This is a genomic window from Bacteroides sp. Ga6A2, assembly GCF_000702225.1.
Classification (GTDB): Bacteria; Bacteroidota; Bacteroidia; order Bacteroidales; family Bacteroidaceae; genus Ga6A1.
Genome location: NZ_JNKX01000012.1, coordinates 1 through 57671 on the forward strand (window position 1 = coordinate 1; position 57671 = coordinate 57671).

A 57671-nucleotide genomic window follows, 5' to 3' on the forward strand; every position below is an offset into this window, starting at 1 on the left:
TTTTCCAGTCATCGTCAAAGTCTCCTTCGTATCTGTCTCCATCAGCAAAGTAATAGGTTCCATGTACTGGATTGCCTCCTTTCCACAGTGCTTCAATTCTTTCCCCATCTGTAAAATAGAATGTACCTTTGCCCGAAGCTTCTCCGTTAAAGTCAAGATAACCTACATACTTATTACCATTGTCATACTGAATCGTTTCAATAGAACCTGACTGTGTATCTACAGAAGAAGTGTAATCTTCACGAACTTCTTCATTCAGCCTATTTTGCTTTTGTTCTTGCGCTTCTTTCCAGCGTCGGCGCATTTCGTTCATGTCCATAGAGCTCCTAATTATTTGAATATTAAAAAATCATATTTACTGACATCCAGTATTTTATTTGTTGTCTGCGTGCAGATGCAATAGTCTTCGTGTATTCTTTCTCAAAATCTGTAATGACAGATCTGAATGCATCGGTATTGCCTGCAGAAACTGCTTGTTTTAACTTTTCATCCAGAGTTGTCATCTGGAAGTTTAATACGGTTGTATTTATAACCTCTTTCAAGAGTCTGTCTTTCTCTTCGGCATCTACGTCCAACTGCATAATTGCATCTTTTAGTTCGCCGTTAGCGGAAGAAACAAAAGTATTCCAAGAATCGGACAAATAGGAATTAAGCCTTGACAGACTGCGGTTTACATGCTCCGACAGAATATTGTAATCTCTTGGTGCATCGTCCTTTTCTGTCCCAGCCTCGACCAACTGCTTGTCTGCCGAATCTGTAGGCGTTTCATCCTTTTTGTCTGTGTGGCATAGCTTGCTTACGAATTCAAAAATTGTGTGAATGAGCCAGAATAATATAAGCCCACAAACTACTACGCCAATAGCAATCGACCCCCATTTTAACACAAATTTAATGAAATTGTATGTTATTTTTATTAACGATTTCAGCGTATAGTCGTAAAATACAATTAATATAAACCACTTGATTATTGTCTCTATAATAACCAAAGCAATAAAACCTCCACTAAAGATGCCAAAAATAGAAAAACAACCGAGGCAGCCTGCAGAATCAAAACAGCCGTTGACGCTGCTATTGCTACTTTTGCCGCTCTGAATGTTTGAACCGTAATCTGACTTATATTCACGTGCAGGCGGCTCCGACAAATTGATGAATGACGTTCTTTTGTGGAGCACCGATAACATTTCCTCTTGCTTAGCTTCGAGGCGTGTAATATATTTACTGATGTCTATTTCTTTCATAACTGGTTATGTAACTCGCTCAGTACGTTTCCAGCAAAGTGCTGTTATACTAGTGAGTTATATTTTGCAATCTGTTTTGTTGCAGCCATATCTATAGCAGAAAGTAACTTCGATTTATACAAGTTCAACTGTGTCTTGATGTCCGATACATTTACAGCAGAACTCATCATTGATGAAAATTCAGAAATGCTTATATCTATCACCTCATACAGGAATATTTTTGAAGATATAGCGTCTTTCTGATTGTCGTCTAACAAAGATGAGGCTATAATTTCTTGAACTTCTTTCTGCTTCGAACCCATAAAATCTTCCCATTCATTGGTTGTCTTTTTTACGGCATCCAGAACCTTCGAAGTTATTTCATTCTTCAATTCTGCTACGCTAATGTTTGAATTGGCAGAAGTTTTTGTCGCAACATCTTTTTTTGCATTTGAAAACTTATATCCGCCAAAGGCACTTGCTGCAGAAATGCACAAACTTAGTATCTTTGAGTCTGTTGCCAAGGCACATATAGCCGACAAACCAGAAATGCCATAAAGCAGATATGATATTGGCGGAATGCTGCTTGACTTAGTAGTATTCTGCCCATGGTGTAGGGCAGAATCTGAGTTTATCACGATAGCATCAATGTATCTTGATGCCTTTTCTTTTAGTCTGTCTTTTTTCTCTTCGATAGACTGGTTGATTATGTTTATCTTTTCCTTCATATTGTTATCTGTAAAGTGTTGATAATTCGGTTACACAAGAAATTATATCCTCGATTTTCTTAAGAACAACAGTCTTCTCCTGCATGTCTTTTTCCAATCCGGCAAGATAGGCTTCACCTTCTTTCTTAAGGTTTTCGACAAAGGATGTTTTCATGCCTTCAATAATTTGAAGCGCGTTTTGCAGATTCTTGTTTATCTCTCTCTTGACATCTTCCTTAATCGAATCTGAAAGCAGTCTGAAACTGCTAATCAAGGTTGAGTTGTGCTCTCTCAGGCATCTTGCAAGATATGTCTTTACTTCTTCTTGCTGCAGTTCGTCTGTTCCCGATGGGTAGAACTGGTTGTTTGCAATGTCATCGCCTTGGCGTTTGTAATCCGAAATTATATCGCCTATAGCCAACTCTTTATTGTCTCGCAGCTCGTCCAATGCTTTGTCTATCAAGTTCCGGTAATAGGTGTCTTTAAACGAAGTGCTCATTATCTGTTTCTCAAAGTCGCTTATGGAAGCATTCAGTTTTTCAGACATCTCATTTCTTGCATTGGAAAACAACTTCATCCATTCTTCATTCCATGATTTTCCATACAACTCGACAGCATTGTCAATTTGTGTACACAGTTCGTATGTGTTTACATGTTCAAAATCCATATCATACGTATTGTGTCCCCAGAGCATTCCCTTGTGTCTTATTGACTCGGTTGTTTGCTCTGTCGGAATCATTCTGATTTCGTTGAACTGTACATTGTTTGCAATGTGCTTAATCTCGTTCTGAAGATTTCGTTCAAAGCTGTTGAAAATGCCTGTAAAAGTTGATTTCAGACTGTCAAACAGTTTGCCCTGCATTTCCTTTTGCTTTTGAATTTCGGCAATGGTTGATTCGTTCAACTGTTCTTGTCTGTTCTTGAACTCGTTAAGGATATTGTCGATGGTTGAAGATATTTCTTGGCGGTTCTTTACGAAGAACTCTTTTATCTTTTCGGCAATAATGGCATCTTTGTTGTCCATGAAAACACCGTCAAGATACTTCTCCTTGATATCCGAGATATTGGCAAGCCCTTCAAACGACTCTTTAATATCATTGTCGGTAGAGAAATAGTCGGGATAGTATCGTTTCATCTGCTGTACAACCTGTTTCTCTACGTTGTCCCATTTGTCTGCTGGCTTGTGGGCAATAGAGAAACCGATGCCTGCAGTTGTGTCGAGTTTTATTTTTCCGCGCAGTTTCTCGTCGATGGTGTCTGACAACTCACGAAGTCTTTTCTTGAACTTCTTTGTCTGCATCTCTGCTGTGTCAACCAAGTCTCCGCGTTCTTCGTTCTTCATTTCTCGCTCAGCTCCAAGATCCTGAAGCACAGAGTCAAATTTACTTGCAAGAAGAACCACTGTGCCGATACCAGAGCCGCCAATACGAGAATTTAGGAAGCTAACATCGCCACTTCCAAGAAAGTCGGTAGAGGCACTAAGCAAGAATACTCCGTGGCATGAGTGCAGGAATGTACGAGTACGGTTCTCGCGTGATACAACGGGGTCGTTAACTCCCGGAGTATCAACAATTCGCAATCCCTGTAGCCGTTCGTCGTTCATCTTGATATATAGACTCTTGACTACCGATGTGTATTCGCCATTGGCACCTACATATTGTTCGAGTACGTTTTGCAAGTCTTCAAGGTCGTAAAATTCTTTCGAATCGTTTTGCTGACCAATTTTCAGTCTTGCTTTATCGGTGCATGTCGATACCATTTCGTGAGCCGAACGTACTTTCTCAGATGTTCTGCTTTCCAGTTCCTTCTTTATTATCATTTCCGGAGCACCTTGATTCTGCTCCCTGACTTCACGTTCGCACTTCTTGTAATCTTCGTCTTGTCTAACAAAGATATCCCAGTCTTTCTCGTTGAAGTATTCTACTTCGAAAGTGTTCTTTTCGGCATATTCAATAATTGTAAGTCCAGCCGTCATTGGCGTCGAAGCCTTTGGAAGAACGCTTTCTCCGTTGAAAAACAAGGAGTTAAGAAATGAAGACTTTCCGGCTTTTACTTGTCCTACGATGCCTATTTGCAGTGTGTTGTCTTTGGTTAGCAGACCTTCGCCACCTTCCTTAAACTCGTTAAATACACTTTCAAGCTCGGTAACTTTCTCATTAAGACCATCATAGTCGATGGTCTTAAGAGTTTCAAGCTTTGATTCCGATTTCTGTATGAGGTTTATTAACTGTTCTCTGTCCATGATTATAAAGCGTTGTCTATCTCGTTTTCAATCCATTTTGTGAAGGTTTGTTTCTTAGCCAAATCTTCATTTGTTTCTCCATTGGCAGTCTTCGTTTCAATCAGTTCGGGGTCGACATCCAAAAGAATCTTGCAGATGTCGCGGTACTGATTCTCTACGGCTGTGTGGAAGGCATTGTAGCCTCTTCTGTCTTTTATCGAAGGGTCTGCATCGTGATCGAGGAAAAATTGAACCATCATGTTGTTGCCTGTCTGTACGGCAAACGTAAGAGGGTTGTAACCGTCGGCATTGCAGACTGATAAATCTACGCCGTCTTCGAAACTGTGCAGGAACTGCTTGTAGTCGTCTTTCTTTATGCAGTCAAAAACATTCGGCACGGTATATTCATTATGCACACTTGCTGCCTTGTTGTGCTGCTGGTACTGTTTTATGCCTAGTTCAATGGCTGACATTATTATATTGCAATATTCCGTCATGTATTGAACATGGTTTTCTTCACGCTCTTTACTCTGAAGTGCATTCTCGCAATCATTGCAAGCTTCATCATACCGCTCCTTATATCGTTCGACGACATGATTCATCTCGATGTTAACGTCCTCAACCAGTGTTTTGCGATATTCCTCATTATAGTATTTATATTTAATGGCATTATTATGTTTGTTTACAGCTCTATCGTATGCTCTATCAGCCTTTCCGATTGCTTTGTTCAACACCTCCGAACTACCCCAATGGTCGTTATTCTCAAAATCCATAACTCCATTATAAAATTCCAAAAAGGAGTCAACTGCAAATTTTGATGATTCTGTTAGCTTGTCTGCCGCGTTCATAACTTCATTGTAGCTGTCAACTAGGACTTCATTTAAATCATGTACAATGGTTTCTTGATATTCTTTTGCACTTTTGTAGACTCCTTGCCATCCGTTTTTCAGGTCAAGTTTCTCGCTGTAATTTTCCTCTATGCTATTTATGGCATATTGGCTTGCTTCTATTTCATCTTGAAAAAGGCTTCGAATATTGTCCTTTACAGACTCCAACTCGCTATTACCGTTTCCTGCCTTCTTTGCCTCGTTTACAATAGTACTCAAAGTCATATTGTTTTTTGAACAATAAATTTTGTTGTCGAGGGTAGAATAGGCTATAATGTCTATGATTTCATTGGCAGGGAATTCTTTGTAGAGAGTTCTTGCAGCATCGTCTACAATTTTTGCACATTCCTGATAACCTTTCTTGTCGGCTTTGTTGAAAATAAAGACCTTCTTGCCGTTGAATTGCTTTATTATTTCAATATCGTTAGACACCGTTGTTCCACGCTCGCAATCAACGAGCCAGAACAGTACATTTCCTTCGCTTAACGCTTCGAGGGCTGTTTCTTTGTCAGTCTTTCCGTTAGACTGGTTTGCTTTGTCCGAATTGTTATATCCCGGAGTATCAATGAACACAAGACCGTCCAAGTCTTTTGACGGAATCTCAACAAAAAGTTTGTCAAGTACAGATGCCAAGAAAACGTTTGACTTCTTAGCGTGCTGAATAGCCTGCAAAACTCCCGGATTAAGGTTTACAAGCACATTCTTTTGGTTTACACCTTTAACAGATACTGCACGGCTGTTTCCTGAGCAATAAAGGTATGTCTTTACAACTGAGACTGGTTCAACACCTGTTGGGAGTAGATTGGTACAATTGGTAAGTCTATTGAGGAAAGAAGACTTACCTGATGAAAATCCGCCTGCAACGACAATCTGCGTATGCTTTGTGTTCTCATGGGATTCCATACAATAAGACAGTATATTGCAGTATTTTCTCAACTTATGGATGAAATCCGGCTCAACAAGATTACTTCTGTTTTCGTCCAGATATTCATTAAGCGATACGCCTTTGATTTTTTTGTTGTAAGCATCATTGACACAATCCCAAAGGCAATCGGTGTCGATAGATGGCACGGCAGAGCAAATGCTTGCCATAAGTTCCATTACGTTTTCTGGATTTTCGTATGGATTAACCTTTATTATCTGCTTCTTTGGAGCAGACGATGATGATGGTGTATTTGATTTTCGAACTAAAGCCATAAAAAAATAGTAAGTAGGGGCGTGCAATCAGGTAGGTTACACACCCCATTGGTTATTTTTTTTAGATTTCTGCAACAATAGTATTCAACTTAGAGATAGCAGCATTAAGTTTTGCAATCTCTGACTCAACTTCTTCCTTAGACTTGTTGGCGTCAGCCTTCTTTTCATTAAGACCTTCCTTTACCTTCTCCATCTTGGAAACGAGTTCTGCCTGAATCTTTTCCTGAATACGCTTTTGGTTATCAACCGTAATCTTGTAGATTGTAGGTCTGATGCCTTCAATCACCTGATCTACGCACTGGGTTGTAACCTGTTCTTTTACTTCTTCAAGTACTTCTTCGTCGCTCTTTCCAAATAGCCAATTCAAAACATCTGGCAAGAAAGGCAAAAGAAAGGCTGCTATTTTGCCCCATAATCCTCCTGCGGCAAGCAATAACTCGATATATTCATTCACAACTTCAAAAATATCAGAGAAGTCGCTCATAAAGTCAGTATCTACTTCAATTGTAGCCAAGTCTGCTACTGAGTCCTTAACTGCTGAACCAAGAGCAGAAGAATACTGTCCGCTCTCTTCTTTCAATGAAGAGATTATTTCTGCACGAACTGTGCTGACAATAACAGACTTTATGTTCTCTTCGCTGTCCTTGTTTATAATCATCTGTGCAATGTCAGTTGACTTGGCTATAAGAGCCATACGCACATTGTCAAGAACATCTTGTGTTGATTTCTCTGGTGTATCGGCTTCGCTGTTGTTTGCCGGAAGTTCTTCCTTTACGTTCGCAATCTCCTCGTCAATCTTCTTCAGGGTTTCATCAACGTTAGCTATGTCCTTTGTCCTGAGGTCTATTCTAATCTTTAGCTGGTCGATAACACCATTGACAATAGTCTTGAACTTTTTGCCAAGTTTCTCTGCAACAATAGTTTCTGAATCAAGACTGTTGATGTAAGAATTGAAGTCTGCAAGATTCTCGTTGACCGCACAAATCTTTCCTACATAAGGATTTGTGTTGCCAAGTTTGGTCATCTGGTACTTGATGTACTCTACAATGTCGTTAACATCGCTTTCTGGCTTCTTGTCTATTTTTGAAACCATAACAGCTGGATACATGTTGTACTGGCTTAATTCGTGCATAAAAGACAATGTGCTGCCTCTCAATGAACCTTGTTCGGCATCAACAATCAACACAAAAGCTGTTCCGCTTTTTATGTAGTTGAAGATGGCTGCATCATGACGCTCTATACCTGAGCCGATACCTGGCATATCTACAAGAATAACGCCTCTTTCTTGAAGCTGCTTGATTGGCTCGCTTGTACAATATACCTTGGCGATATCTCCCGGCTTTGTGTCTAATAATTTTATATCAGCAAGAGATTTTGTGTCAATCTTATTTCCGTTTCTGTATAGTTCTACACATTCTGACTGTCCATAATACAGCTCGTATGCTACAGCTGTTTCTGGCATTGTGTCAACAGGAAGCATGCCCGCTTTCTGTGTGAAGACATTGAGCAAAGAACTCTTACCTGCGCTGAATACACCTACAAGAGGAACTTTAATGTATTGTGAATCATGAACCTCGTTCATGAATTCTTCTGATTTTACCTTGAATTCTTCTGTAGCCTCGCCAACAAGCAAAGGTGTTACCTCTGAAACCTTGTCAAAGGCAATCTGATATTTCATTAAATTATTCATATTGTATTTGTTATTGTTTTATCCAATTCTGTCTACTTGAAGTTCTACCATATTCAAACATCCAGCCTTCTTGATGTCTATGCCATAGAGGCGATAGAAGGCGTCAACTACTGGCTGCCCGCCGTTTGTTACAACAGGGTTGGTCATACTCTGGGTTACTACCTGAACCGACATTCCCGGTTCGATGCAAATACCGTTTACCATCTTATGGTTCTTGGTTGTTATTCTATAAATAGGCATAATATAAAATTTTATGTTCTTAAAGCAAAGTTAGTATGGGATTGTATCTTGAATACAAAATTACTGTCTGTTTTTCATTAGTGAAATGGATGTTTGCTTGCGTAATGTATTAGAATACAAAACGTCGACAATATTTTGGGTGTAGTATTGTTTGTGTCTTATGCAAACCAACAAAGATTCATGTAATGTGTTTGACAAATATTCCCATTAGTTATAGAATTTTAATACTTCTACGACTATTGGCTCCAAGGATAGTCTCTTGTTTGATTAGTTTTTTGTTTGTTTTTCTGCATATACACAAAAAAAGAACGTGGAGCCAGCCTGATGCTCGTTCCACGATGTGTAGGCCTTCGCATTGCCCTGTCTGTCGAAACGAGCAACGCCGAAAGCCCCACGCTGATGCAAATATATAGTATGCCATATTGCCGACAAACGACAGAATCGCCTGAAGGCAATGACGGCTGTATATAATACATCCCAAGGGGCGTTCCCGTTGCTTTGTTCTTGACAGACAGCTGAAGTTGCGAAGTTCACACATCGTCAAAACCAAAGCGTTGAGGTACGCCTTTATTTGTATATGTATCTTATCCCGCTTTCCACCCTCGGGGCTTTCAGCGTATGTAAGACAAGGCAAATATAGTAAAAAATAATTTATCTATATGAAAAATGTTAAAAAATCTTAATAAAGGTAATAAAAAACTATTGCACTATCTTTTTGTGCCATATATTCTATATAATGTGCGGCTATGGTATAGAATTAAAATCCAAGCATCTCGAGGTGTGCTTTATTTTCGATATGCCCTTGGCTTGTCGTAGAGTAGGCAAGGGTATAGGAGATGCCACCTGCCATTTTGAAATGTAAGCAGCGTTTGGTAGGGTAGCGTAATAAATGTCATCGAATAAAAACGCCAATTTTTGCAATTTTTTTTAGATATTGCGCCTGTCTAATTCGGCAATACAAAAAAAAGAGTATGCTGTAATTGGTAGCTATTATTTTTTTGTAAAAAAAGTGGTAACCCTACCACCTTTTTACAATGTTATTATGAAATGAACTATGTTTTTATTATTTTTGTAGCGCAAAAGGTGGTAAGGTTACCACCAAATATAATAACTAAATAATGAAATACCCAAATTTAGATAAAGTTCTCAAGGCTTGGAACGATTTGCAACCTCTAAGCGAAAGGGATAAGATGCGACTCAGTCGTCGCTTTACTGTTGATTTCAATTTTAATAGTAATCATATTGAAGGTAATACTCTAACTTACGGACAGACTGAATTGTTACTCTTGTTTGGTAAAGTTATTGGAACGGCAGAAATGCGCGACCTTGAAGAAATGAAGGCTAGTAACGTTGGCTTAAAAATGATGATTGAGGAGGCAAATATGCAAGATACTCCGCTAACACAGAATTTTATCCGAACGTTACATCAAACTCTGCTTAGGGAGGATTATACAGTTTACCATACACTTCCAGGTGGTGTGCAGACAAGCTATGTGATACACGCAGGGCAGTATAAAACACGTCCTAACAGTGTTATCACTCGTTATGGCGACAGATTTGAATATGCTTCGCCAGAAGAGACTCCTGCTTTGATGACAGACTTGGTGAACTGGTATAACGAAGAAGAGAAAAAAGGAAAACTGTCACCTTTAGAATTGGCAGCACTCTTTCATTATCGCTACATTCGTATTCATCCTTTTGAGGATGGCAACGGCAGAATAGCACGCTTGATGGTAAATTTTATATTGTCACGTCATGGATGGCCTATGATTGTTGTTCGATCTCGCAAAAAAGCAGAGTATCTTGAAGCTTTACATGAGACAGATATGCTGATAGGCACTTCGCCAAGTGAAGGTGCCCATGCAAAGATTAATGAGATAAAACCTTTTCTTCGTTTCTTTACAAAAATGGTATTAGAGGAGATTACAGCAGATATACGTTTTGTATCTGAACATGACAAAAATGTCTGGTGGTATGACGGAGAGAGAATATCATTCCGTTCTACAAACTATGCAACAATACTATATGCTATGCAATCTATGCCATCACTCAGTATATCGCAGATTAAGGAGATTACAGGTATAAATACTTCCGCAATACAAAAACTGCTTGATTTGTTAATTTCAAAACGATATGTTGAACGCAACGAAAGCGATGGCAGTTGGAGGGTCTTTATAACCCCATCTGAGATGTGAGCTGCATGACTTTGTCTTCCTTTAGGGTTGTCTTTAGCATACAGACCTATTCAATGTGCTTTTATGTTTTCTTGTACAGAACTAGATGTGATTAATTGTAACGATGGTTTTATAGTACTTATGTCTGTATCTGTCAAAAATAAATAACCAACTTTTATTTCTTAAACCAACGAAAATCGCCTGCGCTATCCTTTCGGATATGCAGGCGATTTAAAATTTATTTGTATGAAGTTATCTAATTACTTCTTGTTCAGAGCCAAGTCAACATTTACGGCACATGCTACAGAGCAACCAACCATTGGGTTGTTACCGATGCCAAGGAAGCCCATCATCTCAACGTGTGCTGGAACTGAAGAAGAACCTGCAAACTGAGCGTCAGAGTGCATACGACCAAGAGTATCAGTCATACCATAAGAAGCAGGACCTGCAGCCATGTTATCTGGGTGCAAAGTACGACCTGTACCACCACCTGAAGCAACTGAGAAGTATGCCTTACCAGCGCGGATACGCTCCTTCTTGTAAGTACCAGCAACTGGGTGCTGGAAACGAGTTGGGTTAGTAGAGTTACCTGTGATAGATACATCTACGTCCTCGTGCCAAAGAATAGCAACACCCTCGCGAACGTCGTCAGCACCGTAGCAGTTAACAGCGGCACGTGGACCGTTTGAGTAAGCCTTCTTCTCAACAATCTTAAGCTCGCCAGTGAAGTAGTCGAACTGAGTCTTAACGTATGTGAAACCGTTGATACGAGAGATGATCATAGCAGCGTCCTTGCCAAGACCGTTAAGGATACAACGAAGTGGCTTGTCAGCTGGTCTTGACTTGTTAGCCATCTGTGCAATCTTGATAGCACCCTCAGCAGCAGCGAATGACTCGTGACCTGCAAGGAATGCGAAGCACTTAGTCTCTGGCTCAAGAAGACGAGCAGCAAGTTCGCCGTGGCCGATACCTACCTTACGGTCGTCAGCTACAGAGCCAGGAATACAGAATGACTGAAGACCCTCACCGATGTAGTTTGCAGCCTCAACAGCATTCTTAGCCTTCTCCTTAAGAGCGATAGCTGTACCTACAACGTAAGCCCACTTAGCGTTCTCGAAACAGATCATCTGAGTCTCCTCACATGTCAAGTATGGGTCAAGGCCTGCAGCGTCGCAGATCTGGTTAGCCTCCTCGATAGAAGCGATGCCATGCTTATTCAAACAAGCAAGAATCTGCTTGATACGACGATCCTGTGATTCAAATTTTACTTCTCTAATCATATTATGGGTCCTCCTTATTATTCTTTACGTGGGTCAATAGATTTAACAACACCGTCCTCAGCCTTTGTACGGCCGTAAGTACCGGTAACACTCTTCAAAGCCTCGTCAGCTGGAACGCCCTTCTTGATAGCATCCATGAACTTGCCCATGTGAACGAACTCATAACCGCAAACCTGATCGTCGGCATCAAGGAACATCTTAGTGATGTAACCCTCAGTAAGCTGAAGGTAACGAGTACCCTTAACCTTTGTACCGTAAAGTGTACCAGTCTGTGAGATAAGACCCTTACCAAGGTCCTCAAGACCAGCACCGATCATCAAACCGCCCTCAGAGAAAGCAGACTGTGTGCGTCCGTAAACGATCTGAAGGAACAACTCGCGCATTGCTGTGTTGATAGCATCGCAAACGAGGTCAGTGTTAAGAGCCTCAAGGATAGTCTTGCCCGGAAGAATCTCTGATGCCATAGCAGCAGAGTGAGTCATACCTGAACAACCGATAGTCTCAACGAGACACTCCTCGATAACACCCTCTTTTACGTTAAGTGTAAGCTTACAAGCACCCTGCTGAGGAGCACACCAACCCACACCGTGAGTAAGACCGCTGATGTCCTTTATTTCTTTTGCCTGAATCCACTTTCCTTCTTCTGGAATTGGAGCTGGTCCGTGATTAGGACCTTTGGCTACGCAGCACATTTCCTGCACTTCTTTTGAATAAACCATGTCTTATTTTATTTTATTAGTATAAAATTGTTATTCCGGCTATAAGTGATAGTTCTGTTTAAACTCTTGTTTATAGCGTTTATAGTCTTTATTACATTAAGTTGTTGCAAATGTAACTAAACATTTTTAATTTACAAGTAAAAAAACTATAGTTTTTCGGGAAGTTTTCGGTCTGCCGACTTCATTTTTGTCATCGCAACGGTGTATTGTACGGCAAAATGTAAAGTATAGGTTACAAAGCATCCGCACAAGATTGTGGTCTTGTACGGATGTTGGCTTGCAGTCGCGTCGTCACGTCGTGGCTACATGCTTGTCGTGAAAATTTTGTGTTGTAATGCTAAGAAAGTTTAATACTTTGTAAAACTGTATTGTTGTCGTATTTTCTGTTTATCTTTCTTGCATAGGCTTGCGAAATAATCTTTCCACCCCGGGCAGAAATTGATGTGTCAACGCTTGATTTTGCCAGTCGTTGTGCTTCGCTTTCTGACCGTAATGTGTTCTGAATTTGTAATTTCCGCAATTGGGTGCCATTGTTATGAATCTTTAATATGTCGTTTGCGATGCAAATATACGCAAATAAATTTATATCGCAAGCGATTTAACAACTTTTTTACGCTTAATTCGCATTTTTTATGATTTAGGACATGTTTTTCGGTAGGGTAGAATGAAAAACGGGGTCTTGAAAAGCGTGATGCTTCGATTTACTCTGGTTTGCTTTGTGGCAATCGTTCAAGTTACTACATCCAACTTTCAACAGACATTGGCAATTATTATCGGCTTGCTTTACCGAACCTTCCCCGAACTATGAACGTAGCTTGAACGTACCTTGTGGCTTACTTGAACGAACCTTGAACGTAACTTGAACGTACCTTGCCCGTAGCTACCCCGTATCTTCCCCGTAGCTACTCCCTTGCTTGAAAGTTGGTTTTTCGATTTTTTCTGCATATCGATTCGTCGCTTTGCATATTGTTCCAGAATTGCTTATGCCGCCCTCGTGTAAATAATTCGGGATTCCTTCGGGATGCGTTCGAGATTCCTTTGGATTTTGTCCTGTTTTTTTCAGATATTATAAAAATGCGGAAAAATATGTTTTAGGACACCGTTTTTGTACCGTTATATAAAATAATGAAAATATGACGAAAAATATTTAAGAAAGAATTTGCTGATTTTGACATATAGTCTTATTTTTGTGACCGATGATTTACATTTGCTGATTCTGTGTTCGTAAACAAACAACCGTTTTATATTAATTACACTAATTTATACGATAGCAAACTCAATTTTAATAACTTTAATATCACTAAAAAGAATGAAACAAAAATTACATTTCTTTTTGGCGTTTCTCCTTGCTTTTATGGGAGTAACGCTTAGCTCGGCCGATGAGGTTGAGTATGTAACAAAGGAGAAGTTGCTTTACAAGACAACTTTCCAAGACTGGGCCGATGTAAAGGCTGACAAGACAAAGGCCGTTACCGTTACCAAGCAGATGACTAATGGCGAAGAGCTTGTTTTCTCGCTGTTCAATACTGCCCTCGACAACGACGGAACTCATTCTAAGTTTTCTAACGAGGATGTAACTCCCGGTTATTTGCAGACTCAGAAAGACAAGGATAATGTACCTTACATTGAGACTTCTGCAATTTCCGACCTTACAAAGTTCGAGCTTTATCAGGCTGCAACAGGCGGCACACGAGGTGTTACCGTTAGCGTGAAGGGTGATGGTGATGCAGACTGGGTTATGCTTCACAACAAATCTATCGAAAAGGCTGCGGGCGAGCTTCTTTCTTTCGAGGTAAACCGCAAGAACTGCAAGATTCGTATCGGAACTTTCGATCCTGAACAGAATGCTTACATTCTTTCTATGAAGATTTATGGAAATGTTCAGGTTCCTGCTCGCAAGTTTGTCGATTTCAAGGTTGACTTGACTCCAAACCCTTATAGTGTAACCGTTCCTTCTGACGGCATTCTGCCTGCTGGCGTTGTTGTAAACGGTGGTGAATGGCACGACAAAGACCACGGATATAGTGATTTCAGCGTATCTGTTCCTGTAGACGGTCCGGTTGAGGTTTTTGTTGGAGGTTGCAAACATTCAAATAAATCGGCAACTGTTTCTATTGACGGTAATGTAGTTGCTACATTAGACACCAAGTCTATTGGCTGTACCGGCTTTGCAAAATACACATATAATAAGGAAGAGCCTGCCACGCTCACAATCTATTGCGGTCAGTATTGTCCTTCGCTCGAAGTTAAGGCTTGCGACTATATCGAGGAGTGTACCGTAACATACTACGATACCGATAACACGACTGTTCTTGGTACTGAGACTGTTGAGGGAAGCTCTAAGCTTGCGTTCAAGTATAGCGAGAAAGACGTGACCGTTCCTGAGGGACAGAAGTTCCGTGGCTGGTTTAACGGCAAACTCTCAACATCAACCAAGGTTGCCGAGGGGCTTGAGATTACCGAGGACATCAAGTTGTATGCAAGGGCTACAGATATCGAGAACGTAACAGATGTTTCTCATTTCATTTATGACCTTACAAAGCCTTACTTCTATATCGAAGACCACGAGGCTATCGAGGCTGTTAATGCTTCATATTACAACGAACACGGATGGGTGGTTGCCCAAGGTGGCTCGTTCAAGGTGAAAGTGGGCGGCAAGGCATATATTACAATAAAGAATTGCCAGCACTCTAAGGCGGGCGAGGGCATTGTAACAGATGAGGCTGGCAAGGAGATTGCCCGCTTTAATGCCGTTGCTGCAAGCGATGGCGCAGCAACATCTATCAAGTATGATGGCGAGGCTACAACTCTTACAATAACATATCCTAACGGAGCTTATGTTCATGGCATCGAAGTGGCTTGCGTTCGCGAATTCGTAGAGTTTGATGAAACTCTTGGCTACTACAAGATTCCGGCAAACGATGTTAACAGTTTCTTGCTTGCTCTTGCTGATGCAAACTCAAAGGGCGATGTTAAGATATTCCTTCCAAACGGAACATACGATTTGGGCGAGATTACTCTTACTTCAGTCTCTGGAAAGAATATCTCTATCATTGGCGAGAGCATGGAGGGTACAATAATCAAGAATGCTCCGCTTGTAGAGAACGAGGGTATCGGTACTACTGCAACTCTGCTGAATAATTCAAGCAACCTCTATCTTCAGGATCTGACACTTCAGAATGCACTCGACTATTATAAGAGTGGTGCTGCCGGTCGTGCTGTCTGCTTGCAGGATGAGGGTTCTAACACAATCTGCAAGAATGTGAGACTGCTTTCTTATCAGGATACATATTACAGTCACAAGACTTCTAAGTTCTATTGGGAAGATTCAGAAATCCACGGAACTGTAGACTATATGTGTGGCAACGGCGACGTTATCTACAACCGTTGTAAGTTGGTTAACGAGTCTCGTGCTGCAAATAAGGAAGATGGTCAATGTACAGTTTGTGCTCCAAATCATTCAGCAGAGTGCAAGTGGGGCTATGTTTATCTTGACTGTACAATCGATACAAAGAGTAAGACGTTCGATTTTGGTCGTTCATGGGGTGGTGAGTCAAAGGCTGTATTCATTCGCACAACATTGCTTCAGCCAGAGAAGCTTATCTCTTCACGCTTTACAGTTGCTGGTATGAATGTTGCTGCTTACGGCTTTTATGAGTACGGCACAATGAATGCAAGCGGCGAGAACATCACTCCGGCTTCTAACGTGGTTAACTTTACTCATTCTACAGGCAACAAGCAGTATGAGACAATCCTTACAGACAGCAAGGCTGCCGAGTTTACAATCGCTAACATCTTTGGCGAGTGGGCTCCTGAGAGCGTTGCTGCACAGAAGGAAATTTCTGACGAGGTTGTTGCTGAAGGCAACTACGAGACTGTATCTGACTGCTATCTCGCTACTGTCGACGGCGCAACAAGCATCGTAGCCGCTTCTGCTGTAAAGGCTCTTATCGAGGGCAAGGGCAACGTTACTTTGCGTGCTGCAAACGGTCGCGGAGGTTTCGGTCCTGCTAAGGTTGTGGCAAGCACAACTGGTGTTAAGGCTGTGTCTGCCGAGAATGGCGACAATGTTGTTTACGACCTTCTTGGCCGTAAGGTGAAGAATGCTACAAAGGGCATCTTCATTATCAACGGCGTAAAGGTTATCAAGTAACAAAGATAGGTGTTACCGACGGCTCTTTCCGTTGGTGAACAAGTTTAATCCCTGCAAGACATCAGGTTCGAAAAACTGATGTTCTTGCGGGGATTTTTCGTTTTACAAAATCTTTTCTGTATATTCTTGCGTTTGTTACATTTCGTGTTACCATAAAGCCGTTTGGCTATTTTTCATATAGTATTTTTTGCTGAAGTGAGTTTGGATTATTATGAAAAACAAGTCGGTACGGCGTGAATTGATTTCAATATTCGCTGTGCGGTAAAGATACTTTTTTAACATTTACATGAACTTTCTTTGGATAAATATGAATATGAGGCAGGTTAGAGTTCTCGATGTAACAGATGCTGTAACAAAAGCGGCATGTGTGCTTATTGTGTATTTTAAGAAAAATATCTGTGTTCTGTACATGAAGTTTATTTATTTGTGTATTTTTGAGTATTTCATGTTGTTTATCTTACAATAAGGGTACGCCGGATATAATTTTTTCGTAAAATGACGCATTTTTCATAAAAAAGTTTGTGAATTTGGAAAAATACTGCGTAATTTACGCTGTCATTTGTCACATTTATTATGAATACCCTGAAAAAACTGAGCATCTTAATATTACTATTTTGTATTGTTTTACCAACGCGTGCGCAATTTAATATGCTGTTCACCTCCGACTATGATTTGCCAAACTCATTAGTCAACTGTATAGCCGAGGACAAGGACGGTATGGTGTGGATTGCCACCGAGGACGGATTATCCCGTTACAACGGCTCGAGTTTCGTAACATACAAGCAGATACCCGGAAATCCAAATTCGATACAAGATAACTTTGTGCGCTGTGTGTGTGTAGACAAACGCGGACACGTGTTTGTGGGAACAACGGTGGGCGTACAGATGTTCAGACCGCTTACGAACGACTTTACACCTCTTTTGATAAATGAAAAACAAGGCATAAACTCGTGCAATGTAAATCAACTTGAATTGCTGCAAGACGGCAGTCTTGTGGTGGCAGGCGAGAAGTGCTTTACAATTACTGTTGATGAAAACGATGTTCCGCACGTTAAGCCAAACCAAATAACGGGAAAGGTTGGCGTGCTGCACCGCTTCTTCGAAGACAGCAACGGCAGAAAGTGGGTTATTCAGCATTACAAAGTATGCCGTATAAATCTTGAGGGCAAACTTGTGCCCGTTGGCAGCAGCAACAACCACGACAGCGCATTCAGTTCGCTTTGCTGCGGTCCAGACCGTAAACTCTATGCCGGCAGTATGTTGGCAGGACTCTATATCTACAACGAACTTACCGACAAATTCGACTTGGTTGAGGGTACAGAGAGCCTTCTGAAGGTGCGCGACGTTAAGGCTATTCCCGGCACATTCACGCTGTGCGTGGCAACCGACGGAGTGGGAGTGCGTTTCTTCGACTGTCTCTCGCACCATTTTATCGTCTCTCATCAGTTCGACGATCCTTTTATAGATATCGCTTCGCAGAAGGCACATTCGTTATATATAAGCAAGCAGGGCGAAATATGGATGGCTCTTTATCAGAAGGGCGTGTTCATGGCATCGTCGTATTCCGTACCGTTTCAGTACATCGGTCACCGCTCGCAGAAATACGATTTCATTGGCGACAGATGCGTAACTTCTATAATCCAGACTCATTCGGGCGAGATTTGGACGGCAACTGACAATGGCGGACTCTACGGATTCACGCCCGATTTTAAGGTTATCCGCAAGTTCAACGTAAACACATCCGTGCCTAACGGATTGCCATCTACAATGGGCTCTCTGTTCGAGGATTCGAAGCACAACGTGTGGTTCGGCTCATACAATCAGGGCTTCGGAACGGTAAACTTGCAGACAGGAGAGTGCGACTATTGTTCGTTCGAGGGCAGGAAATTGAAGCAGATAAGCATCTTTGGGTATACCGAGGATTCGCACGGACAACTGTGGGCCGCCTCTATGGGAAACGGAATCTTGAAATACAACGAGCAGAAAAGGCAGATGGAGACATGCTTGAATGAATATTCGGCTGCATGGAGCACTTCGATATACTACGACAAGAAGACCGACATGATATTTGCAGGAACGTACAACGGAGTGGTGATGTTTAAGACTGCCGACCCTAAAAAGACGGCGAAGACAATTCTGCAAAAATATATTGTAAACAGCATCTCGCGTGTGTCGCAGGATGTAGTGGCGTTCTCCACAAACAAAGGCTTGGTCCTTTATGACATTGCAAAGAATAAAATTCAGGATTTTGCAGGACGACAGGGACTTGTTGGCAACACAATCTATGCTGCCCAGCCCGATCGCGAAGGCGGCTTGTGGATGAGTAGCGCGAACGGATTGATGCGCCTCGACCTGAAGAACAACTCGCTCGAGACATACACCATGCGCGACGGACTTCAGGGAAATGAATTCTACAAGAATGCTTCGATGGTAAGTTCGGACGGCAGACTGTGGTTTGGCGGCATCAACGGCATAACGGCATTCTCGCCAGCCGACATCAAGAAGAGCCACAGTAGTTGCATCGTACGGGTGGTTGGCGTTAAGTCGGGCGAGAACAACATTCTGCCGCTCGAAAAAGGCGAGTTCGTTCTGCCAAGCAACACATCTTCGTTCTCGGTCGAACTTGCAACGCGTCCGCTTTACATGACATACCGCGTGGTTTACAGTTATCGCATTGACAATGGCGACTGGGAGACGCTTCCGGTTGGAGTAAACCGCATCACGTTTAATAATGTAGGCTACGGAAATCATACGCTCTATACCAAGACAACCATCGACGGCGTTGATTCTGATGTTACCGAAACGTCTTTCATGGTCGAATATCCGTGGTTCTTGCGCTGGTGGGCCATCATATTGTGGGCAATGCTCATAGCATTCATCGCATATATATTGATGAACGAGGTGAATCGTCGCCGTGTGCTGCGCGACAGAATGCTTCAGGAGAAGCGTGAGAAGGATATAAACGAGGGCAAGATTCAGTTTTTTATGAATCTGGTTCATGACCTTCGTACGCCTATTACTCTCATTTCTACGCCTTTGCAGAAACTTATGCAGGTCGATAACGCTCCTGAGCGCACTCGCTTGTATCAGATTATAAACCGAAACGTCGGTCGCCTGCTCAGTCTTACAAACCAGATTATGGACCTTCGCAAGATTGACCGCGGAATGATGGAGATTCATTGTGTCGAAGTGCCTGTGAGCAACGTAATCCGCTCAATTGTGAACAGCATGAATGATGTTGCCGAAACGCGCCGCATAACCCTCTGCATGAACGACATGACCGAGGAGAACACAAAAATGTGGCTCGATGTAGACAGTTTCGAGAAAATCGTGCTCAACTTGCTGAGCAACGCCTTTAAGTACACAGCCGATGAAGGCAACATTGATGTTTCGTGGGAGACTATCGCTCCGAGCGACTTCTTCCGCGAGGGAGCACTCCGCCTCTGCATAACCGACAACGGAATAGGAATCCCTGCCGAGGAAAAGGAGAATATCTTCAAGCGATTCTATCAGGTAAACAACGAGAAGCACATAAAAGGCACGGGCATCGGACTTAATCTCGTAAAATCGCTCGTAGAACTGCATCATGGAACGGTAGGAGTGAGCGATAATCCGAGCGGAAAGGGTACGAGATTCACCATCGAATTGCCTCTCGGAAAAGATGCTTTCTGCCCTAAAGAACTGGAAGTGAGAAAGAAAGATGAGGAGAAGATAGAGGAAGTTGCATATAACGACGATGCCGTTGCAGAACGAAATACTGCGAAAGATGATGACGGCTTGGCTCGCAACAATAATGTAGTTCAGACAATAAGTAGAAAGAAAGTTCTTATTGTTGATGACGACGAGGAAATCCGCTCGTTCCTTTGCGAGGAGCTTGCAGCCCTATACAATGTTGTTGATTGCGGCGACGGAGAGCAGGCTTACGAGATAATCTCGCGCGAGGGAGCCGACCTTGTGGTTAGCGATATCATGATGCCGGGCATCGACGGAATAGAACTTTGCAAGCGCATCAGAAACAATATGCGAACAAGTCATATTCCTGTCATCCTGCTCACTGCCAAGGCTTCAGACCGCGACAGACTCGAGGGCTTGCAGGCTAATGCCGATGCGTATGTAACAAAGCCGTTCAACCTACAACTTCTGCTCACGCTCATCGGAAATCTGCTGTACCGTCACGATGTGGTGCGCAACACATACAGCGGCAACGTTATGCCGTCTGACCGCATTGATACTCCTCGTGTGCAGAGTGCCGACGAGAAACTCTTGGCGCGCATCATAAAGTGTATAAACGACAACCTCAGCAATCCTGACTTGACAACCGACGACATCGCCCGCGAGGTGGGTCTGAGCCGTGTTCACCTCTTCCGCAAACTGAAAGAGATGACAAACCAGTCTGCCACAATCTATGTGCGTAACATCCGCCTTACAAAGGCTTCGGAATTGTTGCGTCAGAAGAAGATGACGATATCAGATGTGGCATACGCTGTTGGATTCAGGACTCCTAAGAACTTCTCTTCGGCATTTAAGGAACTCTTCGGCATGACACCGTCTGAGTACATGAACAGTGAGGAATAGTCTGATTTGTTACAAAAGAGGTACTCTATAATTACATAGCCGTTTATTTGTATTTTTTTATTCGATTCAGTAATAAAAATAATATAATATTGCAGAGCGTAAACATTTAGTGTTTGCGTTCTGTTTTTTTGTCTAATATCATTTAAACAAACAATGAAGAAAACATTTTTGATTGTATTGATGGCTACCCATGTCTTCGGCTGTTTTGCACAAAACGGTGAGAAGGGGTTGAAGGATGCCTACAAGGATTACTTTAAGATTGGAGTTGCTGTTAATAGACGAAACTTAGACCACAGTAACGAAATGGAGCTTGTAAAGGCTAATTACAACAGCGTTACTTGTGAAAATGAGATGAAGCCTATTTCTGTTCATCCAAAAGAAGGCGTGTGGACATTTGGTGCAGCCGACAGTATTGCCGACTTCTGTCGTAAGAATGGTATCAAGATGCGCGGACATTGCTTGGCATGGCACAATCAGTTCTGCGACTGGATGCTTGTCGACAAGAAAGGCAAGCCTGTAAAGAAAGAGGTATTCTACAAGAGATTGCAGGATCACATCAACACGGTTGTAAACCGTTACAAGGACGTTGTGTATGGCTGGGACGTTGTTAACGAGGCCATTGTAGACGGTCCTAAGTTCGGCAGATTCGGCAAGGAGGTAAATCCTTACCGTCAGTCTAAACTGTACGAACTTTGTGGCGACGAGTTCATAGCAAAGGCATTCGAGTTTGCACGCGCAGCCGATCCTAATGCAATATTGTTCTACAACGACTATAATGCAGCCGATCCTGTAAAGTGCGAGCGCATCTATAATATGGTTAAGAAGATGAAGGATGCAGGTGTGCCTATCGATGCCATCGGTATGCAGGGACACTACAACATCTTCGGTCCAAGCATGGAGGATATTGATGCTGCCATCAACAAATATTCAGAGTTGGTAAAGACAATCCACATCACCGAGCTCGACATCAGAGCAAACGAGCAGATGGGCGGTCAGCTTATCTTCTCTACTGAGGGTATGAAGATTGACCAGCACGTTGAGGCAATGCACATCGACCAGTACGTTAAGCTTTTCCGTCTTCTTCGTAAGCACAAGGACGTTGTTAAGTGCGTAACATTCTGGAACGTATCAGATAGAGACTCATGGGTTGGCGTTCGCAACTATCCTTTGTTGTTCGATGCTAAGGCTCAGCCAAAGAAGAGTTACTACGAGGTGCGCGACTTCGACCCAAAGATGGATAACTTCGTTGTTAAGGAAGATTTCGTACCAAGCGAGCTGAACCAGCCGGGACAGCAGTATCCGATGGTTAACTCACAGGGCTATGCGCGCTTCCGCGTGGTTGCTCCAGAGGCTAAGTCGGTTGTCGTAAGTCTCGGACTCGGCGGCAGAGGCGGCACAGTTCTTCGCAAGAACAAGGAAGGCGTTTGGGTTGGAACAACCGACGGCCCTATGGACGAGGGCTTCCACTACTATCACCTTACTATCGACGGTGGCGTAGTTAACGACCCGGGTGCAAAGAACTACTATGGTTCTGTAAGATGGGAGAGCGGTATCGAGATTCCTGCACACGACAAGGATTTCTATGCTCTGAAGAATGTTCCTCACGGAAACGTACAAAAGATTATCTTCCACTCGCCAAGCACAAACAGCGAGCGCGTGGCATACGTTTACACTCCAGCCGAGTATTATCAGAATCCTAAGAAGCGCTACCCAGTGCTTTACTTGCAGCACGGATGGGGTGAGGACGAAACAGCATGGTCTAATCAGGGACACGCAAACCTCATCATGGATAACCTCTTGGCTGAGGGCAAGGCTAAGCCATTTATCATCGTAATGACTTATGGCATGACTAACGAACTGAAGTGGGGACACATGCACGAGTTCGACTGGACTGCATTCCAGAAGGTTCTTATGGACGAACTTGTTCCTTACGTAGATTCGCACTTCCGCACACTTGCCAACCGCAGCAACCGTGCAATGGCAGGACTCTCAATGGGCGGTATGGAGACACTCAACGCAACAATGGCTCGTCCACAGGTGTTCGGCTACTGGGGATTGTTCTCTGGCGGCGTTTACGACCCAGCCAAACTGGAGGGCATGGAGAAGCCAAAGCACATCTTCATCTCTTGCGGAAGCCGCGAGAATCCAGACCGAGTTAAGGAGTCTGTAGATAACCTGAAGAAGGCAGGCTTCAACGCTACTTCTTATGTGTCAGACCTTACAGGTCATGAGTTCCTTACATGGCGCAGAAGCCTTAAGGAGTTTGCTCAGATTCTATTCAAGTAAAAAGGCAAAAAGATAAAAATGAAACACATCATTTTAACAGTTATTGGTCTCTTCGGATTGTTGACAGCCGGTGCGCAGAATAACGTGTCTGGCTTCTACGAGAAGAATAAAGTATTTAACTACAATGATGGCGAGAAGGCAGCGGGCGAGATTGAACAGCCCGCCACCTTCGACCCTAACTTCCACATCTATATCTGTTTCGGACAGTCTAACATGGAAGGCAATGCTAAGATCGAGCCTCAGGACAGAAAAGGCATCAACTCGCGTTTCCGTATGCTTTCGGCAGTCGATATGAACAAAATCGGCAGAAAGAAAGGACAGTGGTACGCAGCCGTTCCGCCTTTGTGCCGCGAGTACACAGGTCTTACGCCAGCCGACTATTTTGGACGTACATTGGTCGAGAAATTACCTGACAGCATTAAGGTTGGTGTCATCAACGTTTCGGTTGGTGGCGCCAGCATAAACCTCTTCGACGAGGACAAGGCGCAGGCTTACATTGCCGGCTCGCCAGACTGGTTGAAGAATTTCTGCAAAGAATACAATGATAATCCATATCGAACAATCATAAATCTTGCCAAACAGGCCCAGAAGGTAGGCGTAATCAAGGGTATTCTTCTTCATCAGGGTTGTACCGACAATGGTCAGCAAGACTGGCCTAAGCGCGTTAACCTTGTATATACCCGTATGCTTACCGAACTGGGTCTTAAAGCGCAGGATGTTCCTCTGCTCGTTGGTAAACTGATGACCGAGGAAGATGGTGGATGCTGTTTCTTGCATAATACAGTAATTGATCATATAAAGGAGACGATACCAACTGCACACATCGTTCCGTCTGCTGGCTGTCCGGGCGCAAAGGACAAGCTGCACTTCACTGCCGAGGGATACAGAATCCTTGGACGCAGATATGCAGATGTCATGCTCAAACTGCTCGGACGCAGCCGACAGAACCCTATCGTTCAGACTTGCTTCAGCACCGACCCTGCTCCGATGGTGAGCGGCGACCGTCTGTATGTCTTCACCGGTCACGACGAGGACAAGGCTGATTTCTTCTGGATGAACGAATGGCGTTTGTTCTCTACTGCCGACATGGTAAACTGGACCGACCACGGATGCCCATTGGCTCAGTGCGATTTTAAGTGGGCCGACGACCGCTCATGGGCTCCTCAGTGCATCGAGCGCAACGGCAAGTTCTATCTCTACGTGCCAATCCACTCAAAGATTTCGGGTGGTATGGCTATCGGCGTAGCGGTGGCCGACAAGGTTACTGGTCCTTATCGCGATGCCCTCGGCAAGCCTCTCTACGAGGATGGCAAGTGGGATCACATAGACCCAACCGTGTTCATCGACGACGACGGTCAGGCTTATCTCTACTGGGGTAATCCACGCCTCTACTCAGTTAAGCTGAACGAGGACATGATTAGTCTTGCAGGCGAGGTTAAGTGCGATACAACGCTTAAACGCTATACCGAAGGTCCTTGGATTTTCCATCAGAGACAGCTTACAAAGGCTGAGAAGAAGAACCGCAAGCTCTTCGATTCGAGCAAGAACTCGGCTTGGGGCAAGTACTTCATGATGTACGCTGCCGGCGGAATTCCAGAAAGCATTGCATACAGCGAGAGCAACTCACCACAAGGTCCTTGGACTTATGTTGGCGACGTGATGGCTCAGACTAACAGCACAAACTCGTTTACAAACCATAGCGGTATTGTCGAGTTCAAGGGACACAACTACTTCTTCTATCACACAGGCTGGTTGCCAAATGGTGGCGGATTCGGCCGAAGCGTGTGCTGCGAGGAGTTCAAGTGGAACAGCGACGGCAGATTGCCACAGATTAAGCCTACATACGACGGTGTTAAGCCAATCGGTACGCTAAACCCATACAACCGTGTAGAGGCTGAGACAATATCATACAGCGACGGTCTTCGCACCGAGTGGAACAAGAAGCGCGGAAACGTGTTTGTGAGCGATATTCACAACGGCGACTGGCTGAGAGTTCGCGAGGTTGAGTTTGAGGCTGGCACTAAGTCAATCGAACTTTCTGCAGCATCTGCTTTGCAGGGCGGTAACGTCGAGGTTCGCCTCGACTCACCAGACGGCGTTGTTCTCACAACCGTAAACGTTGCTCCAACAGGCGGTTGGGAAGAGTGGGAGACATTCTCTGCCAACATTGCCAACGCTCCAGAGGGCAAGCACGACCTCTACTTCTTGTTTAAGGGCCTGAAGGGTTGCAAGTTGTTCAACTTCGACTACTGGCAGTTGAAGAAATAACGAATATAACACACAGCATTGATGAGAAAAAAATTCATTTCTATTATATTCCTTTTTGTCGCATTTGTATCTGCTGTAAACGCGCAGCAGATGCAGGTGCGCAACCCTTTTATCTGGGCGGATGCTCCCGACCCTGATATCATAAGGGTGGGCGATTACTATTATCTTGTTACAACAACAATGCACTTGTTCCCGGGCGCGCCGATAATGCGAAGCACCGACCTCGTTCATTGGGAGACAGTGTCTTATCTGTTCGACAAGATTACCGATACTCCGCGCTACGACCTCGAACAAGGTACTGTTTACGGACGCGGACAGTGGGCTACATCTCTGCGATACCACAACGGCACGTTCTGGGCTTTGTTCGTGGCAAACGACGACCCTCACAAGTCTATGGTATTCAAGACCGACGACCCTGCCAAGGGCTGGAAGCTTCACAGCCGTCTGCCGGCATATCACGATTCTTCGTTGTTTTTCGATGACGACGACCGTGTATATGTCTTCTCTGGAAGCGGCGACATTCATCTTGTAGAGCTTACTCAAGACCTTACTGCTGAGAAGGTTGGCGGAATAAGGAAAACTCTCGAGCTGAAAGGCAAGCCTGCCGGACTGCACGAGGGTAGTCGTGTTATAAAGCACGACGGAATGTACTATCTTTTGTGTATTTCGTGGCCGCAGACCGGTCGTCAGGAAATATGTTACAGAAGCAGCAATATCGAAGGCCCTTACGAGTCGAAAGTTATTTTGAAGAGCGATTTCGGCGGATTCCCATACGCTGGTCAGGGTACGATAGTTAATGGCAAGAAGGGCGAGTGGTACGGAGTAATCTTCCAAGACCGTGGCGGATGCGGACGTGTCCTCACTATCGAGCCTTGCAACTGGATTGACGGCTGGCCAATGCTCGGCAATCTTTCTGACGGAAAGATTCCGGAGACAATGACACTCGACGGTGTGGATAAGCGCGGCGGCAAGTCTGAATATGCTGTAATTGAGCAGGATTATCAGTGGAATCACAACTTAATCCAGTCTGATGTCAAGATACTCGACGGACATCTTGTAAACGGCAATAAATGGACTCGCGGCGCGGTTAAGAAGCTTCAGCTGAAGACTTCGAAGAAGGCAAACAGCATCTTTGATGCGCGCAACACGCTAACATGGCGCACTTGGGGACCTCTCTGCACCGATACAGTCTGCATTGATGCCTCAAAGATGAAGGACGGCGATGTTGCAGGTCTTGCTGCCTTAAACGGCGATACGGGCTTTCTGAGTCTTCGTCGCGAGGGCGGAAGCACATATCTCATCTTCTCAGAAGAGAATGTTGCGCTTTCCGACGATACGAAAGCCATCACAAAGGTTGACCACAAGGAGATTGCACGCGTAAAAATACCTGCTTCTAAGCTGAAGAATGTGCGAATGGTGATGAACGGCGATTTCAATCCGGGACGCGATATTGCAACATTCAGTTACAGTCTCGACGGCAAGAAGTGGAATGCCATCGGCGGCGACTACAAGATGCGTTTCGACTACCGTCGTCTGTTTATGGGTTCTCGCTATGCATTCTGCTATTACTCAACTAAGTCGTGCGGCGGAATGGTAACAGTTAGCCTTCCTAAATGATTCTTATCCTGAAAATTTCATTTTTAGTAGTTTAGTTATCATAATTATTCATCGACTCATACTTTAGCTTTCTTGTACTAAAGTGTGGGTCGATTTTTTTAAATTGACAATTTTTGAATTGAAAATTGAAAATTCTGAACTGAATGATAATTAGGGATTTATACCAAATTCGGCAGAACGCGGAGAACTAATAAAGAAAGTTGAAAATTCTGAATTGATTGATAACTTAGGATTTGTAACGAACAATTTCGTCAGAAATTGTTCGTAGGTCCAATGTAGGTCCAATGTAGGTCCAATGTAGGTCCAATGTAGGTCCAATGTAGGTCCAATGTAGGTCCAATGTAGGTCCAATGTAGGTCCAATGTAGGTCCAATGTACATTCAAGGTATATGCAAGCTATATGTAGGGTATATGTAAGCTATATGTAGGCTATATGTTGTATATATGTAAGCTATATGCAAGGTATAGCCAGATTAGGTGGAATGAAGTAAGTCGATAGCAAGGGGATAGTAAGGGGATAGCAAGGGGGAAGTAAGAGGATAGCAATCCTGTTCAGCCGAATTTGACCTTCGAACTCTGTACGCTTGTTACCAAAGGGACACTGTTCAGCCGAATTTGCAATTTGGCTGAGAAAAAATCGGGAATTTGTCGCTCGAACTTGTTCGCTTGCTACCGAATGGGCGCAAGAATTCCCACCGCTAAAAAAATGTCGTTATTAGCGTAACATTTTGTCGCCTTGCGACAATGGGAGTTACAAACTCCCGTTTATAATGATGCTGCCGAATTCGGAAATTCGGCAGAACAAACTGGGCGACCGCTTTCATGGTCGATTATAGCAGTTTCATTTCAGTCCGCAGAACCTATGGATGCTGCGGTTACTGTGACAATTCTGAATTGTGAATTTTCAATTTTCAATTTTCAATTTTCAACTTCCCCGAATTGAATAGGATTTTTTGTTTTTTCAGCCTTGCGTAAATTGTAAAATATTAGGAAAAATACAGAACAGAAATTCGTCAAATTGTTAAAAGATGTGAACAAATACTTAAAATGTAACTACTTGAAATGTAAGATGTTGGAGTAATAGTGTAACAAACGAAACATTACTTTGTAACAACTTTTTAACAGTCTGTAACACACAATCCCTTCCGTGTAACACGCATATATAAGGTTATAGCGTGAAAAATTGTAAAATTGCAGAGTGAAAATGTGAAAGTGATTTCACGGAAACATTTCAGAAACAAAAAACGGTAAACAAACATGTAAAATAAGCAAACGGTATGTTTTTGCATATTCGGCTTATGTAAGGTTGCACTAAAAATTAACGGAAATTTTTAATAATCTTTAAACAAATAACCAGATTTATGAGACTTTCATTCCTGTCATTGCTGTTCCTCAGCTTTCCGGCTATGAGCTTGTGCCAATCGTGCAAGAGTCTGTCGGTTCCAAAGGCTCCAGTAGACGAGGCATTGTTTGACAATTTTTATTATCAGGGTAACGATGACATCTACAACAAAAACAAGTTGACCGATGCATCGCAGTTTTACAACCCGATACTTCCGGGATTCTATCCCGACCCTTCAATCACCACAAACGGTAAGGGCGACTATTATCTTGCTACATCAACCTTTACATTCTTCCCGGGTGTGCCATTGTTCCACAGCCGCGACCTTGTAAACTGGGAGCAGGTTGGTCACATTCTCGACCGCGAGTCGCAGATGGAGAACATGAAGGGACAGCACGTCAGCGGCGGTATCTTCGCCCCTGCATTGAGCTACAATCCAAAGACCGGTACATATTATATGATTACTACAAACGTAGGTGCCGGCAACTTTTATGTTAAGACACAGAATCCAGAGGGTGCATGGTCAGACCCTATCCACCTTCCTTCAATCTTGGGCATCGACCCTTCAATCTTTATCGATGACGACGGCAGAGCATACGTTGTAAACAACGACGATGCTCCAGACAACAAGCCTGAATATCCAGGTCATCGCACAGTTCGTGTACAGGAACTCGACTTGGCTACAGACAAGTGTGTGGGCGAACGAAAGATTATCATCAACAAGGGATGCCGTCCTGAAGAGAAGCCAATCTGGTGCGAGGCTCCACACATCTATAAGATTAAGGGCAAGTATTACCTTATGACTGCCGAGGGCGGAACAAGCGACTGGCATTCTGAGGTTATCTACCGCTCAGAGTCTGTTTGGGGACCATACGAGCCATATTCGGGCAACCCAATCCTTACTCAGCGCACGCTTGCCAAAGACCGCAAAGAGCCTGTTACTTGTGCAGGTCATGCCGACCTTGTAAAGACAGAGAACGGCGAGTGGTGGGCTGTATTCTTGGCATGTCGCCCTGTAAAGGACAACTGGGAGAACCTTGGCCGTGAGACATTCATGATGCCTGTTTCTTGGACCGAGGACGGATGGCCAATGATGACAGGCAGCACCGGACTTGTTCCGCAGATGCTTAACCGCAACGGCGTTAAGAGAAACGAGAATGTAACATTCGGTAACTTCAAGTGGGAAGATGATTTCTCATCAGATGTTATGAAGCAAGACTGGGTTACACTCCGCACATCTGCCAAGGGCTTGTTTACACCTAATAAGTATAACGGATGGCTGTCGCTCAAGAAGCAGCCTGTAACAGCAGAGCAGAAAGATGTCCCATCGCTCGTGGCACGCCGCTTGCAGCACCACAAGTTCGAGGCATCAACCAAAATGCGCTTCCAACCATCATTCGACAACGACGCAGCAGGTATCATGCTATTCAAGGACGAGAAGCATCAGCTTTTGCTTGTCCGCACACTCAACGCCGGAAAGCAGACAATCGAACTTCAGCAAGTCTCAAAAGACGGCAAGAAGGTTCTTGCATCTCAGCCATGCAAACTTAACGAGGTTGAGATGAAGATTACATCAACTGGCACAACCTTCGAGTTCTTCTACAAGGCAAAGAAGGATTGGGTTAAGATTGGCGATGCTCCGGCACAGCAGCTCTCTACTCAGGCAGCAGGCGGATTCACCGGAACGGTGGTTGCTCTGTACTGCACCGGAAAGGAGGCTAAGTAATAACAGCATTGAACCTAACGGCAACAAAATAAGAGATTAACTAATCACTTTTTAATAACTTTTTAATACTAATATCAATTTCTAATGGAGACAAAGAAATGTACTAAACTACGTTTTTTCGCTTTAGGAGTTGCATTTTGGTGCTTTTGCCTTGTGACATTAGCCCAAAGTGTAAATGTAAAGGGAACCGTGGTTGACTCTCATGGAGAGAGTATCATTGGTGCTTCTGTGATTCAGAAAGGTAATCCATCGGTTGGAACTGTTTCTGACTTAGAAGGAAACTTCCAGCTGAAAATTACAGGCAAGAATCCTGTAATCGTTGTATCGTATGTTGGTATGCGTGCAACAGAGGTAAAGGTTGTTCCGGGTAAGCCTGTAAAGGTAACACTCGAAGAGGACAACGCAGCACTCGAGGAAGTAGTGGTTGTGGGTTATGGCCAGCAGAAGAAGGCTTCTTTGGTTGGTTCTATCACCCAGACATCAGGAAAGGTGCTGGAGCGTACCGGTGGTGTGTCTGACCTTGGTTCTGCACTTACTGGTAACTTGCCGGGTGTAATCACAACTTCGTCATCTGGTATGCCGGGTAACGAGAAGGTAAAGATCGTAATCCGTGGTGTCAGTTCATGGAATGGTAGCGACCCTTTGGTACTTGTAGATGGTATCGAGCGTAAGATGGAGGATGTCGACATCCAGTCTGTTGCAAACATCTCAGTTCTGAAGGATGCTTCGGCAACTGCCGTTTATGGTGTGAAGGGTGCTAACGGTGTTATCCTTATCACAACTAAGCGTGGTTCTGAGGGTAAGGCTAAAATTGGATTCAACTTCAGTTCTACAATGAAGTTTGTGTCTAAGTTGCCGCAGACTCTTGGTTCTGCCGCATCACTCAGAGCACGTAACGAGGTCATCAAGCATGAACTTGGTTTGAAGCCTGAGTCTTGGGCAAAAATCTGTTCTACAGATTTTATTTCAAAGTATGAGAACCAGCCAGAAGGTGCAATCGACCCAGAGACTGGTTTCTTGATGAGCGAGCGCTATCCTGATGTTGACTGGCAGAAGGAACTGTTCAAGGATATGGCAATGTCATACAATGCCAATGTTAATATCTCTGGTGGTACACGCTTCGTTAAGTATTTTGCTTCTATCGACTTCCAGCACGAGGGTGACCTTTTCCGCGAGTGGGATAATGGTCGTGGCTACAAGGGCGGTTATGGTTTCAATCGTGTAAATGTTCGTTCTAACCTCGATTTCCAGTTGACTAAGACAACTACTTTCAAGGCTGGTATCTTCGGAAGTCAGGGTATCCGTAATACTCCTTGGGGTATTGCCGATGATGCGTGGGCTGCAACACAGTTGTGGCAGGCTGCTTACTCTGCACCGCACAATGCTTTCGTGCCACGCTACAGCGACGGTACTTGGGGCTATTATCCGCAGGAGACTCAGGGTGCGCCAAACTCTGTTACGAACTTGGCTCTTGCTGGTGCTGAGCAGAGAATCAACACTGTGTTGAATACCGACTTTACCCTTTCTCAGGATTTGTCGTTCATCACTAAGGGCTTGAAATTCAATGGAATAATCTCATGGGATAACTCATTCAGTGAGCAGGAGCGCGGTGTTAACGACCTTTACCATGATGCACAGTTCAAGTGGATAGACCCTGTTACTGGCGAGGTAACTTACAGTAAGTTGGCAAGTTCACACACTAAGTTCGACTTTACTGAAACCCGTGCTTGGAGTACTCAGGGTAGCAAGATTATGGATTGGATGACATACAAGAAACTGTATTATCAGATGCAGTTGGTATGGGGTCGTAAGTTTGGTAAGCACGATGAGCACGATGTAACAGCAATGGGCGTGTTCAGCCGTGAAGAAAAAAGTACTGGTAGTGATTTCTCTCATTTCCGTGAGGACTGGGTATTCCGTGCTACTTATAACTATGGCGACCGTTATCTGTTGGAGTACAATGGTGCATACAATGGTTCTGAACAGTTCGGTTCTGGCTATCGTTTTGCATTCAACAACTCTGTTGCGGCAGGTTGGACACTTTCTAACGAGAAGTTCATGAAGCCTGTAGCTGATTACAAACTCTTCGGTAAAAAACTTATTGATATCTTGAAGTTCCGCTTCTCTTACGGTGAGGTTGGAAATGATAACGTTGGTGGTCAGCGTTGGTTGTATGCTACTCAGTGGTCATACGCAGGTGCGTCACACATCGACCCTAAGAGTCCTGATGAACAGCAGGCTTTGTACACTTGGTATAAGGAGAAGTCTATTGGTAACCCTAATGTTCGTTGGGAAACTGCAAAGAAGCGTAACTTCGGTATCGACTATGCATTCCTCGATGGCTTGGTTGCTGGTTCGTTGGAGTTCTTCCACGAGAACAGATATGATATTCTTATTTATGGTGATCAGCGTTCTGTACCATTCTACTATGGCGCAAAGGCTCCTGCAATGAACTTTGGTCGTACAAAGACTACAGGTTACGAACTTGAACTTCGCTTGAAGCACTCATTCAAGAACGGTATCTATGCGTATGGTAACTTTAATATGACACATGCCGTAAACAATGTTCAAGTTTATGACGACCCTGATTTGTATCCTGCATATCGTAAGCAGGCTGGTTATGCCATCGATCAGGCTCACAGTTATATCGACAACGGTATCGCACAGAGTTGGGACGATGTGATTGCCATGACTGAGCACAAGACAAATGATGACCAGAAGTTGCCGGGACAGTATTTTATAACCGACTTCGATGGTAATGGTATTATCGATGATGATGATTACATTCCTTACGGTTTCACTGGTACTCCACAGAACACTTACAATGCTACTCTTGGTGTTGAGTACAAGGGCTGGAGCTTGATGTTGCAGTTCTACGGTGCAACAAACGTATCTCGTGAGGTTGCATTTAACTCATTCAGCAAGCCAACACTTGATGTTGTATTTGATGAAGGTTCATTCTGGAATCCAGAGTCTGGTTCTGGTATTCCTACTCCACGCTATAACTCTACACCAAACTTCTATGCAGGTACTCGCTTTATGTACGATGGCTCATTCTGCCGTCTGAAGAATATGGAGATTGCCTATACTTGGACAAAGGGTTGGGTTAAGAGTCTTGGTCTTAACAACCTTAAGCTCTATGTAAATGGTAACAACCTATTGTTGTGGACTAAGATGCCTGATGACCGTGAGAGCAACTTTGCTGCTACAGGTCTTGCATCACAGGGTGCTTACCCAACAATGAAGCGTATCAACTTCGGTGTTAAGTTCGAGCTTTAATAACAATTATTCTAATAGTAAACATAAAAACATTATGAAATTTCATAAGTTTAGATATATAGTAGCAGGTCTGGCTCTTTGCTGTGCAAGCATCGGCTTTACATCTTGCGAAGACTATCTGGATAAGTCTCCTGAGTCTGACCTCAAGACAGAGGATGCTTTCAAGAACTTCGTAAATTTCCAGGGCTTCGTAGAGGAGATGTACTCTTGTATGCCAGACTTTGCAAACGGTTACTGGACAAACTCTTGGAACTGGGGTGATGACGAGGTAATCTATGTCGGATGTGACTATCACATGACATACAAGGTTGATCAGGGCGACTTCTGGGGCTGGCAGTCTGATTACGACGGCTGGCAGAGCGGATGGATGGATCGTCGCGACTATAATCCAAGTAATGCAACCAAACCTGCAGATGAACGTCTGAAGGTATCTTTGTGGAAGGGAGCATGGTACTCTATCCGTAAGTGTAACGTAGGTATCGAGAACTTTGACTACTTTACCGAGGGTACTCAAGAAGAAAAGGATATGATTCTTGGCCAGCTTTACTTCTTCCGTGCATGGTATCATTTCGAGTTGATGCAGTATCTTGGAGGTCTTCCTTATATCGACAAGGTTATTGCTGCCGATGAGCCAATGAAATGGCCGCGTCTTTCATACAAAGAGTGTGCCGACAAGGCTGCTGCCGATTTCCGCAAGGCTGCCGACCTTCTTCCTGTCGATTGGGATCAGACTGTACGCGGTCGTAACACCGTAGGTAAGAACGGTTTGCGCGTAAATAAAATTACCGCCCTTGCTTATCTTGGCAAGAACTATCTGTGGGCTGCTTCTCCGCTTATGAAGAATACCAACGAGAAGATGGTTTCAAACACCAAGGCAAGCACTTACGATTATGACCAGACATACGCAAAGCTTGCAGCCGATGCTTTCGGTGAGTTGCTTGGCTATGTTCAGCCAGAACTTAATACAGACGGCAAGTCTAAGACAAAGTGCCAGTATGAGTTGGCTGACTTTGGAAGCTACTCTGAGATTTTCTATACTCAGGACAAGGGCGGTGAGACTCCGGGACTTAAGGAGGCAATCCTTCGCACACCAACAGTTAGCTGGAACAATACTAACTGGGGACTTTCTAAGCAGTTTGGCGGTAAGATTCTTACAGGTTCTAACTCATTCTCACAGGCTGCTGCCAACTATGTAAACTATTATGGTATGGAAAACGGTCTTCCTTTGACCGATGCGGAGTCTGGCTTCGATGCTACACACCCTTGGAAGGGTCGCGACCCACGTTTCTATCACGATATCGTTTACGATGGAGTAAAGGTTGTTAAGGGTACTATCAAACCAGACGATAACCGCTATGCTAACCTTTATACTGGAGGTTCATATCGAAACGATATTGAAGAGAACCGTACTGGTTACATGCTTTACAAGTTCATCCCTATGGATGCAAACAATGCAGACGATGGTTATGGTTGGGGACGCCACCTTCATATCAACATTCCTTGGTTGCGTCTGAGCGATGTGTATTTGATGTATGCCGAGTCTCTTGCAGCCCTTGGCGGTGCAAACCAGAAGTCGTCTACATTCAACATGACAGCCGAGCAGGCTGTTAACGTAATCCGCGAGCGTGCCGGCGTTGCCGACGTAAACGCTAAGTTTACTGCTGATAATGACAAGTTCATGGATGAGGTTCGTCGAGAGAGAGCAGTTGAACTTGCATACGAGGGACACCGCTTCAACGACCTTCGCCGTTGGCTGCTTCTTGACAAGTATCCTTACAATATCAAGACTCAGCAGAACTTCAACCGTGTAAGCCTTGATACAAAGGATTCTAAGAATAGCGAGGTGTCTGACTTCAAGGAGAAGACCATCGTTACTCGCAATTTTAAAGACAAACATTACTGGTTCCCTTTGAAGAAGAAGGATGTCAGTATTTATCCTGAATTGTTCCAGAACCCGGGATGGTGATGAAAAAACTTAAATGAAAAGTTAAACCATGAAAAGAATCAATAAATCGATAATAGCACTTCCACTGGCTCTTATGGCATTTGCACCACAGGGCGCATTTGCTCAGGAAGAAACAGATGGGGTACAAGCTGATACCGTAAATATGGCTTTCCGCAAGGTGGATGCACGCGACATTGTGCAGCCATACAGCAAGGTGAAGGTCAGCGAGATAATTGAAAAGGGGTACAGCACCAGCAACCTCGACAACATGCAGGCTTTGGCTGCCGGTTTCAATGGTGAGTTGTGGCAGCAGGGTGATGCTTTGGTTTTTGTTGACGGTGTGCCTCGTAACACTGCAAACCTGCTCCCTGACGAAATCGAGGATATCACATTCCTCAAGGGCGCATCTGCCGTAGTTCTTTATGGTAGCAAGGCTGCCAAGGGTGCAATCCTTATCACTACAAAGCGTGGCAAGGAGCAGGATCTTAAGACAAACGTCCGCGCCAACTATCAGTTGTTCGTACCAAAGTCATATCCAAAATGGCTGGGTTCTGCCGAGTATATGAAGTATTATAACGAGGCACTGATCAACGATGCAGGTGGTGATGTTTCAGCTGCTTTGTACAGCGACGAGGACATCTATAATACTGCTGCTGGCGTAAATCCTTACAAATACCCAGATCAGTCGTTCTACGGCTCTGAGTACCTAAAGAAGAGTTACGACCGCTGGGATTTGGGTGTCGATTTTAACGGTGGTGGCAAGTATGCACGTTACTATGCAAATGTATCATACAGCCGTGCAAGCGACCTTTTGAAGTATGGCGAGGGTAAGAACAACTATTCAGACCGCTTGAATATCCGTGGTAATATCGACCTTACTTTGTCTGACATGTTTTCAGCATGGGTAAACGCAAAGGTTGCCTATACCAATAGTCGTACATGTAAGGGCGATTTCTGGAGTAATTCAGCAAAATTGCGTCCAAACCGTGTTGCTCCACTGATTCCAACTTCATACATCGAGGATAATGATTTCAGTTCTCTTACTTATATGAAGAACTCTAACAACATTATCGATGGCAAGTATTTCTTTGGTGGTACACAGTACGACCAGACAAACCCGTTTGCTGATATGCTTGCAGGTGGATATAAAACAACAGTATGTCCTCACCTTCAGGTTGATGCAGGTTTCAAGATAAACCTTGATAAGGTTCTTGAAGGCTTGTCATTCAAAACTCAGTATGCTATTGATTATGCAACAGCTTATACTTATAGTATTGATGACAAATATGCTACATACGGTGTTGTATGGACAAACTATGATGGTAAGGACGTTGTTTCATCGCTTACAAAATATGGTAAGGACGAGCATGCTCCAAACCAGAATTTGGGAGGCTCGGCTTCTGCACAGGAGATGTCGTTCAATGCACAGTTCGATTATCAGCGTACATTCAATAGTGACCACAATGTACATGCAACTCTTGTAGCCAACGGCTTCCAAGAGACAAAGAACGGTACTGATAATTATCACCGTTGGAGTAATGCCAACCTTGGTTTGCAGGCAAGCTACAACTACGCTCACCGCTACTATGCTGATTTGGGCGCAAATGTTGTTCACTCAGCACAGTTTGCAGAAGGTCATCGCGAAGCTCTTTCTCCATCTCTTACCTTGGGTTGGAGACTCACAGGGGAGGACTTTATGAAGGACAACGGCATCTTCGACGATTTGATGCTTACTGCTGGATATACAGTCTTGAATCAGGATATCGATGTTTATATCGAGTCTGACAACAAGAAGTATTACTACTATTTGTATGAGGGAGTGTTTACTTCTACTGGTACATGGTGGGGTTGGAGCGATGCTCACAATGGTATTCAGACTGCCGACTCACGTCGTGGTGAAAACTTGGATCTCACCTTTGTAAAGCGTAAGGAGTTCAATGTTGGTATCAACACTTTGATGCTCGACAAGAAACTTTCTTTCAAGTTCAACTTCTTCAACACCGTTACTGACGGAACACTTGCTGCAACAGATTATCTTTATCCAAGTTATCTGCGTACATACTATCCAGTGTCAACATTCATTCCTTATGTAAACTATGGCAAGAGTCGCCGCACAGGTTTCGACTTCAGCGTAGGTTACAAGGATAAGGCTGGCGACTTTGAGTATGCAGTAGAGTTGAACGGTATGTCATCATCTTCAAAGTATCTGAAGTATGCTGAACGTGTAGAGTTTGACTACATGAAGCATGAAGGCGTATCTACATCTGCAATGTGGGGTCTTGAGTGCCTTGGCTACTACGAGTCTGCCGACGAGATTAAGAATGCTACTGCAAAGAGCAGCTTTGGCGAAGTTAAACCGGGTGACCTCAAATATAAGGATCAGAATAATGATGGTGTAATAGATGATAATGATAGAGTTGTTATCGGCAACTGGGGCGACAAGTTCATCGCTGGTCTTAACTTTACTTTGAAGTACAAAAACTGGACTTTGTTCGGATTGATGAGTGGTAACTTTGGTGCAAATGGATTGAAGAGAGACAATTACAACTGGTGCTATGGCGACCGCAAGTTCAGCGATGTTGTTCGCGGTGCATGGACAGCCGAGAAGGCAGCTACAGGTCAGGAAATCTCTTATCCGCGTCTTACTGTTAAGGATGCCAACCACAACTTCCGCGAGTCATCATACTGGGTGTACTCAGCAAGCCGTATAGATTTGGATCGTATCCAGCTTACTTACGACTTCAACGCAGATATGCTCGGTTCTGCAAGTAAGGTTGTAAAGGGCTTGCAGTTGTATGTAAATGCAAACGATTTGCTTACAATCGCTGGCGAACGCAAGCAGTTGGAGCGCAATGTAGGTTATGCTCCTCAGACACGCAGCTTCACTCTTGGTGCTAAAGTTCAATTCTAATAAATTCTGGAATAATGAAAAAAACTAAAATATTGATTCAGGCATTGCTGCTTACTGTAGGCGTGGCATTTACATCATGCGACGATCTTTTTGAGCCAGCAATCGAGAACCATCTTGGATTTGAATACATGTACGACAATCCAGACTATGCCGATGCTGTTCTTGGAAATGCCTATACTCGTCTGCCAAACGGATCGTATAATTTTAGCGATGTAGCTACAGACGATGCTGTTTCTAACGACAACAACGGTGACAATAAAAATACTAATTACTACAAGTTTAGAAAACTGAATGTAGAGGGAAACTGGAAGAGCAACAACAATCCGTTGGAACGTTGGCGTGACTGCCGTGCGGCTATCCAGTACATCAATCTTTTCCTCGAGAACATCGACAAGATTAAGTTCAATAGCGACGATAAGATTAACGCAATGTACAAGAAGAGATATACAGGCGAGGCTCACGGATTGCGTGCAATCTACATGTACTATCTTCTTCAGGCACATGGCGGTTACGATGCAAGTGGCAATCTGCTTGGTGTGCCAATCCTTACTGAGTCAACAACAGTAGATTCAGACCACGCATCTCTCGAGGTTCGTGTTTCGTTTGTCGACTGTATGAAGGCTCTCAAGGCTGATGCTGAAAAGGCTATCCAGTTGTTGCCTCTCGATTACAAAGATCAGGGTTCTGATGCAACAGAAGTTGATATTGATGGCAAGAAGGTTGCCGTAACCGGTCCAGAGTACGACCGTGTATTCGGTGAAAACTTTGCTGGTCGTGTCAGCGGCAGAATTATGCGTGCCGTTCTTGCACAGGCTTCTATTTTGGCTGCATCTCCTGCATTCAACGCAAATAGTGGTGAGACTTGGAAGGATGCTTGCAAGTATGCACAGACTGTTCTCGACCTTAACGGTGGAGTTGGTGGTATCGACCCTACAGGTAATACTTGGTATTGCAATACGAAGTATATTGACGATACATTAAAGGCTGCTAAGTGTCCAAAAGAAGTTCTTTGGCGTACAGAGAGTAGCAGCAATAATGACTTGGAAACTAACAATTTCCCACCATCTCTATATGGAAAAGGTCGTGTAAACCCAACTCAGAACCTTGTTGATGCATTCCCAATGTTGGAGAGCGGTCGTCCAATCTCAGACCCAAGATCTGGTTACGATGCTGCTAATCCATACGACGGTCGCGACCCTCGTCTTGCTCAGTACGTTCTCTACAACGGACAGAATGCAGGTAATGCCAATACTGCAATCAATACTCAGGCAGACGACAAGAAGGACGGTCTGAAGGGTGAAGTAGAGAAGGCAACCTTGACAGGTTACTATATGCGTAAGCTTCTCCGTCAGGACATTAATCTTGAGCCAACTGTAAACAGCAAGCAGAAGCATTACACTCCACGCATCCGCTACACAGAGCTTTATCTCGACTTTGCAGAGGCTGCCAACGAGGCTTACGGTCCAACTGCCAACCCTGATGGTTGTACTTATTCTGCATACGATGTAATAAAGGCTCTGCGCAAGCGTGCAGGCATCGTTAACGACGAGTATCTTGAGGAGTGCAAGGGCGATCAGAACAAGATGCGCGAGCTTATCCACAACGAGCGTCGTCTTGAACTTTGCTTCGAGGGCTTCCGCTTCTGGGATTTGCGCCGCTGGAAGGCTAACCTTAACGAGACTGCTAAAGGTGTAAGCATTACCGTTGTTGAGGGTAAGCCACAGTATGAGTATTTCGATGTCGAGACTCGCAACTACAAGGAAAATGCTTACTATGGTCCAATTCCTTACAACGATGTTCTTAACTTCCCATCACTTATTCAGAATGCTGGATGGTAATTTAGTAACTAATTAATGATGAATAATTATATGAATATCATAAAATCTATATCGGCTGTAGCTCTTTGTGCTTTGGCATTCACCAGTTGCCACAACAGCGACTGGGAGTTCGACGACTACGGTACAACAACTGCGTATTTTGCTATGCAGGCTCCAATCCGAGTAATAACATTAGGCGAGGATAATGAAGCCAATGTTGTGGATGACAATAACCATCAGTTCCATATCTATGCAACTTTTGCAGGTGTCTACAAAAACAATGCAGAGCGAAAGTTGAAGTATATTGTCGATCCGACTCTTCTCGAAGGTGTTGACGGCGTTGAGTTGTTGCCTGCCGACTACTACACAATCCAAGATCCTTCAACTCTCACTATTCCAAGTGGGGCTATGTGGGGTGGAACTGTTGTAACGCTTAACGACAAGTTCTTTGCTGATCCTAAGTCTGCAAAGGTAAACTATGTTCTTCCTGTCAGAATTACAGGCATTGAGGCAAATGTCGATAGTGTTCTCGAAGGTCGCGATTACCAACTTTTGGCTATCACCTACAAGAACAAACACGATGGTTTGTGGGCTTACGAGGGAACTGATTTGTGGAACGAAAAGAGCAGAACATTCTCTCACAAGTATACCGATCCGTTGGTTGAATTTACCACAACATCACTAAATGGTTTCTCTTTGACAAAGAGTTTTACCGTGATGCAGAAGGTGTATGATGCCAAAAAGGATATTTGGGAAGACAAGGAAGCTTCACAGACCAAGACTTTCAATTGTACTGTTGCCGATAATGGTGATATCGTAGTTTATGATGAAAACGGTAACCAAGCTGGTACAGGCAAGTACACTTATCATGGTGCTGATGATTTTACTAAGGTGGATACAAAGGTTGATCTCATCACTCTTAAGTTCTCTGTAACTTTGACATCTGAGGTCGTTGCAGGTCCTGCCGAGTGGCATTATGATTGTACTGGTTCGTACATGCTTTATTCTCGTGGCAATAGCAAAGAGAATTGGAAATAATTATTTATTCATGATTTACAATTTAAGATTTTTATGAAGATTTCTAAATTGATATATCCTGTTGTAATGCTCAGTCCGCTAATGTTAGCGGGCTGTGCAGACACAGGCATCGACGACTATCAGGTAGAGAAGCCTCAGACTATTGCTGAGTACGAATACCTGAACGCATACGAGCCGCTCAAGACATACGTCGATCGCAGCGCACATCCTAACTTCAAGGTTAGCGGTGCTCTTACTGCTGCTGATTTTAACAAGCAAGAGATGTTGTTCCGTCTTGCTGCTCACAACTTCGACGAAATCGTAGCCGGAAACGCTATGAAGATGTCGTCTTGTGTTGATGGCAATGGTAACATGAATTTCTCAACCGTAAGCGATTTCGTTGAAAAGGCAGAAGAGGCTGGAATTTCAATCTACGGTCACACTCTTGCATGGCACGCACAGCAGCCAAAGAAGTGGTTCGAGAAACTTATAGCCGACAAGGAAATTCCGGGTGCGGCAAAGAAGGGGTATATTCTGTACAACCTTGGTGAAAAAGCTGGAGACAACAATTGGGATAAGCAGGCTATATATACTTTGCCAAAGGCTTTGGAAAAGGATGCTACTTATACAATGACACTTGACGCAAAGGCTTCTGATGCTCCATGTGCAGTTGACTTCTGGCCAATTTGGGATGCGTCAGCGAATAAAAATCAGTGGGGTGGTTCAAACGATGTTCAGTATCTTGGCTTTACGCCAAATCAGGTTGGCGAAAATTGGACTACTTTGACCTGTACGTTCAAAGCTTCGTTTCCACATGATAAGTTGCAGTTTGTATTCGGTAAGGGAACAGGAACTCTTAAGTTTACAAATCTTGTACTGACAAAGGAAGGTTCTGATGACAATCTTATTGCGAATGCTAAGTTCGAGGATGGTCAGATTGCAGGCTGGGGCAATAACTATAATGGACCTTCATACGCTTATGGCGAAGAGGGTGGCGCTAAGCTGAATTACTTCATGACTTATAATTGCGGTGGGACTGCAGGAGACAACTCTTGGGACAAGCAGGCTATCTATACTTTGCCAAAGCCTTTGACTAAGGGTAAGAACTATGTCATGACAATGAAGGCAAAGGCTACTGATGGTTGTCACATAGATTTCTGGCCAATTTGGGACGCATCAGAGAATAAAAATCAGTGGGGCGGTTCAAACGATGTTCAGTATCTTGGCTTTACTCCGGGAGAGTTGGATTCTAAATGGAAAACTGTAACCTGTGAGTTTACGGCTTCGTTCCCACTTGATAAATTGCAATTTGTATTCGGAAAGGCAACAGGCAAGGTTAGTTTCGATGATCTTGTACTGACAGAGGAAGGCTCTGACGAAAATCTTATCCCTGATGGGGGCTTTGACGGAATGTCAAAGGCTGGTTGGGCTAATAACTACAATGGACCATCGTTCGATCTTGATTCAGAGTCTCAGAACTCAATTCCTCTTACCGACCAAGAGAAGAAAGACACCCTTACTTGGGCTATGGATAAGTGGATTGGCGGTATGATGGACGCTTGCAAGGGCAAGGTTAAGGCTTGGGACGTTGTCAACGAGGCTATCAGCGGCGGCGGCAACGACGGCGAAGGCTTCTACACTCTTCAGCACGGCGCAACTGCCAACAATGACAACGGCGTTTCTGCCGACTTCTTCTGGCAGGATTACCTTGGCGACATCGACTATGTTCGCACAGCTGTAGCTTTGGCTCGCAAGCACTATGCTGCTTCTCTTCCTGAAGGTGCAGACGCTTCAGACCTCAAGTTGTTCGTAAACGACTACAACCTTGAGTCTAACTGGGACGACAACAAGAAACTGAAGAGCCTTATCAACTGGGTTAAGAAGTGGGAGGCTGACGGCGTAACTAAGATCGACGGTCTTGGCACTCAGATGCACATCTCTCTCCTTGTTGGTGACGATGAAGGCTCTAAGGCAGAGCAGAACAGCCGCAACGAGCACATCGAGAAGATGTTCAAACTCATGGCTGAGAGCGGCAAACTTGTCCGCGTATCAGAGCTCGACCTTGGCGTAGAGCGCTATGTAGACGGCAAGAAGGTTGCTTACACAACCGAGGAACTCGAGAAACTTCCTCTCAAGGAGCGTCTTGCTATCGAGAAGGCTATGGCTGCTCACTACCAGTGGATTATCAAGAAGTACTACGAGATTGTTCCTGCAGCACAGCAGTATGGTATCTGCCAGTGGTGCTTGACAGACTCTCCAGCTAACAGTTCATGGAGAAAGGGCGAGCCTGTTGGTCTTTGGACATTGGATTACAGACGCAAGCCTGCTTATGCTGGTTGGGCTGACGGTCTGAGCAATAAATAGTGATTTTGGTATTCATTATTAATTAAAGGTTGGGGGCGTGCAACCCTACACACCAAGGCTGTGCGCCCCCCTTTTTATATAAAACTCATTGTACAAGGCTCTTTTAAAGGCTTGTGTCTTTAATACTGATGCTCTGGTGCTCTGTGGAAGAATCACAGCAGCAGTATTGACACCGTGGATTGCTTGCATTGCCATGTGTTCCGTGTTGCCAATAATAAGAACTCGTGCATTGATCTTTTAGTTAAATTAACTGAATGATACCTAAAAAAGGTTGTGAACTTTGCGTAGTAACACATGTGACCCAAAGGTAAGAAGCGTTTTGGAAAAACAAGGAAAGTAAACAACTTGGTATCATAAAAATGTAGATAGTGATTAGGGCAGTCTGACCGTGACGGTTCGGCTGCTTTTTAGTTTTGTAGTAGGTAGGATGCTCTTTCTGATGCCTATGCAAGGTGCTGCCCTGTTTTAGTCTGATGTGCTGACTGTAGAATTTTTCCGAGGTCGTAATGCTAAGTGTGGCAGTATCAGACTGAAAAAAATCTAAAATAGGACTGAAATAAACGAAAAAACATTGCAAATTATTTTGCCGTTTAGTTACAAATCTTTATGTTTGCAAAGTTGAATGATTGTTGCAGGCTTTTACGGCACTTCGCTCTTCGAGTTTCAACTTTCAGAATTCAACAGAAAACATTTGTCTATTTAGAATTATTAATTAAATTTTATAGGTATGATTATAGAGAGATTCCTGCAGTATATGAGCTACAAAAATTTGAATGATAATCAGGTCACTATTCAGTGTAATCTTTCAAACGGTTTAATTGGTGCTGCAAAAAAAGGTAGAAGCGATTTGGGTAGGAAGGCAATCAGTAAGATTTTGGCTACTTATCCCGACTTAAACAAGGTGTGGCTGCTAACAGGCGAGGGCAATATGATTCTCGAAAAGTCTACGGCTGTAGAGACCGAGAACGAACCGTCTGAACTGCTTTCAAACCTCGAGCTCGAAAACAAACTGCTAAAGGCGCAGATTAAGAAGGCTGAGGATATGAACGAACGCCTGCTCAGAATCGTCGAGAAAATGGGTGCTTTCTAATTTAAAAAATTGAATTCAAGAAACAGAATCCCGGTTTGGCAACTAAGCTGAATCGGGATTTCGTTGTTTTTTCTGTGGCAGTATATAGATGCTGAAAGCGTCTCCGCTTAGTAACCGTAGGTCGGAACGACCTGCGGAATAAGAACTATTAACTGCGTGCACTCTGAATGAGTGCCCCATTAGTTGCAATGGGCGACCGCTTTCAGGGTCAGTTATGTTAGTGTCTTCTTAGTCCGCAGATCCTACGGATGCTGCGGTTACTGATAGGTGACGCTTTCTGCGTCATTCCAGTTCTTTTGTTCAGCCGAATTTGCCGCTCGACCTCTGTTTGCTTGATACACGATAAGAGGTTCAAGTTCAGCCGAATTTGCAATTCGGCTGTGGAGAAAAATGGGAATTTGCCGCTCGAACTTTGTTCGCTTGCTACCGTAGGGACGCAAGAATTCCCACCACTGGAAAAACGTCGTTATGCGCGCAGTTTTTTGTCGCTTTGCGACAATGGGAGTTACAAACTCCCGTATATAATGCTGCTGCCGAATTGTAAATTCGGCAGAACCTAAGGGTGGAGTTTCTTATCCAGAACTCCCACAATTGTTAATTGTGAATTGTCCATTGTCAATTATGAATTATGAATTATGAATTTAAATTTTCAACTCCCACAATTGTCAATTCCGAATCATATTCTTGCATTTTATATTCAGAAAGTCTTAACGATTGTTAAAAAAGTGCGTTTTCAATCCCTATTAACTTTTTTTAACGTTTGAGATGTATGCAGATGAAATTTTTGTTGTTTCTTTGCACCCGAAATAAACAAAATATCAAGTCAAAAACTTAAATGTGACAACTAATTCGCATCTTTTATCTCGGTAAATGCTGAGAAATTGCGGTGTGGAGGGTGAAAAATTTTTTGTTAAATTAACTAATTACTAATTTCATTTAAAATGAAGAAAATCTTTTTGATGATGGCTTTCGTAGCCATGACTTTGGGTGCAGCTGCACAGGAGAATTCATTTAACGTTAAGGGTGGCGTAGGTCTTTCAAGTCTTGAGGATTACAGCGCAGCATCTTATAAGTTGAACTGGAAGATTGGTGCAGGCTATGAGTTCCGTCTTAACGATCTTATCGGTATCGAGCCTTCTCTTATGCTTAACAGCAAGGGTTACAAGACTGATTATAATTTGGGTGCTATGTCTGCTTTGATAGACAGCAAGGATATTAAGAACGAGACTATCAACTTGCTTTATGTTGAGGTTCCTGTAATGTGTAACTTCCACATCAACGACAACTGGGAGCTTGGTGCTGGCGTATATGGCGCATATCTTGTTGATGATAACACTAAGGACGATGTTTATTATTCCGTTGGTAGTGCAGTTTCTGCTATAAACGATTATTTTACTGGTAACACTAAGCTTGACGAGGATGATTTCAAGCCTCATACATTCGACTTCGGTGCTTACGCTGTTGCAAAGTACAACTTCGAGAACGGCTTGTTCGTAGGTCTTGACTATTCTTATGGCTTTGGCGAGTTGTCAAAGTACAACAAGGGTAAGAACATGACATTCGGTGCTTTGGTTGGCTTCCGTTTCTAATTTGTAAGAAACCCAATTAAATTATACCTAAATTCCCGAGTGATTCGTTTTTTTTTCGAATCGTTCGGGGATTTTTTTTGCGTATATTCGAATTAAAATCATGATAAGCTAAATTCTTGTCCGAAAAATATTCTGATGTCATTATTTTTTACTTCTTTTGCTAGCGGAAAGACAAGTTTGTGGCGGACCGCCATTTTCTATCGCATCCGAAATTATAAGTTAAGCTAATCACTAATATTTAAACTGACAAATGAGAAAATTATTATTAATGCTTGCTTTTGTTACCCTTGTCCTTGGCGCGAAGGCTCAGGAAAATGCGTTCAGCATCAAGGGTGGGGCAGGATTTGCAATGCTTCAGGACGATACTGATGCCGATGTGAAGCTAAGCTGGAAATTTGGACTTGGCTATGAGTTCCGTCTCAACGACCTTATAGGCATCGAGCCTTCTTTGATGATCAGCAACAAGGGCTTCAAGTTTAAAGACGATGATTATTATCATTACGACAAGACATTCAATCTGCTTTATGCCGAAGTGCCAGTAACGTGCAACTTCCATCTGGGCGACCATTGGGAACTTGCCGGCGGACTCTACGGTGCTTATCTCTTAAACGACAATACCGAAAGCATATTTGGAAACTTGCGTAAGTTCGAAATCGGAACGACTGCCGCAGCCAAATATAATTTCGATTGCGGTCTGTTCTTGGGACTTGACGGCTCGGTATCGGCAACCAGTTTCCAGAAGGATTACAGAGGCAGAAACTCAGCATTCAACATTCTGGTTGGCTTTCGATTCTAACTCGCAAGATATATCGAGATTCCCGAAGGTGATGTCGCTTTCGGGATTTTTATCTGCAATAGTTTGATAATCATCGATAAAACATACCGAATCGAAAATGTTTTCTATCTTTGCACCGTTTTAGAGTAGAAAGGTAATTATTTTATCAAATCATAAAAATGAAAAAACTATTTTTAACGATGGCTTTCGCAGTCATTGCGCTTGGTGCCGCAGCACAGAAAGATGTAGCCAAGAATGATCATGTGACTTTGAAGGCTGGCTTGGGATGGGCTACTTGCTACCGAAACAGTAGCCATTACGATCCGTGCGACGATGTGGTATCTATGTTTAAGGTAGGTTTGGGCTTCGACCACCATTACAACAGAGTTGTCGGCATGGGATATTCCCTGAATCTGCATGTCAGATATGCCGGCAATTATGATGAATATTACGTTGGGGGGACTAACAACGATGACAGCGAGTATTTGTACGATTTTGTTGCGCCGATACATATCAATCTGTATCCGAGCAAGCATTGGGTTCTGAGTTCAGGCTTGTATTGCTCAATCTCGGCATCGCAAGGCTTTGATTCTGATGTCGACTTTGGTTATATCACAAGTGCACAGTATCAGTTTAACAGCGGCTTGTTCATCGGACTGGATGCGAGCCTTGGATTTATTCCGAAAAGAGATGACGATAATGCAGGAAACTGCACGGCAAGTATGTTCATAGGCTTTGCTTTCTGATGTTTTTTTGCTGAAACAGAAAAATGTTATTATATTTGCAGCGCATTTTAAGTAGAATTAGTTAAACAGTTAAAATTATCAAATCAAACCAAATGAAAAAGTTTTTATTGATGATGGCTTTCGCAGTCATCACTTTGAGTGCCGCAGCGCAGAAGAGCGGTTTCGACGTAAAGGCTGGTTTCGGTCTTTCAAGTTACATGGGCGATGCTGCTGATGGTGCAGATGCTAAGTTCAACTGGAAGGTTGGCGCAGGCTACGAGATTCGTATCAACAAGCTTATCGGCATCGAGCCATCTTTGATGCTTAACAGCAAGGGTGCTGAGTATTCTAGGTGGGATGGTAACAGAAAGTTTACTACAACCAACAACTTGCTTTATCTTGAGATGCCGGCAATGTGTAACTTTCACCTTAACAGAAACTGGGTGCTTGGTGCAGGTCTTTACTGTGCTTTCCTTGTAGACGATGACGACACAGACTTCGATAATTTCGATGCAGGTCTTCGTATTGGCGGTAAGTATCAGTTCGACAGCGGTTTCTTCCTTGGTCTTGATGCCTCATTCGGTGGTGTAGATTTGGATAAGCACTACGATGCTCAGAACATCACTTTCGGCACAGTAGTTGGATTCGCATTCTAAATTCATAACTTAGGAGTCGCCTTGGTTTAGGCGGCTCTTTTTTTTGATAATAATTATGAAAAAACTATTTAATGCAATCAGAAAATCCGATTTAGAAACGGTTAGACAAATTATTCTGAAACAGCCAGAACTGGTAAACTGTGTGGCAAAGCTGCCGCCAAAGAAAGACGACGGGCAGTCGCCGCTGCAAGTGGCTCTGAAAACAGGTAATAATGACATCGCCGAATTTCTTATCGATAATGGGGCAGATGTTAATTTTATTGAAGATGAGTCGTGCTGTAACGAGTGGAGAACGCCCGTTCTTCATGATGCAATAAACTGTGCCGTGATGCAGAGCCGGTGGAACTCCAACGGTCGTGATGGATTCCATGTTTTCTCAACAAAAGAAAAGGCATCGGCATCTCTTTCCATTCTGAAGAAGATGATTGCTGCCGGAGCCGATGTAAATGCGCTCGATTCCTGCGGAAATTCGTGCTTATGGCGTTTTACATTGCAGGCAAATCAGATTTTGCCGCAGTATATCTATGCCGAACATCGGGAATGTGACAACCGCGTTTTTACAGCAGAATTACACGAGGATTTAAGACAAATACTAACTGCATTGAGAGATGCAGGAGCAGATGTGAACTATAAAAGACCCAATAGGGGAGCAATCCGCGATGTTTTTCGCGAAGGCTCTATTGTCGTGTTGTTCAAAGAGGTGTTTGGGTAGTTTGTTTTTTGTCCTCAAAATTGTGTCAAAGGGCAATTTATCGATAAAAAAACGATTATTTCTGTAAAAATACCTATCTTTGCATAGATAAAGTAATGATACTATCTATTAACAACAATAATTTTCAATTGAATGAAAAAGTTTATTTTGGTTATGGCTCTTGTAGCCGCTTCTGTGTGTGCCAATGCACAGGAAAAAGCAAGACTGACTGTTAAGGTGGGCGGAGGCTATGCTGGCTTAATTGGTGCAGAGTCCGACAATGTAAAGTTTGATACAAGTTTTAAGGCTGGTATTGGCTGTGAATTTCCGCTGAATGATTTAATCGGCATCGAGCCATCTTTCATGTATTGCCAGAAGGGCTTTTCTGGAGAAACTCCCAAATCGCCTAATTACGGTGACTACAAGTGGAACGTTAAGTACATTGAAGTGCCGGTGATGTGCAACTTTCATCTAAACGACAAGTTTGTACTTGGCACAGGACTTTATTTCGCAAGCCTCATCGACGATTACGGACTGTCTGATACAAACTCTTTCGACTCGGGTTTGGCTGTCAACTTAAAGTACAATTTCAAGAATGGCTTGTCGGTTGGTGCAGATATGACAACGGGTTTTTCAAGAGTATTCAAGAATATAGAGGCTTATAACTGTATGGTCGGAATAGTGGCAGGTTATTCATTCTCATTCTGATAAGTGCAAAAAAAATGCAGCAATAAATCTTTCTTTATTACTGCATTTTTTTGTTTTATTTCGTCATCCATTTCTTCATGCCATCGGTGTAATATACAAGGTTTTCGCCCTTGTTGCCCGAATAGATGAAGTAGGCTTGAATTTCGGGATGCTTGGCGAGCAGAGCCTTAGCCTTGTCGAGTCCCATAACCATGAACGATGTAGCAAACGCATCGGCTGTGGCGCAGTCTTTGGCAAGCACCGTGCTGCTCAGAATGCTGTGCTGAACAGGGTAGCCCGTCTTTGGATCGATGGTGTGGGCATATTTCTTGCCGTCCTTGTAGTAGAAGTTGCGGTAGTTGCCCGATGTTGCCATGGCAATATCCGTAACGTTAAGGATTGTCTGCTGCTCTGTTTCTATGGCAAGCGAGTCGTCAACAGGCTTGCTTACGCCAATCCTCCAACTCTTGCCATGCGGATTGTGACCTTTTACCACAATTTCGCCGCCAATCTCAATCATATAGTCAGTAATGCCCAAGCGGTCGAACAGTCTTGCCACGCAGTCCGTTCCGTAGCCTTTGGCAATGGCGCTGCAATCGAGCATTATGCGGTTGTCGTCCTTCTTTATCTTGCCGCCTTCGAGTCTTACTTTCTGGTAGCCCACGATGGCGCGCAGACTGTCAATCTTCTGAGCCGTGATGCTGTCTTTCTTCTTGAAACCGAATCCCCACGCGTTTACGAGCGGAGCAACGGTTATGTCGAAACAGCCGTCGGTTACGGTAGAAATGCTCTGTGCCAGATTGAATACGTTTGTGAACATACTGTCGGGCGTAACGTCCTCGTTGCGGTTAATCTTGCTTATTACCGATTCTTTGTTGAACGGCGACAGCGAGAAATCAACCTTCTTCAGTTCCTTTTCGATGTCAGCCTGAATGTCGCGGTCGTAGTTGTAGCTTGCCGAGTAGATAGTGCCGAAAATCGTTCCGTTGTTCTTGAAGTAGCGGAGGTTGGCGCTACCGTTGTTACTTCTGACAATCCATACCGTTGCGGCAATCAGAGCCAGCAGGAATATCCATCGAAATTTAGTCATCTTATGTTGTGTGTATGATTCTTCTATTTTCATTTAAACCGAATGTTTTTTATGCTGATGCGTTTACAGATGCAGGTCGAAAATCAGACTGTAGTTCAGTCCCCATTGCGTGTCGCGGTTGTTTCCGTAGCCCGGAATGTACCACGGCGATGCAATTTTTGTTGATTTTGCCGTGAACTTGCGTTTGTAGTGCAGCGACCATCCCATGTGGAATCCGCTTATAATCTGTGCCTCGAAACCAAGTCCAATCTCGCCCCAAGCAGCGCGACTGCTTATGCCCGATTCGTTGAAGTATAGTTCTTCGCCGCCCCAAACAGGGTCTACTATCGGATTGTGCGTCTCAACATCGTACTTGAATTTGGTGTAGCCGAATCGCACGCCGGCATACAGACGGTTGCCCTGATGCTTGTTGCGCAGCATGTTGTAGTCGCATCCCACGCGGAAATACGGAGCCTTACTCTTGTAACTGATATTGGTCTCGTCGTTGGTATGGTCGCACATTCCGTAGCCCAGTTCGAAGATTGGGAAGAACGTGTCCTTGAGATTGATGCGCAACGAAGCCTCGGCATTGCCATACGAGCCGAACTTGTATCGCGCCAGACCGAAGAGGTCTACGCCCACGGCAGCACCCTTGAACAGGGCAACGCTGTCGTTGTCTTGTGCAAGAATTCTCTGAGCCTGCTCCTCGGCAATCTGCTGTTGTGCGTGTGCTGCAACAGAGAAGGCAAGCAGGCTAATCAGCGTTAATATCTTCATATTCGAAATGAATGTTTTCTGTCCGGTCGAATGTTACTTCGCCTTTGGTTATCGTTGCCTTTCTTATCTGTTTGTCGAGCGGTTCAACCTCGATGTCCGTTATCATGTGATAGGCGCAGGGCTGATTGTCCATGTTCTCGAAATGTAGCCAGTTGTCGTGCGTAACCGTAACGTTCACCTCGTCAACCTTGCTGCCGTTCTTGAAACTGAACTTGAACACGTCCTTGTTCTTGCTGTAACTCAGCGGAAGGCTGATGGTCTTGCGGCCGTATCCCTGGGCATAGGTTACGAGCACAGAGTCTGTGCCCTCGGCGGTTATCTGTAACGAGTCGGATATGGCTATGCTGTCGCCATTCTCGTTATAGAACCGCATCATGCAGTACGACGTGTGGTAAAGCTGATAATCGATTTCCGAACAGCTCTGCCACAATGCAGTTAAGGCCATCGCGAGGATGACCGTTAACCGTAGGCTGTATTTCCTGACTTTGCGCATCAGATTTCCTTTTCTATCTTGTAATTGTTACGTTCTGGGGAGTTGCGGCTGATAAGTTCGCCAAGGAAGCCTGCCACGAAAAGCTGAGTTCCCAGAATCATCATCGTTAGGGCGATGAAGAAGTAAGGGCTGTCTGTTACCAGATTGTAAGGCATTCCCATGTACATCTTCGTAAGTTTGAGTGCGCCTACAGCCACGCAGGCACATACACCGATGAAGAACATTATGCTGCCAAGAAAGCCGAAGACGTGCATTGGCTTCAGACCGAAACTGTTCAGGAACCACAGCGACAAGAGGTCGAGATAGCCGTTCACAAATCTGTTCCAGCCGCCGAACTTTGTGCTGCCGAACTTGCGTGCCTGATGATGCACAACCTTCTCGCCAATCTTGCTGAAACCGGCATTCTTTGCAAGATAAGGAATGTATCGGTGCATCTCGCCGTATACCTCGATATTCTTTATCACGTCCTTGCGGTATGCTTTCAGTCCGCAGTTAAAGTCGTGCAGATTCTTTATACCGCTCACCTTGCGCGCCGTTGCGTTGAACAACTTTGTAGGGATTGTCTTTGACAGCGGGTCGTAACGTTTCTGCTTGTATCCTGAGACAAGGTCGTACTTGTCTTCCGTAATCATTCTGTAAAGTTCCGGTATCTCGTCTGGACTGTCTTGGAGGTCGGCATCCATCGTGATGACAACATCGCCCTGTGCACGCTCAAATCCGCAGAACAGGGCAGGACTCTTGCCGTAGTTGCGGCGGAACTTTATGCCCTTTACGCAGTCCGATTTCTTCTGAAGGTCTTCGATAACCTGCCAAGAAGAGTCGGTGCTGCCGTCGTTTACGAATATAACCTCATAACTGAAGTTGTTCTCGCGCATTACGCGCTCAATCCAAGAATATAGTTCCGGAAGCGATTCCTCTTCGTTGTAAAGAGGCACAACAACTGAAATGTCCATATTTTAGTCTTTTAATTTGTTTCTTCTGAAATAGTGAATTATGCACAGCGGAATGCAGATGATAATGTGCTGCATCAGTATGCTCACGGCAAAGTTATATGCTATCTTTACTGGGCTCATTCCTTCAAGTGAAGAGGTGACTGTGCTCATTATCTGTTCGAGTGCCTGTATTGTCTCCTTGCCGTTTGCAGTTTCAGCCTGAGCCTTCATTGCTGGGTCGGACAAGAAAAGGTCGAAATTGTGATTGATGGCTCTTACCATGTAACCGTTGTCTACAAACTGGAAGTATACAAAGATTACAAGTGTATAGATGATAGCCGAAAAGAAGCAGATATTAGCCATATATCTGAAATCGGCAAGTGCTGTGAATTTGTCGGCTCCGTATGTCTTGAAGTGCTTGAAGCTCTTGGCTTGTATAACGTAGATAGCCACAATATACAGAGCCATAGTCGGCAATGTCAGAATGCTTACAGATAGACTAGCCATGAACGTAAGAAAGCCTATCGACCATAATGATCCCACTATGATGCCGTCCTTCTGAGGTCCATAGAAACTCATGCGATTGAAATCGCGCTCGCTATTTGATGTATTCATAAATTATAGTCGACTATTGTGCTTAAAAACAAAAAAGAGAACAACCGAAGTTATTCTCTTTTTGAGCCTCTTGTCGGATTCGAACCAACGACCCCGAGATTACAAATCACGTGCTCTGGCCAACTGAGCTAAAGAGGCAGGCGGGTAAGCAATCTACATCGCGCCGCTACAACCAACTACCTTTGCTGCCGTCAAGCCCTGGAGGATTCGAAGGGAGCTGGCCGTATAGGACTTACCCATGTTTTGTTGTTTGCACCGGCTTTATTTCCGATTGCGGTGCAAAAGTAGTACATTTCTGGGAACTACCAAAACTTTAAAGAGAAAATTTTGTGTAAAAGTGCATTTTTTTGAAAAATGCACTTTTTATACCTTATATATTAAACAGACATCAGAAAGTTATCTTCAGAATCTTTCCGTTGTACGCATCTACGGTGATGTTTGTAAGATGGTCGGGCACTATCGACAGCTTTTCTTCCTTGCCTGTAAGAAGGTCTGTTGCCGTAACTTTGCCCAAATCTTTCGGAAGGTTGAGATAGTCGAACGCGTGCATTGGCAGGTTTACGCCCATCTTTGCCTTCATTCCGTCGAAGTTGGCAACAATCACGAGCAGTTCATTCTCGTATTTGCGCAAGAAGCAGTAGTGCTTGTAGTCGTTGAATGTCCAACTGCCTTGGTTTACATACATCACATCGAAGAACTGGCCGTCGCTTATGGCTTTCTCTGTTCTGATGATGCTGAGCAGCCTTGTGTAGAATGCGCGTACTTTCTTCTCGTTTGCCGTAAGTTTGTCTTCGTTGAACTTTCCGCCGTTTCTCCATCGGTAGATGCTGTTAATCGTCCAGTAGTCGAAGATTGTTGTGCGTCCGTCCTGACCGCTGAAGCCTTCGCAGTCCATGCCCATCTCGCCGAGTTCCTGTCCGAAGTAGAGCATGAACGGATTATTGTTGATGCAAGAGCTTACTATAACGGCAGGCTTAGCCTTCAGGCCGCCCTTGAACAGAAAATCAGATGCAAGTCGCTGCTCGTCGTGGTTCTCCATGAAGTTGAGCATGTGCGGAGCGCAGTCGCCCAAGTTCTGCCAGCAATGCGTAATCTGCGAAGCAGAGCGGTCGCCGAGTGTTACGCCCTTCAGCGTGTCGTATAGTCCTACCTTGTCGTACAGATAGTCGAACTTGCCGCGGTTTATGTAGTTCCAATATTCGTTTGGATTGTAAACCTCGGCGATGAACAGAATCTCCGGATATTTCTCCTTTATCTGCGGAACGACCCATTCCCAGAACTCAACCGGAACCATCTCGGCCATGTCGCAGCGGAATCCGTCGATATTCTTTGCCGACCAGAACAGGAGAATGTCGAGCATCTTGTTCCAAGTGTCGGGGATAGGGTCGAAATAGCATGTACCGCCGTTGCAGTAGTCAACACCGTAGTTCAGTTTCACGGTCTCGTACCAGTCGTTGGTGCAAGGCCATTGGTCAAATCTGTTGTTTCCCGTAGCCTTTGCCGGAAACTCGATGTACGGCTTCTTCTCGCCCTGCTGAAGGTCTATTGCGCCCTCGAGTTTGCAGTCGGGGATATAGTAGAAATTATTGTTTGGCGAGAATGCCTTGCGAACGTCGTCGTTCTCTCCGAGGTCGGCAATGCCTTCTCTCTTTGCGTCGGAATGATATTGGCGCGCAACGTGGTTCGGAACAAAGTCGATGATGACCTTCATGCCGTTGTCGTGCGTGCGCTTTACAAGAGCCTCGAATTCCTGCATTCGGTTTGGAACCTTGTCGGCAAGGTCGGGATCAACGTCGTAGTAGTCCTTTATAGCGTATGGCGAGCCGGCTTTTCCTTTCACCACAGCCTTGTGGTCTTTTGCTATGCCTTGGCGCGAATAGTCGGTCTGAGTTGCGTGTTCAATAATACCTGTGTACCAGATGTGCGAGAAACCCATCTCTCTGATTGCGCTCAGAGCCTCGTTGGTGAAGCTTGAGAACTTGCCGCATCCGTTTTCTTTGATTGTTCCATCCTGATGCGGATGCTGTTTCGTGTTGCCGAACAATCTTGGTAATACCTGATAGATTGTAATCTTTTCACTCATAGTTTTTAATTCAAATTTAAAGTCCTTAATATCATATTTCGGTAGTGAGAATCTGTTTCTTTTATCCCGAACGAATCCCGAAGGAATCCCGAATGTTTTAAATAGATTCTTTTGTATGAAAAATAAAGGACCGTACGGCATGGCACGGTCCTGTTTTAGTTTATCCTTGAATTCCTGAGACAGAAACCTCTCTCGAGATTTTCACAATCATTCCCTGAAGTGCTTTTCCCGGGCCGCATTCAACGAACTCGGTAGCACCTGCTGCAATCATGTTCTGTACCTCCTGAGTCCAGCGGACTGATGCCGTAAGCTGTGCTATCAGGTTCTTCTTGATGTCGGCAGGCTCGGTGTGTGCCTGAGCATCTACATTCTGGTATACAGGGAACTTAGGAGCGTTGAATGTTGTCTTCTCTATTGCTGCTGCAAGTTCGTCCTTTGCCGGCTGCATAAGAGGAGAGTGGAACGCACCGCCAACCTTCAGCGGAAGGGCGCGCTTTGCTCCGGCTGCCTTAATCTTCTCGCAAGCCTCGTTTACAGCGTCGATGTTTCCGCTTATTACAAGCTGTCCCGGACAGTTGTAGTTTGCAGGGATAACGATGTTGCCTTCTTTGCTAACCTCGGCGCAGATTGCCTCAACCTGCTCGTCTGCCATTCCGATGATGGCAGCCATTGTTGATGGGGCAGCCTCGCAAGCCTTCTGCATAGCCATTGCGCGGGCATATACAAGCTTCAGACCGTCTTCGAACGACAGAACGCCTGCTGCTGTAAGTGCCGACAACTCGCCAAGTGAGTGGCCGCCAACCATATCTGGGTTGAAGTTATTGCCCTGACACAAAGCAGTTATGACCGAATGAAGGAAAACTGCCGGCTGAGTTACTTTTGTCTGCTTAAGTTCGTCATCTGTTCCGTTGAACATGATGTCGGTAATTCGGTAACCTAATATCTCGTTTGCTTTCTCGAACAATTCCTTTGCTAAAGGGTTATTCTCATAAAGTTCTTTGCCCATTCCTACAAATTGGGCTCCTTGACCTGGAAAAACAAATGCTTTCATTATGTTATTGATAATAATTTGTGCAAAAATAAGTCATTTTTTTTTAATCCGATTCTTTTTGTTGATATATTTATTTATTTTTGCATGAAAATAAATTTAGTATAATCCAATGAAAAGGCAGAGTAACAAACATGTTGTTATTATGGCTGGTGGCGTAGGTAGTCGCTTTTGGCCAATGAGTGTAGCAGAAAAACCTAAACAGTTTATTGATGTATTGGGATGTGGAAGAAGTCTAATACAGTTAACCTACGATAGATTCAAGGATGTATGTCCGTCTGAAAACGTTTGGGTGGTTACATCCGAGATGTACAGGGATATTGTAAAGGAACAGTTGCCAGACGTGCCTGTTTCGCACATCCTTCTCGAGCCATGCCGCCGCAACACCGCTCCGTGCATTGCATATGTAAGCTGGCGTATCAAGTCTGAAGATGCCGACGCAAACATCGTCGTTACTCCTTCAGACCACGTTGTTATGAACGTTGCTGAATTCCAGAGAGTTATTAACACCGCGCTGGACTTCACTTCATCATCAGATGCCATCGTTACATTGGGTATGAAGCCAAACCGACCAGAAACAGGATACGGATATATTCAGGCCGACTTGAGCGTTCCTTCGCTCAGCAACAAGGAGATTTTCAGCGTCGATTCTTTCAGAGAGAAGCCTGACCTTGAGACGGCAAAGAAATACGTTCAGAAGGACAACTACTTCTGGAACGCAGGCATCTTTGTGTGGAGTGCGCACACAATCGTAAATGCTTTCAGAGTATATCAGCCTGCGCTCGCTTCAATCTTCGAGAAACTTATTC

At 44.0% G+C, this 57671-nt stretch carries 36 protein-coding genes, 1 tRNA gene and 1 pseudogene (1 of these 38 running past the window's edge); 21 read left to right on the plus strand and 17 right to left on the minus strand.

Going from position 1 to position 57671, the window contains the following annotated elements; translation table 11 throughout:
- The 7 genes and pseudogenes from T538_RS0103000 to T538_RS0103030 all read right to left on the minus strand — a co-directional run.
- Positions 1 to 319: pseudogene (locus T538_RS0103000) on the minus strand (hypothetical protein); the annotation flags it as partial.
- A gap of 22 nt (positions 320 to 341) precedes the next feature.
- Positions 342 to 1238, minus strand: coding sequence for a YIP1 family protein (locus T538_RS0103005; RefSeq protein ID WP_031532059.1), 897 nt, complete (start codon positions 1236 to 1238; stop codon positions 342 to 344).
- 44 nt (positions 1239 to 1282) lie between these two features.
- On the minus strand, positions 1283 to 1945 hold the full coding sequence (locus tag T538_RS0103010) for a hypothetical protein (RefSeq protein WP_031532061.1): 663 nt from the start codon (positions 1943 to 1945) through the stop codon (positions 1283 to 1285).
- 4 nt (positions 1946 to 1949) lie between these two features.
- On the minus strand, positions 1950 to 4166 hold the full coding sequence (locus T538_RS0103015; RefSeq protein ID WP_031532062.1) for a dynamin family protein: 2217 nt from the start codon (positions 4164 to 4166) through the stop codon (positions 1950 to 1952).
- Positions 4167 to 4168: 2 nt separating this feature from the next.
- On the minus strand, positions 4169 to 6229 hold the full coding sequence (locus tag T538_RS0103020; RefSeq protein WP_031540773.1) for a dynamin family protein: 2061 nt from the start codon (positions 6227 to 6229) through the stop codon (positions 4169 to 4171).
- A 61-nt stretch (positions 6230 to 6290) separates the two neighbouring features.
- Positions 6291 to 7919, minus strand: a complete 1629-nt coding sequence (locus T538_RS0103025; RefSeq protein ID WP_081834833.1) for a dynamin family protein — start codon at positions 7917 to 7919, stop codon at positions 6291 to 6293.
- A gap of 18 nt (positions 7920 to 7937) precedes the next feature.
- A complete protein-coding gene (locus T538_RS0103030; RefSeq protein WP_031532065.1) occupies positions 7938 to 8159 on the minus strand; it encodes a DUF6140 family protein in 222 nt (73 codons plus the stop codon).
- Positions 8160 to 9277: 1118 nt separating this feature from the next.
- On the opposite strand from T538_RS0103030, the gene T538_RS0103040 reads away from it, so the two are divergent.
- Positions 9278 to 10354, plus strand: coding sequence for a Fic family protein (locus T538_RS0103040; protein ID WP_031532066.1), 1077 nt, complete (start codon positions 9278 to 9280; stop codon positions 10352 to 10354).
- 239 nt (positions 10355 to 10593) lie between these two features.
- Here the strand turns inward: T538_RS0103040 and T538_RS0103045 are convergent, their stop codons facing one another.
- Together T538_RS0103045 and T538_RS0103050 are read right to left on the minus strand one after the other, a co-directional pair.
- Positions 10594 to 11613, minus strand: coding sequence for a GGGtGRT protein (locus T538_RS0103045; protein WP_031532069.1), 1020 nt, complete (start codon positions 11611 to 11613; stop codon positions 10594 to 10596).
- Positions 11614 to 11630: 17 nt separating this feature from the next.
- Positions 11631 to 12332: an iron-sulfur cluster assembly scaffold protein gene (locus tag T538_RS0103050; RefSeq protein WP_031532070.1), complete on the minus strand. Its 702-nt coding sequence runs from the start codon at positions 12330 to 12332 to the stop codon at positions 11631 to 11633.
- 1309 nt (positions 12333 to 13641) lie between these two features.
- On the opposite strand from T538_RS0103050, the gene T538_RS17570 reads away from it, so the two are divergent.
- The 19 genes from T538_RS17570 to T538_RS0103165 all read left to right on the plus strand — a co-directional run bounded on the left by T538_RS17570 (position 13642) and on the right by T538_RS0103165 (position 49866).
- Entirely contained in the window at positions 13642 to 16485 is a 2844-nt protein-coding gene (locus tag T538_RS17570; RefSeq protein WP_081834834.1) for a pectinesterase family protein, read from the plus strand.
- 648 nt (positions 16486 to 17133) lie between these two features.
- On the plus strand, positions 17134 to 21060 hold the full coding sequence (locus T538_RS0103070; RefSeq protein ID WP_031532074.1) for an ATP-binding protein: 3927 nt from the start codon (positions 17134 to 17136) through the stop codon (positions 21058 to 21060).
- A gap of 153 nt (positions 21061 to 21213) precedes the next feature.
- Positions 21214 to 23346, plus strand: a complete 2133-nt coding sequence (xyn10D/fae1, locus tag T538_RS0103075; protein ID WP_031532075.1) for a bifunctional endo-1,4-beta-xylanase/feruloyl esterase — start codon at positions 21214 to 21216, stop codon at positions 23344 to 23346.
- An 18-nt stretch (positions 23347 to 23364) separates the two neighbouring features.
- Positions 23365 to 25614: a family 43 glycosylhydrolase gene (locus T538_RS17965; protein WP_081834836.1), complete on the plus strand. Its 2250-nt coding sequence runs from the start codon at positions 23365 to 23367 to the stop codon at positions 25612 to 25614.
- A gap of 21 nt (positions 25615 to 25635) precedes the next feature.
- Positions 25636 to 27231, plus strand: coding sequence for a glycoside hydrolase family 43 protein (locus T538_RS0103085; RefSeq protein ID WP_031532077.1), 1596 nt, complete (start codon positions 25636 to 25638; stop codon positions 27229 to 27231).
- A 1361-nt stretch (positions 27232 to 28592) separates the two neighbouring features.
- Positions 28593 to 30299, plus strand: a complete 1707-nt coding sequence (locus T538_RS0103095) for a glycoside hydrolase family 43 protein (protein WP_031532078.1) — start codon at positions 28593 to 28595, stop codon at positions 30297 to 30299.
- 84 nt (positions 30300 to 30383) lie between these two features.
- Positions 30384 to 33578: a SusC/RagA family TonB-linked outer membrane protein gene (locus tag T538_RS0103100; protein WP_031532079.1), complete on the plus strand. Its 3195-nt coding sequence runs from the start codon at positions 30384 to 30386 to the stop codon at positions 33576 to 33578.
- Between the two features lie 34 nt (positions 33579 to 33612).
- Positions 33613 to 35544 (plus strand): RagB/SusD family nutrient uptake outer membrane protein, encoded by a 1932-nt coding sequence (locus T538_RS0103105; protein WP_031532080.1) that lies wholly within the window; start codon positions 33613 to 33615, stop codon positions 35542 to 35544.
- A gap of 28 nt (positions 35545 to 35572) precedes the next feature.
- Positions 35573 to 38434 carry a SusC/RagA family TonB-linked outer membrane protein gene (locus T538_RS0103110; protein ID WP_031532082.1) on the plus strand — a complete coding sequence of 954 codons (2862 nt, stop codon included), beginning with the start codon at positions 35573 to 35575 and terminating at the stop codon, positions 38432 to 38434.
- Between the two features lie 14 nt (positions 38435 to 38448).
- Positions 38449 to 40272, plus strand: coding sequence for a RagB/SusD family nutrient uptake outer membrane protein (locus T538_RS0103115; RefSeq protein WP_031532083.1), 1824 nt, complete (start codon positions 38449 to 38451; stop codon positions 40270 to 40272).
- Between the two features lie 30 nt (positions 40273 to 40302).
- Entirely contained in the window at positions 40303 to 41289 is a 987-nt protein-coding gene (locus T538_RS17575; protein ID WP_031540784.1) for a DUF1735 domain-containing protein, read from the plus strand.
- A 33-nt stretch (positions 41290 to 41322) separates the two neighbouring features.
- On the plus strand, positions 41323 to 43632 hold the full coding sequence (locus tag T538_RS0103125; protein ID WP_031532086.1) for an endo-1,4-beta-xylanase: 2310 nt from the start codon (positions 41323 to 41325) through the stop codon (positions 43630 to 43632).
- A gap of 754 nt (positions 43633 to 44386) precedes the next feature.
- Complete coding sequence (locus T538_RS0103135; RefSeq protein WP_155992973.1) at positions 44387 to 44722, plus strand: hypothetical protein; 336 nt, start codon at positions 44387 to 44389, stop codon at positions 44720 to 44722.
- Positions 44723 to 45663: 941 nt separating this feature from the next.
- A complete protein-coding gene (locus tag T538_RS0103140) occupies positions 45664 to 46311 on the plus strand; it encodes a porin family protein (RefSeq protein ID WP_031540786.1) in 648 nt (215 codons plus the stop codon).
- Positions 46312 to 46561: 250 nt separating this feature from the next.
- Positions 46562 to 47107: an outer membrane beta-barrel protein gene (locus T538_RS17580; protein ID WP_081834837.1), complete on the plus strand. Its 546-nt coding sequence runs from the start codon at positions 46562 to 46564 to the stop codon at positions 47105 to 47107.
- Positions 47108 to 47265: 158 nt separating this feature from the next.
- A complete protein-coding gene (locus T538_RS0103150) occupies positions 47266 to 47832 on the plus strand; it encodes a hypothetical protein (protein WP_155992975.1) in 567 nt (188 codons plus the stop codon).
- 92 nt (positions 47833 to 47924) lie between these two features.
- Positions 47925 to 48467 carry an outer membrane beta-barrel protein gene (locus T538_RS0103155; protein ID WP_081834838.1) on the plus strand — a complete coding sequence of 181 codons (543 nt, stop codon included), beginning with the start codon at positions 47925 to 47927 and terminating at the stop codon, positions 48465 to 48467.
- Between the two features lie 55 nt (positions 48468 to 48522).
- Entirely contained in the window at positions 48523 to 49179 is a 657-nt protein-coding gene (locus T538_RS0103160; protein WP_031532094.1) for an ankyrin repeat domain-containing protein, read from the plus strand.
- 132 nt (positions 49180 to 49311) lie between these two features.
- Positions 49312 to 49866, plus strand: a complete 555-nt coding sequence (locus tag T538_RS0103165) for a porin family protein (protein WP_031540789.1) — start codon at positions 49312 to 49314, stop codon at positions 49864 to 49866.
- A gap of 55 nt (positions 49867 to 49921) precedes the next feature.
- On the opposite strand, the gene T538_RS0103170 is transcribed toward T538_RS0103165, so the two are convergent.
- The 8 genes from T538_RS0103170 to fabD form a co-directional block, all read right to left on the minus strand.
- Complete coding sequence (locus tag T538_RS0103170; RefSeq protein WP_031532096.1) at positions 49922 to 50935, minus strand: FAD:protein FMN transferase; 1014 nt, start codon at positions 50933 to 50935, stop codon at positions 49922 to 49924.
- Between the two features lie 63 nt (positions 50936 to 50998).
- Positions 50999 to 51691 carry a DUF6048 family protein gene (locus T538_RS0103175; RefSeq protein WP_031532097.1) on the minus strand — a complete coding sequence of 231 codons (693 nt, stop codon included), beginning with the start codon at positions 51689 to 51691 and terminating at the stop codon, positions 50999 to 51001.
- On the minus strand, positions 51669 to 52136 hold the full coding sequence (locus T538_RS0103180) for a DUF6452 family protein (protein ID WP_031532098.1): 468 nt from the start codon (positions 52134 to 52136) through the stop codon (positions 51669 to 51671). The genes T538_RS0103175 and T538_RS0103180 overlap by 23 nt, the downstream gene beginning before the upstream one ends.
- Positions 52137 to 52183: 47 nt before the next feature.
- A complete protein-coding gene (locus T538_RS0103185) occupies positions 52184 to 53137 on the minus strand; it encodes a glycosyltransferase family 2 protein (protein ID WP_031532100.1) in 954 nt (317 codons plus the stop codon).
- Between the two features lie 3 nt (positions 53138 to 53140).
- A complete protein-coding gene (locus T538_RS0103190) occupies positions 53141 to 53731 on the minus strand; it encodes a DUF4199 domain-containing protein (RefSeq protein ID WP_031532101.1) in 591 nt (196 codons plus the stop codon).
- Between the two features lie 64 nt (positions 53732 to 53795).
- Positions 53796 to 53869: transfer RNA gene (locus T538_RS0103195), tRNA-Thr, on the minus strand.
- A 250-nt stretch (positions 53870 to 54119) separates the two neighbouring features.
- On the minus strand, positions 54120 to 55814 hold the full coding sequence (locus T538_RS0103200) for an alpha-amylase family glycosyl hydrolase (protein ID WP_031532103.1): 1695 nt from the start codon (positions 55812 to 55814) through the stop codon (positions 54120 to 54122).
- A 160-nt stretch (positions 55815 to 55974) separates the two neighbouring features.
- On the minus strand, positions 55975 to 56865 hold the full coding sequence (gene fabD, locus T538_RS0103205; protein WP_031532105.1) for an ACP S-malonyltransferase: 891 nt from the start codon (positions 56863 to 56865) through the stop codon (positions 55975 to 55977).
- 109 nt (positions 56866 to 56974) lie between these two features.
- On the opposite strand from fabD, the gene T538_RS0103210 reads away from it, so the two are divergent.
- Positions 56975 to 57671: the 5' portion of a mannose-1-phosphate guanylyltransferase gene (locus T538_RS0103210; RefSeq protein ID WP_031532106.1), read on the plus strand. Its footprint extends 371 nt past the window's final position; 697 of the gene's 1068 nt are visible here — the first part of the coding sequence; its start codon is at positions 56975 to 56977; its stop codon lies off the right edge, out of view.

Coding starts and splice junctions, on each gene's coding strand:
- T538_RS0103020 (WP_031540773.1), bottom strand. CDS start 6,229: ATGGCTTTAGTTCGAAAATCAAATACACCATCATCATCGTCTGCTCCA.
- T538_RS0103105 (WP_031532080.1), top strand. CDS start 33,613: ATGAAATTTCATAAGTTTAGATATATAGTAGCAGGTCTGGCTCTTTGC.
- T538_RS0103150 (WP_155992975.1), top strand. CDS start 47,266: ATGAAAAAACTATTTTTAACGATGGCTTTCGCAGTCATTGCGCTTGGT.
- T538_RS0103140 (WP_031540786.1), top strand. CDS start 45,664: ATGAAGAAAATCTTTTTGATGATGGCTTTCGTAGCCATGACTTTGGGT.
- T538_RS0103100 (WP_031532079.1), top strand. CDS start 30,384: ATGGAGACAAAGAAATGTACTAAACTACGTTTTTTCGCTTTAGGAGTT.
- T538_RS0103015 (WP_031532062.1), bottom strand. CDS start 4,166: ATGGACAGAGAACAGTTAATAAACCTCATACAGAAATCGGAATCAAAG.
- T538_RS0103010 (WP_031532061.1), bottom strand. CDS start 1,945: ATGAAGGAAAAGATAAACATAATCAACCAGTCTATCGAAGAGAAAAAA.
- T538_RS0103190 (WP_031532101.1), bottom strand. CDS start 53,731: ATGAATACATCAAATAGCGAGCGCGATTTCAATCGCATGAGTTTCTAT.
- T538_RS0103115 (WP_031532083.1), top strand. CDS start 38,449: ATGAAAAAAACTAAAATATTGATTCAGGCATTGCTGCTTACTGTAGGC.
- T538_RS0103040 (WP_031532066.1), top strand. CDS start 9,278: ATGAAATACCCAAATTTAGATAAAGTTCTCAAGGCTTGGAACGATTTG.
- T538_RS0103170 (WP_031532096.1), bottom strand. CDS start 50,935: ATGACTAAATTTCGATGGATATTCCTGCTGGCTCTGATTGCCGCAACG.
- T538_RS0103030 (WP_031532065.1), bottom strand. CDS start 8,159: ATGCCTATTTATAGAATAACAACCAAGAACCATAAGATGGTAAACGGT.
- T538_RS0103005 (WP_031532059.1), bottom strand. CDS start 1,238: ATGAAAGAAATAGACATCAGTAAATATATTACACGCCTCGAAGCTAAG.
- T538_RS0103175 (WP_031532097.1), bottom strand. CDS start 51,691: ATGAAGATATTAACGCTGATTAGCCTGCTTGCCTTCTCTGTTGCAGCA.
- T538_RS0103110 (WP_031532082.1), top strand. CDS start 35,573: ATGAAAAGAATCAATAAATCGATAATAGCACTTCCACTGGCTCTTATG.
- fabD (WP_031532105.1), bottom strand. CDS start 56,865: ATGAAAGCATTTGTTTTTCCAGGTCAAGGAGCCCAATTTGTAGGAATG.
- xyn10D/fae1 (WP_031532075.1), top strand. CDS start 21,214: ATGAAGAAAACATTTTTGATTGTATTGATGGCTACCCATGTCTTCGGC.
- T538_RS17570 (WP_081834834.1), top strand. CDS start 13,642: ATGAAACAAAAATTACATTTCTTTTTGGCGTTTCTCCTTGCTTTTATG.
- T538_RS0103125 (WP_031532086.1), top strand. CDS start 41,323: ATGAAGATTTCTAAATTGATATATCCTGTTGTAATGCTCAGTCCGCTA.
- T538_RS0103180 (WP_031532098.1), bottom strand. CDS start 52,136: ATGGCCTTAACTGCATTGTGGCAGAGCTGTTCGGAAATCGATTATCAG.
- T538_RS0103155 (WP_081834838.1), top strand. CDS start 47,925: ATGAAAAAGTTTTTATTGATGATGGCTTTCGCAGTCATCACTTTGAGT.
- T538_RS0103045 (WP_031532069.1), bottom strand. CDS start 11,613: ATGATTAGAGAAGTAAAATTTGAATCACAGGATCGTCGTATCAAGCAG.
- T538_RS0103165 (WP_031540789.1), top strand. CDS start 49,312: ATGAAAAAGTTTATTTTGGTTATGGCTCTTGTAGCCGCTTCTGTGTGT.
- T538_RS0103200 (WP_031532103.1), bottom strand. CDS start 55,814: ATGAGTGAAAAGATTACAATCTATCAGGTATTACCAAGATTGTTCGGC.
- T538_RS17965 (WP_081834836.1), top strand. CDS start 23,365: ATGAAACACATCATTTTAACAGTTATTGGTCTCTTCGGATTGTTGACA.
- T538_RS17575 (WP_031540784.1), top strand. CDS start 40,303: ATGAATATCATAAAATCTATATCGGCTGTAGCTCTTTGTGCTTTGGCA.
- T538_RS0103025 (WP_081834833.1), bottom strand. CDS start 7,919: ATGAATAATTTAATGAAATATCAGATTGCCTTTGACAAGGTTTCAGAG.
- T538_RS0103095 (WP_031532078.1), top strand. CDS start 28,593: ATGAGACTTTCATTCCTGTCATTGCTGTTCCTCAGCTTTCCGGCTATG.
- T538_RS0103185 (WP_031532100.1), bottom strand. CDS start 53,137: ATGGACATTTCAGTTGTTGTGCCTCTTTACAACGAAGAGGAATCGCTT.
- T538_RS0103135 (WP_155992973.1), top strand. CDS start 44,387: ATGAGCTACAAAAATTTGAATGATAATCAGGTCACTATTCAGTGTAAT.
- T538_RS17580 (WP_081834837.1), top strand. CDS start 46,562: ATGAGAAAATTATTATTAATGCTTGCTTTTGTTACCCTTGTCCTTGGC.
- T538_RS0103070 (WP_031532074.1), top strand. CDS start 17,134: ATGCTGTTCACCTCCGACTATGATTTGCCAAACTCATTAGTCAACTGT.
- T538_RS0103085 (WP_031532077.1), top strand. CDS start 25,636: ATGAGAAAAAAATTCATTTCTATTATATTCCTTTTTGTCGCATTTGTA.
- T538_RS0103050 (WP_031532070.1), bottom strand. CDS start 12,332: ATGGTTTATTCAAAAGAAGTGCAGGAAATGTGCTGCGTAGCCAAAGGT.
- T538_RS0103160 (WP_031532094.1), top strand. CDS start 48,523: ATGAAAAAACTATTTAATGCAATCAGAAAATCCGATTTAGAAACGGTT.